This is a genomic window from Spirosoma utsteinense, assembly GCF_014282275.1.
In the GTDB taxonomy this organism is placed as follows: domain Bacteria; phylum Bacteroidota; class Bacteroidia; order Cytophagales; family Spirosomataceae; genus Spirosoma; species Spirosoma utsteinense.
The window spans coordinates 115,343-173,013 of record NZ_VFIA01000012.1; the positions used below are offsets into that span (position 1 = coordinate 115,343).

The following is a 57,671-nucleotide window of genomic DNA, read 5'->3' on the forward strand; positions in this document are numbered from 1 at the left end:
GCTACATAATTGGTTACCTGGTGATTGGCACCGTACTGATGCCACTCTACTACCGGCTCAACCTGATTTCGATATATGGCTACCTCGAAAAGCGATTTGGATTCTGGTCCTACAAAACGGGGGCTGGATTTTTCATGCTGGCCCGAACGGTTGGTTCGGCGGTGCGGCTCTATGTGGCGGCTGGCGTGTTACAAATTGCCATTTTCAACGGGCTGGGCGTTCCCTTCGAGGTATCGGTACTGATCACCATTGCCCTTATCTGGGTTTATACATTCAAAGGGGGCGTCAAAACCATTATCCTTACCGACTCGCTACAGACAATTTTCCTGATTACGGCCGTAGTGCTGACCATCGTCCTTATTTCGCTGGAACTGGGGTTTTCGTTCAGCCAACTGGTACAAACCGTACGCGACGATCCAAATTCGCAGATCTTCTACTGGGACAAAAACGACCCAAAAAACTTTTACAAGCAGTTCATATCGGGGGCCTTCATTGCTATTGTCATGACGGGTCTCGATCAGGATCTGATGCAGAAGAACCTGACATGCAAGAACATTGGGGAAGCCCAGAAAAACATGTTCTGGTTCACCGTCACGCTCGTCATCGTCAACTTCCTGTTTCTTTCGCTGGGCACCTTGCTCTATGTATTCGCCCAGCGCGAAGGCATTGCTATCCCCACCCGAACCGACGATTTATATCCTCTGCTGGCTCTGAACCACCTGGGTCTGGTGGTGGCCATTACCTTTCTGCTTGGCATCACCGCAGCCACCTACGCCAGTGCCGATTCGGCCCTGACGGCGTTGACGACTTCATTCTGTATCGATTTTATGAACGTAGAAAAACGACCCGAAGCCGAGCGGTCCCGTATCAAACATATCGTTCACATCGGATTTTCGCTGCTTTTCTATGTCGTCATCCTGATTTTCAGGCAGGTAAACAGCAAAGAGGTAATCACGGCTGTGTTTGACATAGCCGGGTACACGTATGGACCGCTACTGGGCCTGTACGCCTTTGGAATGTTCAACAAACGACCGGTCATAGACCGCGCCGTACCGTTTATCTGCCTGGCTTCACCTATATTGACCTACATAGTCAATGAGAACTCACCCGCGTGGTTTGGGGGGTATCAATTCGGGTTTGAACGACTGCTGCTGAATGGCCTGTTTACCTACGCCGGTTTGTGGGCCGTATCGAAGTCGGTTGTGAAAGAGGAGCCTATAGCCGCTTAAAAATCCATTAGCCAGACAAGTTTCAGTCACGAACGTTATGAACCTAAAACTGTATTCGCTGCTCCTGCTTTGCCTCCCGGCATCGGCGCAGTTTCGTTACACACCCGAAAAGCCACAGATCGGGCAAACGGTCTCGTTTACGTACACCCCCCAGGGTACGCCGTTAGCCACCGACAGTACTATCGAGGGCCGCTACGTGCGTTACGGGGCACCAACGGTGATGCACCTGAGCCGTCCAACGACGGTTACGCTGGTGCGGCAGGGAGCCGATTTTGTGGGAGAACTGTACATGCCGAAAAAAGATGTGGCCGGGACGATGCTATTATTTCGGAATAGCAGACAACCTAAGCGGGCTGACCTGAACAAGAACCTGCTGTATGTCATTCCTCTCACTGACGTTGCGGGCAAACTCGTTCCACACGCAACGGGCGGTCAGGCTTCCGTATTTACACGCTCCAATTTCCTGTATGAATCAGGAAGTCGGCCAGACCTCAACCAGGTAGTAGCGCTGTATGAGCAGGAGCTTAAAGAGTATCCGGACCTGCGTCCCACCTACTGGTCAGACCATTTGGCAGCGCTGGTTCGTCAGAAAAAAGTGGGGTACGGCCCCAAAGTAAAGGCAGGTATTGAGTCCTATCTGGCATCACGACCAACGCCGACAGCCGCCGAACTGACCGCTGCCGCGCAGCTTTATGAAAGCATGGGCGATTTTGCGAAGGCGAATCTCCAGCGCGAACGAATGAAAAAGCTGGATCCGGCGGGTTCACTGGCGCAGAAAGATCGTGCGGCCGCGGTTCGTAGCCAAACCGACTGGACACGCCGAAAAGCGTTATACCAAGCCTTTGTCACGGAATTTCCAGGCTCGTCATACCTGCCCTTGCTGGCGGTTGGCATGACCGACGGCTATTTCAAAAATAACGATATCACAGGCCTGGTTACCTTCGTTGACCAGCAACCAGCCACACACATCGACGTGCTGATGCTGAATACAATGGCTTTTCAGCTAGCCGATGAAAAACGGTCGCTGCCCGAAGCCGGGAAGTTAGTCAACAAAGCCATGTCGGTGCTGAAAACGCAGCCCAAGCCAGGTAATGTTTCTGGAAACTGGGAAGAGGAAAAACAGATCCGGCAGCGCCTGTTGATGAACACGCTTGCCCGAACACTGGAACAACAGGGTAATTATGCCGAAGCCTACACGGCCTATCAGGCGTTTATGAACCCCGATGACGTGGATAACAGCGACCCGCGCGTCAATGAGCGATATTACCTATGTGCGCTGCGTACCAACCACGGCACCGACGCACAACCCATGGCCGAAGCAGCCGTTCAGGTTGGCAAGGCAACACCCCGCCTGAAAACGGCGCTCCGCGACTGGTATGCCAAACAACCCGGCCAGGACGATTCCAAAGCTAACGTATATGTGACCGAACTTGAAGCTGAATTGCGGGCTGAGCAGCGCGATGAATTGCGTCAGATCCTGATCAATGAGCCAGCGCCAGCCTTCTCGCTCACGGACTTGCAGGGCCGGACTATTTCATCGTCGGCACTAAAAGGTAAAGTCGTCGTCGTCGATTTCTGGGCAACCTGGTGCGGCCCCTGCATTGCCTCCTTTCCAGCCATGCAGCAGGCTCAGTCGCGCTTCCAGAGCGATCCAAACGTGCGGTTTCTATTTGTGAATACCCGTGAGGGTGGCCCGGTGCAGCGCGTCCACAACTTCATGGCGAAGAATACGTATCCGTTCGTGGTACCGCTCGATGCGCAACAGCGCATGGCCAATGCGTACAAAGTGCAGGGTATTCCAACCAAAGTGGTAATCGACGGCAAAGGCCGGGTTCGTTACCGCGCCATTGGCTATAACGGCAACCCGGAAACCACGGTCAATGAGTTGACGCTGGTGGTAGAAATGCTGAAAGAAGAGAAATAGCCATTTACCCTGAGAACCCAATTCATATATGACTATCCGCCCCGCTACTTCTGCCGACCTGCCTACGTTAATGACACTTATCAAACGTATTGTACCACTCATGCAGGAGGCTGGCAATTTTCAGTGGGACGATCAGTATCCAAACGAGGCTGTTTTCAATCAGGACATCAGCCGGGACCAGCTATGGGTCGCCGACATAAACGGCCAGATAGCTGGCGTTGCGGCCCTGACTGAAGATCAGGAGCCGGAATACGCACAGGTAGGTTTCGACCTCAGCCAGCGGGCTATCGTTACACACCGGCTGGCCGTTGATCCATCCTATCAGGGTCAGGGCATTGCCGTAGCGCTGTTGAACCAGGCCGGGAAACTGGCAATCGAACGGGGGATCGCGTTCTTACGCATCGACACGAACTCGGAGAACCCAGCCACGCAACGTCTGTTCCCCAAACTAGGCTACCAATACGCGGGTGAAATTACGCTTAGCTTCCGGCCAGGGTTACGGTTTCTGGCCTACGAAAAACAACTGTAAAAACGCGGCCCCTCGCGTCTGTTTGGCGGCAGATTCTGCCAATTACACCAAACAGACGCGAGGGGCCGCTAGACTGACGCGAAAAGGCATCCCACACGGACGCGCGAGACAGACGCGATACGGACGTGCGAGACAGACGCGAAGGGTCGCGTCTCTACTGGCCTTCTTTTTTACTGGCTTTGTTGGCTTGTTTGATCGTTTCGCCGATCATGTCCCACTGCTCTGACGTTACGCTTTCGAGGTGGCTGAACTCGCCCGCTGCCAGCACTTCGCCCCCATCGATGGTGATGCTTTCGCCGGTGATGTAGCCGGAATAATCTGATAGCAGGTAAGCCGCCAGATTGGCCAGTTCACCGTGCTCGCCAACCCGCTTGAGGGGAATACGGCTGGTGGGGTCCATCATGCTGGCCAGCGGTTCGGGGAATAGCCGGTCCCAGGCACCTTTGGTTGGGAATGGACCGGGCGCAATGGCATTGAGCCGGATGCCGTACTTACCCCACTCGGCCGCCAGCGACTTCGTCATAATAAGGGCGCCCCCTTTAGCTACTGCGCTCGGCACGACGTAGCCCGAACCGGTTGTGGCATAGGTGGTCGAGATATTGAGAACGGTACCTTTGATCTTATTTTCGATCCAGTATTTACCCACGGCCAGCGTAAAATAGTATGTACCGCGCAGCACAATATCAACGATGGTATCGAACGCTTTGTAGGACAAGCGCTCCGTAGGGCTGATGAAGTTCCCGGCCGAGTTGTTTAGCAGCCCGTCGACCTGCCCGAATCGGGCAATGGATTCGGCGAGTACATTTTCGATTTCCATCGGGTTCCGCACATCGCAGGCCACGGCCAGTATTTGACCCGCCCCCTCGGCCCCGCCCATCTCTTCCGTCAGTTCCTTCGCTGTTTCGTCGAGTACTGCCTGACGACGGCTGCAAATAGTAACGTTGGCGCCCAACTGGAGCAGATACCGGCTAATTGACTTACCAAGGCCCGTACCTCCGCCTGTTACAATAATTGTTTTGCCCTTGAGCGCGTCGTCGCGTAGCATACCTGTGGTCATGATTGTCGTTTAAAGTAGTGTGCGTTTCCGCAGCGGTTTGTGGTTTGTGGTTTGTTGTTAATGCTAGTTACCGATTAATCCATTTTACAGCATTAGCGATACTCTGTTCGTAGGGTAAAATGTCATCCGGAACAATTTCCTTACCATATACTTTACCCGTCCGATCGCCAATGCGGACCGTGAATAAATTGAGTTTATATCCGTAAAAAGGTAAGTCATAACTTTGATTACCCGTGGAAAGGCCACAGCTGGCGGCACCCAAAAGGCGTGTGTTGGGCCGACCGACAAAAGCCAGCGCTGTCGCTTCACCCGAACTTGCCGTAGACCCACTGATCAGGACGGCTATTTTAGAATTACTGCTTACAAGTTGATATGGTTTTTCTACCTGAACAAGTACCGTTTGATTCAATAAAGCTCCACCTTGCTGATAAGCAAAGCTCGCCGTGGGTTTATTATCGATATCATAAAAATAGCCACAGGTTCCTTCGCCGATAAGCGGCCCCAAACCGGCAATCATTGGGTACATATTCCCACCGCCATTACGTCGCAAGTCTACGATCCATCCTTTCAGGTTTTCATCATCCTGGCGGGCAATTTCATTTTGAATTGCCCGGGCAAAATTGATTCCCTCCTGACTTGAGCCCGTAAAGCTTTCGACCTTTACATACCCTATATTCGGCTCTGCGAACGTAAATGGCGTTAACGCCGGCAGAACCTGACAGCCCGTTCCCCCATATAGACTCCGCTTGTTGTCAACGATAATTGTACTGTGATTATCCTTTAATAAAGCCAGCGCCAGTACCATAGCTGACTCGGATTCAGGAACAGTTTGTGTATTTCCTACTTTAGCCCAAACCTTGGCTTTATAGTCAGCCCAATCTATCTCCCGACGGTTTATGGAGTTCTGCTCCACAATCTGAATCAATTTTGTAAAGAATGCCTTAACTGGCTCAGCAGGCTTAGGATCAACATTTTTTGTAGCGCATGTTGAGCACAAAAGCGCCACGATGACAACCAGGCCACGATTCATAAATAACTGCCGATAAGTAGCAAAAGGCATGGTCGTTGGTTGAATTAAATATAATTAGCTTCACACGTTCGTCTCTCAGTATCCTCGTTCCGATTTTTTGTTGAAAGCGGCTTTACGTCGTTCTACGGTGGCTTGCATGGCTTCGCCAAAATCGACGGACTGCATCTGGCTGGAGTTCCAGACGGCTACGTATTGGAGGCCATCGTCAATATCTTTACCGATGCCATAGTTCATTACTTCTTTGGCACCCTGCACTGCCGAAGCCGGGTTGTCGGCAATCTGACGGGCCAGCGCCATTGCCGCTTCGAACAACGCGTCGGGTGTGTCGTAAACGTGATTGACCAGACCCACCCGTTCGGCGAAGACAGCATCATAGTCGCCACCAGTAAACGCCATTTCTCGGGTAGAACCCTGCCCGATAATGTGGGGCAGAAACTGTAGCGCGCCAATATCAGGTGTGATTGCGAGCTTGGCCTCACGCAGGCTGAATTTGGCCTCGCGCGAGCACAGACGGATATCGGCAGCAGCTATCATGTTCAGCCCACCACCGATACACCAGCCATGTACGGCGGCAATGACGGGTCTGGGCGACTGATGCATTTTCAAAAAACCCGACTGCATAAACCGGATTTGTGCCATGAGTTTTCGACGTTCGTCAGCCATTGGAGCGCCACTGGCCATACTGGCAATGCGGGGCAGCATACGGGCCACATCAAGACCATAACTAAAATGGTCGCCACTACCCCGAAAGAGAAGACACCGGACATCCGGCATTTTATCGATTTCGTCCATGGCAGCTGGCAACTCTTCCCAAAACTCCGGGCCCATCGCATTGCCTTTGCCGGGCCCCAGCATCGTAACCGTCAGTACGCCATCGGCCTCGTTAAAAGCAAGCGATTGATACGTGTTAGTCATAGCTTATAGTATGCGTGCATACAGTTTTGTTGTAAAGGTATAAATAACCCCTTTCTTCTGTAAAAACCGGTTGAAGTTTTGTTGGTATATTGTGAGGCAAGTCCGCACGTAGCCAGCCTTAGCTCACCACGAAAACATACCCATCAGTAAATCAGCTCATTATGCATTTCGACACCCTTGCACTCCACGCTACTCATCAGCCCGAATCCACTACCGGTGCCGTAATTCCTCCTATTTACCTCTCAACGACCTTCGAACGGAATGAGGCCAATGAACTAACGGGAGATTTTACGTACACGCGACCCAACAATCCCACCCGTGAAGCACTGGAACACGCCCTGGCTGCTCTCGAAGGGGGTGCCGTAGGCATGGCTTTTGGTTCAGGACAGGCCGCCACCATGACGCTGTTCCAGGCATTGCGGCCCGGTGATCATGTCCTCCTTTCTACGGATGCCTATTACGGCACCCCCGCCTTGCTCGAACAGGTATTTCACCCCTGGGGACTAACGTATACCCGCGTCGACATGACCGATTTAAACGCGGTTGAGTCGTCGATTCATGAAAACACGCGCGTCGTCTGGTGCGAAACGCCCTCCAATCCGATGCTCGCCATCACCGATCTGCTGTCTGTATCGCGTCTGGCGCACGAAGCCGGTGCCATCTGTGTATGCGACAACACCTGGGCCACGCCCGTTCTACAGCGCCCCTTCGACCTTAACTGCGACGTAGTGATGCACTCGACCACAAAGTACATCAGCGGCCATAGCGACGTGCTGGGTGGCGCATTGATATTCAAGCGAAACGACGCGCTGGCCGAACGGGTCAGAACCCTACAGGGCCTGTCGGGGGCTGTTCCCTCACCCTTCGATTGCTGGTTGATTAGCCGGGGTATCAAGACGCTGGGCGTCCGGCTGCGGTCCCAGATGGCTACTGCCCAACTCGTAGCCGATTATCTGGTCGACCACCCGGCAGTTGAACATGTTCACTTCCCCGGTTTGCCAAACCACCCTGACCGCGCCTTGATTCAACAGCAGATGAACGGACCGGGGGCCATGCTGTCGATTCAGGTAAAAGGCGGAGCGGCCGAAGCCATTCAGTTTATCGGTAAACTAAAACTGTTTACCCGGGCTACCAGTCTGGGCGGTGTCGAGAGCCTGATTGAGCACCGCGCCAGTGTGGAAGGCCCCACCTCAACCACACCCGTCAACTTACTGCGTGTGTCGATTGGTCTGGAACATGCCGAAGATCTGATTACCGATCTGGCACAGGCCCTCGCCTGAGCCGTTGCCATTACCGGTGTGGAGACCGTCGCTGCGGAGGATAAGGCAACGGCTGGGGAGGCATCACTGGAAGTTTTGGCGTTGACGGGTACGGCTGTTGGGGGTACCGGGACATGATATGGTAGTGAACTGTTGAATCTGCTTTTTTAACCGGTAAGTTGTCTAATGTAGCCCGCGCTACGTTGTCCGGATCTTCATGAGAACGGTAAAACGAAGTAGAAGGCCGAACGTTGGGCATCCGGTCCTGCGGGTATGTTTCTGCCAGCGAATCCCAGGCCGGTAGTTTAGGGAGTGTCTGACCATAGGTTAGACCCGTACTGAGCAGTAAGGCTGATAGCATTTTCATTAGCGCACGGAGTCAAGTCTAGTTACTGAATTGATTAACAGACCATTTATAGGGCACAGCCGTTGGAATGGCACCCCAAAATTTTCTGGAAACTAAACACTTGAACCAATGGTTTTCAGGCTAAATTGGATCAACCAGCCACCATGAATATAGCGCTCATTTCGACGTCATCCCGTAAAAACAGTAATACACTACGTTTTATCGATTATATGAAGCATTTGTTGACCGAAAGCGGCCAACATGAAGTTTCTATCGTAACGTTCGAGCAGTATGATATACCATTTGTGGGACAGGGATACGTCAAAAAGGACAGTCTGACGGCATTCCAGCAGGAGTTCATCGGTGCCTGGGAAGCCGCCGATCTGGTGTTGTTCGCCATGCCCGAATACAACTGGACAGCGCCCCCACAGGCGACCAATACCATTCACCAACTGGGCGGACCAGCTTTCAAACACCTGTTCGAGAACAAAGTGTTTGCTATGGTCGGTATTTCAAACGGACGGGGTGGTCGGCAGCCGGCGCTGGATATGACCACCGTGCTAAACAAGATCATCAGCTTCACCAATAGCTATTCCATCGTGTCGCCCAAGCTGTACGAATCGCACGAGACGGATAAGAATCTCGACGAAAACGGGAAGTTTGTTGGCCATGAAGTCTACGAGCGTACCTCACGGGCTTTCCTCGACTACACACTGAACGTAGCCACCCGTTGGCTTCAACCCAGTCTGGTAGACGTAAAGTAACACGAAATATATCGCTTAGGCTGAGACGCCCGAAGTATGTGCTTCGGGCGTTTCTGTGTTAAACCTGTTTGTGATTACCAATAGTAGTGACCTGCGGTAGCCTGGACGGCCACGTCCGGGTAAGCAAAATTATAGACCTATCTTTACCCGGATGTGGCCGTCCAGGCTACCGCAAGCTGCTTAACCAGCTGAAATTCAGCCCAAGGTATAATCCGGGCAGGTCTTTTATAAACCCCACCTTCAACAAAAATAACAGTGAATCAGGACAGAACAGAAACCCAGAAACGAGTCAAATTTGATTTCGACCTCCACTTCACCAACGGGGGCCGGTTAACCGGCGAGGACTTCCGGCTCGATATCGATGGCGACGACATCACCGACCATGAACTAGCCGATTACATCGTTGCCGACCTTCGGTTACTGATGGTTGGGCGCGTCCATATTCTTAACAAACAGATTCTGACGGAGCCACATAAACGAAAATCGCTTCCCGAAGCAGGCAAACGCAGCCAGCTTATCGACCTGAGTCATACCATCGAAAACGGCCTGATTACCTACAAGGGACTGCCCGCCCCCATCATCTGTGATTACTTGAGCCGCGAAGACTCCCGGCAGCTGTACGAAGCGGGCACCGAGTTTCAGATCGGCAAGATCGAGATGGTCAGCAACACCGGAACCTACCTGGATTGCCCTTTTCACCGGTATCCTGACGGAGATGATTTGTCGCAGGTGGGCCTGGACGCGTTCACCGATCTACCGGGTACAGTGATCCGGGTTCCTTATGCCGAGGCCCTTACCATTACCCCGGCCCACCTCATGAACTGCGAGATCAGAAACCGGGCGGTACTGATTCATACCGGTTGGGATGCACACTGGAACACTGATGCCTATTATACCGATCACCCGCATCTATCGGCCGAGGCAGCTGCGTACCTGCGCGACTGTGGGGCAAAGTTAGTTGGTATCGACTCGCACAATATCGACAACACCACGGGCCGGAGCCGGCCGGTACATACCATCTTGCTTGGGGCCAACATTCTGATTGTCGAGCATTTATGCAATCTCTCGGCCCTACCCACCAACGGTTTTACCTTCAGCGCTATCCCGCCAAAGTTCAAAGGCGTTGGGACGTTTCCGGTCCGGGCTATGGCGAAAGTAGGTTAGCCGTTGTGCCGAACGAGGATTAGTGAACGGTGTAGCCCTGCTTTTTCAGTTGTGCAGCGGTCATGTTAACCACATTGACATCCAGTTTAATGGGCGACAGGGGCGTGTTGGTCGAGTCGGTTTTGACGGCTACGATCGCGTCGATAACGTCCATTCCTTTAAACACCTGCCCAAATACCGTGAACTTATCATCCAGGCGGGCCAGGCCACTCTTGTTCTGGACAATGTAGAACTGGCATCCAGCCGATAATTTCTCCGGGTTGTCATCACGCCCGGCCCCTACGGCTCCATAGCTATGCCGTATGGTTGGAACAAACTCCGGCTTGAGCAGGTAGGGCGATCCGGAGAATCCTGCTGGCGTGTCAGGACATCCGCCCTGCGCAACAAAATTAGCAATGACCCGGTTGAAGGTCAGGCTATCCCAGTAGGCTTCATTAGCCAGTTTGATAAAGCTGGCTTTGTGGCGGGGTGTTTCATCATACAACCAGAAAAGCACCTCGCCTTGGTCGGTTTTAATCTGCCCGACGGGGTAAGTTTTTTGAGGTTTCGGCGCGACGAAAAGCGACAACGTAGTGACGAGCAACAGGAAAATGGTGGGCATAGAGGTGGAGGTGGATTGATTATGTAGAACGATCTTTTCAAGCGGACCGGGCAAACATCGCTGCATCCTTTCCCCTTGAACGGTTGAAAACAACAGGGCCGCTTAGTCGTGCAGCCCTGTAATTCAGGAAGAAAATATAATTTGTAGCCCCATTAGAACAGGGAGCTTACACCAATTTCGCTTCTTTTTGATACAGCCCGACCAGCGTATCAACGGCATAGTCGATCTCTTCGGCTGTATTGTATTTACCGAATGAGAACCGCACGTATCCGCGATCCTGATCCAGATCCGGCAGTGCCGACAGTACATGCGAACCAATATTGGAGCCGCTCGAACAGGCCGATCCACCCGAAGCCGAAATGCGGGCAATGTCCAGGCTAAACAGGAGCATATCGCTCAACTCCGACGCTGGCAGGCTTACGTTCAATACGGTATACAGGCTGTTGTCGACATTGGCCGAGTCGCCGTTGAAGCGAACGTCGGGCATTTTCGCCCGCAACTGATCGATCATCCGGGTTTTGAGCGCAGTAATATGGGCCCGGTGGGCGTCCATATCCCGATAGGCAATCTCCAGCGCTTTTGCCAGCCCCACAATTCCGTAAACGTTTTCGGTACCGCCCCGCCGGTTACGCTCCTGCGCCCCGCCGTAAATGAACGGGTGGATATTGGCCCGTTCGGCGTTGACGTACAGAAACCCAACACCTTTGGGGCCGTGAAATTTATGGCCTGCACCCACGATAAAATCGACGGGTAACTGCTGGAGATCGTGCCTGAAGTGACCCATTGTCTGCACGGTATCGGAATGGAAGATAGCGTCGTGCTGCCGACACAGTGCCCCTACCTGGTGAAGATCCAGCAAATTACCGATCTCATTGTTACCGTGCATGAGCGAAACGAAGGAAGGGGCCGCGCCGACGCTTCGGGAACTACGCAGCAATTCCTCTAAATGGGCCAGATCGACATGTCCCATGGAATCAACCTCGACCATACTTAACTGCACCTGACCCTGCCTGGCCATGTGTTCCAGCGTATGCAGCACCGCATGGTGTTCGAGCGGTGAGGTGATTGCGTGGGTTATCCCGTAAGTCTCAATGCTGCTCCGAATGGCGGTGTTATCAGCCTCAGTACCACCCGAGGTGAAGAAAATTTCGGCAGGCGATGTATTCAACAATGACGCAACGGCTTTACGCGCTTTTTCGATGGCCGTACGCACCGCCCGACCATGACTGTGAATAGACGAAGGATTGCCAAACTGCTCAGTCATAAGCGGCAGCATAGCGTCAAGCACTTCAGGATCGAGCCGGGTAGTGGCGGCATTATCGAGGTAAACGGGAGTGGGTGCAGTCATTATCAATGAATTATTGGCCGAATTCGTCCCTGCAAAGGTACGGCGAATGGCCCTACGAATGAAACACTATCCAAAGCCGCAACGTTTCCATTGAACTCACCACCCTCATTATATGGATTATTCACAAGCAGCCGGTTTGATCTACACCGAAGTGGCCACCTGGGGCCGAACTGCGATTCGCTATGTACCCAAGCTGGCCGTTGCCATTCTGGTCCTGTTCCTGTTCACCTTTCTTTCGCGCTGGTTTAGCCGTCTGGTCGTGCGTGGCTTCGACCGGTTCAGCGATAATCACTCGGTCATTAACCTGACAGGAGCAGTTATCCGGGTGCTCATCATGGCACTGGGTCTGTTCATTGCTCTTTCTATATTACAGCTGGACAAAGCCGTTACATCGCTGCTGGCCGGGGCGGGCGTGATAGCATTGGCCGTGGGTTTTGCGTTTCAGGATTTGACCGCCAATTTCATTTCGGGCACCATGATTGCTATAGCCCGGCCCATTCGCGTGGGCGACGTAGTTGAAACGAACGGCTATACAGGGAAGGTGCTCGATATCAAACTACGCTCTATCGTCATTGATAATGGACAGGGTCAAACCATTGAAATACCGAGTAAAGACGTCTTTCAGAAACCCGTCATCAACTATTCAAAAACGGGACAACGACGGCTCGAAATTTCGTATGGCATCTCCTACGCTGACGACCTGAATCGGGCGCAGCAGATTGCCACCCAGGCCATACAGGCGCTGCCGTTTGTACGCACCGACAAAGCTGTTGAAGTCCATTATCGAAGTTTCACCCTGGACAATGTACAGGGGTTCGTGTGGTTCTGGCTCGACCAGACTAAAGCCGGGCCCCCGGATGCCACCAGTGAGGCCATTAAAGCCCTCAAAACCGCCTTTGACCAGAACGACATTCTTATGATGTTCCCGCCCCATACGTATGATCTTAAGAAACGGAAACGGGAAGAACAGGGCGGGCCGAACTAAGCTGTTGCTGATCAGCACAATTACACCCTGCCGGGGAGACAACCCCGGGCAGTTGGTTTATAAACCTGGCTATTACCCTGTTTAGCTGACTGACTGATGGATAAACAAAGCGACAACCAGGAACTGCACACTAGTTCTAGTTTGTATGTAGAGTTGTTATGAAGAAAACAATAAAAAGGCAGTACCGGATTGCGCGCTATGTATTTTATCGGGAAACGCTCCTGGAACCAATCGATCATCTTTGGACATTCATTGGCACCTTTATAGCAATCGCTTCCATTGGCGGGTTACAGCAGGTTGGTTTTACTCAGCAGGACAGCGTTTTTCTGATTGGCTCGTTCGGTGCATCGTGTGTGTTGCTGTTTGGTGCCGCTAACAGCCCCCTGGCACAACCCCGAAATCTCGTAGGAGGCCATTTACTAGCCTCGATCATTGGCGTGGCAATTCATAAGTTGATACCCGACCAGCTTTGGTTATCGTCGGCCCTGGCGGTTTCGTTGTCAATCGTGTTTATGCAAATAACCAAGACGATGCACCCACCGGCGGGCGCTACGGCTTTAATTGCTAACATCGGGTCGGAAAAAATTACCAGTTTAGGGTTTAGCTATACCCTTACGCCTGTTATGACGGGCGTAGCCATTCTGTTACTTACAGCCCTGCTGGTCAACAACATTTCGTCAAAGCGCTCTTATCCAGTACGATCGTTTTCCTGGAACCGGTTATCAGGAAAAGGACGCGGTCGGTTCTCGCCCGTACACGACAAAAATGCAGCCAATCGCTCAACCGATCAGCGAATAGAATAACAGGCTCAATCCATTGGTTCTTTCCAGGAAATAGCGCTGAAACTTTTCAAAAGCGTAGTAGGTTAGGGCTTTACGAAATTTTTCAAATGTGCTCTATGACGAGTCGTACGCTGCTGGTCCTGCTGGCTCTTTTTCCGGTTGTTGCCGCTGCTCAAACCTATCGGAATACGGTTCGACATCGACCCGTATTCTGGTCGGAGGTTAACCTGGTTTACAGAACGGCCGGAAAATGGAGTTTTCAACTCGACCACCAGTACCGCCGACAGGCTGAAGATGACAATGGCCGGGACCTGAATATTTTCCGCTATCCTCTACAGCAGGTTTTCCGACCCTGGATCAGCTACCAGCTTTCCAAACCCGTTCGCCTGTCGCTTTCTCCCATTGGTTTGTGGTGGACCTGGAGCCGGTCCAATGAGTTTCAGCCAACGACGTTTTTTCAGGAGGTCCGGATTATTCCGCAGCTTCAGATTACCAGACCCGCGGGCGATGGTGAACTTATCACCCGTTTTCGTACGGAAATGCGGTGGCCCTCACAGACCGATACGTTAACCAGCGCCTACATATTTTTGTCTGATGGCGAATCGCAGCGGGTGCTGGCCGACCGCTTCGACATGCGGCTGCGCGCCATGGTGCGCTGGATCAATCCGATTGGAGGCAAGCAGTCGGGTTGGTACACGCACCTCAGCATGGAGCCGATGGTAGTCGTGTCGAAATCGGCCCAACGCTTCGACCAGAGCCGTACCTATCTGGGGCTAGGTCGACGCCTGCGGGAGAACATGCGGGTAGAGATTGGCTACCTGAACCAGTTTTCGATTCGAAGAAATCGGGCGGAGCAGGTCAGAACATTCAACCTGAATCACGCGCTGCAGGTGTATCTCTACCTGGAAAATCGCCGGCAATCGAAAGCCGGGTCGGATTCGGGACCGGAGTGAAGTCAGCACTTCATACGTGGTTGGGCGCTCAATAGAAAAGCCGCTACAGTCCAGACTGTAGCGGCTTTTCTGATATAGTTACAAGAACAAGCGTTATTCTTCTTTCTTGTATTGCTGAATGATCTTATATAAGGCCTTTTGCTTCTCCAGTTCCGGAAAAAACTCAAAGAGTTGTACGTGCCCGTCATAGTCTAGCGAAAGGGCCGCTTCCAGTTGAATGAGCGATTCGCGATACTGTCCGGCGTGAATCAGATACACAACCGACCGGTAGTACAAATCGGCTTCCGTTGGCAGGTCGCTGATACCCATCTGAACGATATCATTAGCCCGGCCGAAGTCCCCCTGATCGAACGGTACCAGTGACCAGGTCAGGTACACATCCGGGTTGTCGGCATCTACTTCGGCGGCTTTTTCAAACGCTTCGATGCTCGACAGAACATTGCCCATCTTGTACTCTGTCTCGGCCAGCGCAAGGTAGTACTCCCCGTTCTGATCGTCGAGTTTAACCGCTTTCTGCAAAAAGGGCAGCGCTTCGGGCCACTTACCGGATTCGCTCAGGCATACACCGATACCGTACCAGGCTTCGTCCCATAGGGCATCCAGCTTAATGGCTTCCCGATATTCCTTGATGGCTTCGGGAAAACGATCCTGTTTTTCCAGACTGGCACCAAGATGACAATACGTGTCGGCCGTAGGCTCCTCGTATTTCAAGGTCTCCCGGTAGCAGCTTTCTGCCTTCTCGAACAAACCCAGATTCATATAGGTGTTGCCGAGATTGAAATGGGCCGATGCGAAATCCGACTTGATGATAACAGCATAGTCGTAGGCTTCGGCGGCTTCGGCATACCGGGCCAGCTTGCTATAAGCAATACCGATGTTATACCAGGCATTATACGAGTACGGGTCAGAATCGATCAGCTGCTGGTAATAGGACAGGCTGTTTTCCAGCTCACCTGTTACATCCAGACAAAACGCTAATTCATACAGTGCGTTCTCGTTATTGATATTGAGTGCAATCGATTTCTTGTACTGAGTAATAGCCTCGCTGTACTTACCCCAGTTCTGATAACTCTGTCCCAACTGGAACAGGATGTCGTCTTTTTCTTCGGCGCGTTCGAGCAGCTCGTCCAACACCTGAATCGACTCCTCGTAGCGACCCGCCATATTCAGGACAGAACCCTGCATAAACGGCACGTCGAGGTCGCCGGGGTTAAACAACGAAGCCCGCTCCAGCAGATCCAGCGACTCATCGAATCGTTGGAAGTTGGCCAAAATCTGGGCTTTATCGAGCATCAGCTCCAGCGCATAGGGAAAGTTTTCTAACCCTGCTTCGGCAGCTTTCAGCGCCTTGTCCAAATCGCCATGGTTCAGGTAATGCTCAACCATTTGCTCATAGACATCCAGGTCGAAAAACTGACTTTGTTGCTGGTCCAGCATCTGCTCAAAACGCCGGATTGATTCTTTTATATCGCCTTCTCGTTCTTCGAACTCTTGCTCCATGCTAATGCCTCTACAAAATGTGGGGGGCGGATAGGGGCCGCGCCAAGGGTGCGGTTTATCCTTTGGCCCTTCAATATAAACTCAAAAAAGTAAAACCCCAAGCCCATACCCAAAATTTTACGCGCCTTTTGGGGGCTTTCCGAACGCGTTTGCTACACGCCGGAGGGTCTCAACTAACGGGCGATACTGAAAACCAGTAGCCTGCCCAATCCGTTGCCCATTGAATCGATAATGTGAACTTGCCGACCGCGCCGTTTCCCGGGTGATGAGCGGGGCCTTGCCCGTTGCCCATGACCGCACGGCTTCAATGGGCCACAACACACGCGTCAACAGGGGCGGCACCCGCACGGTAGGGGGCCGTTTGCCTAAGGCGTCTGCTATCTGTTCTAACAAGCTACGGTACGGAATGGTGCCCCCATTCAGAATGTACCGTTTGGCTGTTATGTCCGACTGCATCAGTTGATATAGGGAGTCAGCCACATCAAGCACATCAACGTAGCTGACGAGTCCCTCGGTATAAAATGGCCGCTCGTCATAGACGTATTTAATCAGCTGCAGGCTACTCCGGGTCCAGTCACCGGCACCGAGCACAACCGTCGGGTTCACCATGACGGCGTTCAGCCCTTCGGCCACACCCCGCCATACTTCCAGCTCAGCCCGGTACTTGCTCTTGGCATAATTCGAGTTCAGGGGTGACTCTTCCCACTTCAGATCTTCGGTGATGGTAACTGGCTCGCTGTTTTTTTCGCCCTTGGCAACGGGCTTTCCCAGTGACGCCACCGAACTGATGTAACCCAGTTTCCGGACACCCGCCTTCAGGCATACATTAACCACGTTAGCCGTTCCTTCCACATTGATCTTCTCCATTCGGTTGCGGTCCTTCGGCACGAATGACACAATAGCTGCCGCATGAATGACATCGATCGGAATCTCAGGCTGTGCAGCCCCAATCGCGGCTTCGAGCGACAGAATATCCAGGGTATCGCCCACGTGCCAGGTAATCCGGTCGGCCACATCGGCCAGCATGCCATACCCGCTTTCGGCCCGGTGCAACACCGAAACCGAATGTCCTTTTTCCATGTACAGACGGGCAATATGCGAACCGATGAAGCCAGTGGCCCCGGTAATCAGGACAGCTTTAGGTAGTGGTGACATCATTCAAAATACGTTCGAGTGTAAGGAAGCCCGGCGCTTGTTGGTCGTGGAGATCAGCAAGTAGTTGGCGGTAGTTAGGGTCGGTTTCTATGGACGGCGATTTGGTCAGGCGTCTCAGCTGTTTCACATCGGGCGTAAACCCATAGACCAGCATATCGATACCTACCTGTTGCGCGTTCCAGATTAAAAACGTCTCAACTGCCCGATCAATAACAATTAAGTATTGCTGACGAGTTGCATTCATCCGCAGTTCCACCTTATGCGCATGTTCGACAAGGGTGAAGGTTTTGAAGAATCCTCCGCAACGGCTATCCAGGTCAGGATCATTATCGACCAAACCGATTAATCGATAGTTTTCAGCACGGGGCGATAACATAGTATTGGCAACCTCGGGGCAGCCCAGACAATGAATGCTGAAGGAATGATCAGGAATAAAATGGCGAAGGAGAGCCGTATCAGCGTGACATTCGGGTAAGTATTGGACAGAACGTTCAGGCATTCGGCTCGTATCGGCTAAGGTTGTAGAACAGGTCGATACTTAAATCCTCGGCCTCCCGTAGTTCGTCGGCTGTCAACGGCCGGACACAGGTTTGGTAATCTTTGTAGTACGTAATGAAGACCGTCAATTGCGACGCATCAAGTTCGCGAATGAGTGTTTGCAACAGATAAGGGCTATGCGTCGAGATAAAAAACTGGTTCTCATCGCTATCCACGATCCGGTGCGCCATTGCCTTTACATAGGGCGGGAACGAATGCACTTCGGGCTCTTCAAAAATAATGACCGAGTTTTTGTTAGACTCGATGGCGGTGATGTAGAACATAAACCGCCGGAACGTATCGGCGATTGAGAAAAAGGGATATTGCTTAATCCGCTGCCCTATTTTTTTCTGAAGTACGAATGTCTGCTCACTATCAGAAAGTACGAACTCTAATCCCTGGTCTAAGAAAAGTGTTGCAAACTCATTCCATAGTTCCGTGCTGCGATTAATTATTGCATACATATTAGCACCGTGCGGAGGTAATAAGTACTGACCAAATGCAACATGAAACGTATTTAAGTGCGCAAAATCATACTTTTTGACAAAGCTCACCTGATAGGTTTCAAAAGGATCTCTTTCTTCTCGTTTTGTAAAAACTACGGCACTTGATGTGCTCACCTGACCACTTTCGTCAAACAAAAAGCTCCTAAATAAAGAAGGTTTTGTCGTTTTTCTTAGCTCAAAACGGTCCTTAGCGACATAGTCTACAGGTTCATTAAGTTGCAGGAGGGTACTAATTCGATCTGTATTTATTTCGATAGGCTGCTCCGTATTATTGTCAGTGAACAGGTCTTTTATTGTTGCGTACCTAAGAGCACCATTCAAATACTTGTTTTCGTCCTGGCTAGCCCCCAACAACCCCAGTCCTTCCAGAATATTCGATTTGCCAACGTTCGGCTTGCCGATGAATACGTTTACCCGCTTGCAGTCAAACCGCAGGTCTTTGATAGACTTGAAGTTTTTGATTTCGACCCAGTTGAGGAAATTATTCGTATTCGGCGTGGTGTTCTCCATGGCGGCCCGGCGGTACTGTTTTCGTAAACATAACAACGTTCGGGCCTGAATTGCTAATTTTGCGTTCCAATTCCAGGTTTATGTCCCTCGAAAATCCCCAACGCTATACCGTCACGGCGGCACTGATCTACGCCAACGGGCCGATCCACATCGGTCACCTGGCCGGATGCTACCTGCCCGCCGACATCTACGTGCGCTACCTCCGCTCAACCGGCAAAGATGTTGCCTTCATCAGTGGCACCGATGAGCATGGCGTACCCATCACCATCAAAGCCAAGAAAGAAGGCATTACGCCCCAGGAGGTTGTCGATAAATACTACGGTCAGATCAAACAGGCCTTCAGCGATTTCGGCATTTCCTTCGATATCTACTCGCGAACATCCAACCAGATTCACCACGAAACCTCGCAGGCTTTTTTTACCAAGCTTTACGAAAAAGGTGATTTTGTGGAGGAAGTGACGGAACAGTACTACGACGAAGTGGCCAACCAGTTTCTGGCCGACCGTTATATTGTGGGTACCTGTCCGGTTTGCGGCAATCCCAACGCCTATGGCGACCAGTGCGAGCGCTGCGGCACCGCCCTCAGCCCCACCGAGCTGATCGAACCCCACTCCACGCTGTCGGGCTCCAAACCTGTGATGCGGGCAACCAAAAACTGGTTCCTGCCCCTCGACCGGATGCAGCCCGATATTGAAACCTACGTTAACAGCCATACCGAGTGGAAGACGAACGTAGCCGGACAGTGCCAGTCGTGGCTGAAGGAGGGTTTACGCCCCCGCGCCATGACCCGCGACCTCGACTGGGGCATTAAGGTACCCCTCGCCGATGCCGAAGGCAAAGTCCTCTACGTCTGGTTCGACGCCCCGATCGGTTATATTTCCATGACCAAAGAGTGGGCTACCGAACAGGGGCGCGACTGGGAGTTGTACTGGCGCGATGAACACACCAAGCTGGTTCACTTTATTGGTAAAGACAATATCGTCTTCCACTGCATCATCTTCCCTGCGATGTTGATGGCCGAAGGAAGCTTTATCCTGGCCGACAACGTACCGGCCAACGAGTTCATGAACCTCGAAGGCGACAAGATCAGCACGTCGCGCAACTGGGCGGTCTGGCTGCACGAGTACTTGCAGGAGATGCCCGACAAGCAGGACGTGCTGCGCTACGTACTGGCCGCCAACGCCCCCGAAAGTAAAGACAGCGAGTTTACCTGGAAAGATTTTCAGACGCGCAACAACGCCGAGCTGGTGGGCATCTTCGGTAATTTCGTAAACCGGGCGGTGGTTCTCACCCAGAAGTTCTGCGATAATAAAGTGCCCGTCCGGGGCGAACTGACCGACTACGATAAACAGGTGCTGGATGAACTGGCGCAGTTTCCGGATCGGATCGGACAGTCGATTGGGCAGTACAAGTTTCGGGAAGCGCTGGGTTATCTGATGGACCTGGCCCGCCTGGGCAACAAATACCTGGCCGAAACCGAACCGTGGAAAGTCATCAAAACCGACGCTCTCCGGACGAACACCATCCTGAACATTGCGCTTCAGATCTCGGCGAACCTCGCCATCGTTTGCGAGCCGTTCCTGCCGTTTTCCGCCCAGAAACTGTGCAATCAACTCCGCATCGTTGACCGGCTCGACTGGCAGAACGCGGGCCGCGCCGACCTGCTCGTTGCGGGTCATGAGTTGGGCGAAGGAGCGCTGTTGTTCGCCAAGATTGAAGATGACGAAATCAATACCCAGATCCAGAAATTGCTGACGGCAAAACGCATGAACGAGTTAGAAACCAAAACCATACCCGAGCTAAAACCCGAGATCGTATACGACGATTTTGCCAAAATGGACATTCGTATCGGCACCATCACTGAAGCCGAACGGGTTCCCAAAAGTGATAAGCTGTTAAAGCTGAAAGTTGACGACGGCATGGGCGGTCGCCAAATCCTGAGTGGCATTGCCAAGCACTTTACCCCGGAGGAGATCATCGGCAAGCAGGTGACCTTCCTGGCCAACCTGGCTCCGCGCAAAATGATGGGCCACGAGTCGCAGGGCATGATCCTGATGGCCGAAGACCGCGATGGTAAACTGGCACTCATCGCGCCGGGCGATGCCGTCTGGAATGGTGGTGGCGTGTCGTAAGTAATCAGTTTATTTGTGTTGACCATTCAGGGCAGTAGAAGCTTTAAACAAGCTTTCTACTGCCCTGAATGTTTTTTAGCTTAATGTAAGCTAAAAAACGACCCACTTTAAGTTTAATCAGGCAGTTACAATGAAACTTGCTAGAACAAAGCGGATAGGATGACGGCGTTACGCACAAAATGGGCAGACCTGTTTGCATCTATAAACGGAATCAACAAAGTTGGGTAGATTATAGCTTGCCTAGAATCGTAATCATTTCAGCTGGTGTGACTACGGGCAATCGACTTTGGTCAGTTAATCGAAAGTCTTTTATATTACCCGTCACGAAATACTGAACAGTTCTACTCGCCAACGCTGTCTGGTACTGAAACCCATCTTCCAGATCCGCTATCGTCATCAGTTGGCTAGCCAATATGAACGTATTTTTGTCGGTGCCTGCTATCTGCACCAGATTTAGAAAACTCATTAGCGCATCGCGCAGTTTTTGCCCACGCTTCCCCGCGCGGTGTAGTACATAGGCCACCGTATAGACTGAACCGCCGGAGATATAAATAGTCAATTGATTTTCTTCCGCAGTCAGAAAAAGGCTCGTAGCTTCGTCTGCGAACGTATCGTCACGATCTAACAACCAGTCCAGGATGACGTTCGTGTCTACGAAAATGGTCATAGTCCGAAGCGGTCTTTATACATCATCTCCCGAATTTGTTTATCCGTTTTCCGGCTTAGCGTGCCCTTCGCTGAGCCACGCAGCCGCAAAGCGCTGGGTATAGTCTGGGCTGATTCTGGGAGACTACCTTCGTCTGGTGTCAACAACTGCTCAATCATTTGGGACAATGACTTTCGCTGCTGTTTAGCCAATAATTTAGCACTAACCACAACCCGCTCGTCAACAGTCAGTGTTAATTTCACTTTGCCCATACACGTATTTTTCTTGTTAATTGACAAATATACGTATTTTAGGAAAAATAAAATCTTTCTTCATGACCATAACGCGGTGTCATAGTTTCGACCCAGCACCAGCCTTCGCCGTTATTATAGCCCTAGGATCAAACCGACCATCTGATCCAACCCAGCTTTTGCTCTTATTTATCATACTACTAAGGCGCTTTCCTGACATTAGGTACGTATATAGGCCAAATCAATCAAATCAGCTTGCCGTTATGGCGTAATCACGAGCTAAAATAGCCCAATAACCGCCATATTGTCTGAAAAAGCCACTTGGCCTGTCGTTTGTTACTGGATAGACGTAATTAACTCAACCTAAGCCATGAACGTAAATAACTATACCATCAAAGCACAGGAGGTCGTTCAGCAGGCGGCCCAGATTGCGCAGGGGAATCAGCAGCAAACAGTCGAGACCGGCCATGTCCTGAAAGCCATTCTGGACAACGATCCGAATACAGTCGGTTTTTTGAGCAAGAAAGTAGGCGTTGATACCACCCGGCTGACACTGGCGCTGGACGCTATCGTGAACGGCTACCCAAAAGTATCCGTTTCAGATGGAGCGCAGCAACAGGGTATTTACCTCGGCAATGACCTGAATGCAGCCTTACAGCGTGCTCAGACCCAGATGAAAGAATTTGGTGACGAGTTCGTAAGTATCGAAATGATGCTGCTGGGTCTCGTAAGCGGCAAAGACACCGTCGCCACATTATTGAAAGACATTGGATTTTCCGAAAAAACCCTAAAAGAAGCCATCAGGGAACTGCGTGGCAAAAGTAACTCTGTGAAAGACCAAAACGCCGAAGCAACGTATCAGTCGTTGCAACGATATAGTATTAACCTCAACGAACGCGCCCGCACTGGCAAGATCGACCCGGTCATTGGCCGCGATGAGGAAATCCGGCGTGTGCTGCAAATCCTGAGCCGCCGGACCAAAAACAACCCGATTCTGCTTGGGGAGCCCGGCGTTGGTAAAACGGCCATTGTCGAAGGTCTCGCCCAGCGTATCGTCTCAGGTGATGTACCTGAGAACCTGAAAAGTAAAACCATCGTCTCACTGGACATGGGCCTGCTCATTGCCGGTGCCAAGTACAAGGGCGAGTTTGAAGAACGCCTGAAAGCCGTTATCAAGGAAGTTACCGACTCCGACGGGCAGATCATTCTGTTCATCGACGAGATCCACACCCTCGTGGGTGCCGGTGGCGGTGGCGAAGGAGCCATGGACGCAGCCAACCTTCTGAAACCGGCTCTGTCCCGGGGGGAACTTCATACCATTGGTGCCACCACGCTGAAAGAGTATCAGAAATACATCGAGAAGGATAAAGCCCTCGAACGCCGGTTCCAGGCTGTCATCGTCGATGAGCCGAATGTGGCCGATGCCATCAGTATCCTGCGCGGTATCAAAGACAAGTACGAGTTGCACCATGGCGTGCGGATCAAAGACGACGCCGTCATAGCCGCCGTTGAACTGTCGACCCGCTACATCACCGACCGCTTCCTGCCCGACAAAGCCATCGACCTAATGGACGAAGCGGCTGCCAAATTGCGGCTCGAAATGGACTCGGTACCCGAAGAACTGGATGAACTCAACCGGCGCATCATGCAGCTGGAAATTGAGCGCGAAGCGATCCGGCGGGAGAACGATAAGGAAAAAGAAACCACGCTGAACCGGCAAATTGCTGATCTTAGTGACCAGCGTAACGACTTGAAAGCCCGCTGGGAAACCGAGAAAGAATCGGTCAACGAGGGACGGACGTTGAAAGAGCAGCTGGACCAGTTGCGCTTTGAAGCTGAACAGGCCGAACGCTCAGGCGACTACGGTAAAGTAGCTGAGATTCGCTACGGTCGTATTCCCGAAATTGAGCAGAAACTGGCTGGTCTTACCAACGACGAGACAAAAGGTGGTTCAGCCGATCGTATGATGCAGGAGGAAGTAACCGCCGAAGATATTGCCGAAGTAGTAGCCAAGTGGACGGGTATTCCCGTACAGAAGATGCTCCAGAGCGACCGCGAGAAATTGCTCCACCTGGAGGATGAACTCGGTAAGCGTGTTGCCGGACAGGCCGAAGCCATCGAACTCGTTGCCGATGCCGTGCGCCGGAGCCGGGCTGGTATGCAGGACCCCAAACGGCCAATCGGGTCGTTTATCTTCCTTGGTACGACGGGGGTCGGCAAGACCGAAGTAGCCCGGACGCTGGCCGAATACCTGTTCAACGACGAAAACGCACTGGTACGAATCGATATGAGCGAATACCAGGAGCGCCATGCCGTAAGCCGGTTGATTGGTGCCCCTCCGGGATACATTGGCTACGACGAAGGCGGTCAGCTGACCGAAGCTGTACGCCGGAAACCGTACTCAGTCGTGTTGCTCGATGAGATCGAAAAAGCGCACCCCGACGTCTGGAACATTCTGTTGCAGGTGCTCGATGAAGGCCGTCTAACGGACAATAAAGGTCGCGTAGCGAATTTCAAGAACACGATCATCATCATGACATCCAACATCGGCAGTCACCTGATTCAGGAGAAATTTGCCGAGGACGAGGGCTGGAACCATACCCTCGTCGTGGAAGAAGCCAAGACAGCGGTGATGGAGTTGCTTCGGCAAACCATCCGGCCGGAGTTCCTCAACCGGATCGACGAGATCGTGATGTTTGAGCCGCTGACGAAAGCCAACATCCGTAAGATTGTTGACATTCAGTTCCGCGAGATCAAACGCCGACTAGCTGATAGTGGTATCCAGCTCGACGCGACCGACGAGGCCCTGTCCAAAATTGGTGAGGAAGGATTCGATCCAACCTTTGGCGCTCGTCCGCTGAAACGGGTATTACAGCGCCGGGTACTTAACGCCCTGTCGAAGTCGATCCTGTCGGGTGAAGTCCGGAAAGACTCGGTGGTGCTGATGGAACTCAACGACGAGGGTGAAATTGCCTTTACGAACCTGGACGCTGAAATAGAATTATAACCCGCGAAAAAGTCATAAAAAACGCCCGTCTGCTCTGAGGAGCGGCTGGGCATTTTTTGTTAATGTGTTGACGAAGTGTGATATTCACCTGAATTGAACATGATTATGATACTCAGTCCTGAACTTACAAAAACACTGTGCCATTTTTTTGCTCAACAGCCGGTTCGACGGGCGTATGTCTTTGGTTCTGTAGCACGGGGAGACGCCAGAGACAATAGTGATGTAGATGTTTTAGTGGAACTGGAAAAAGGAGCGACTTTATTCGATCATGCCCGTATGTGGTGGCAACTTGAAGATTTATTGCATTATAAAGTAGACATTGTAACCGAGAACGGTTTGTCTCCTCACATTCAGCCATTCATTAACCGCGATCGAATTCTCGTCTATGAAAAATAGTATAGGCGACAAACAGCGCATCGAACATATCTATGAGGCTATTATGCACATAGAAAATTGAGTATTTCGGAATTAGTTACGATATAATATGGGAATCTATCCAACAGGATATCCCACTTTTAAAACAAAAAATACAACACATCCTGGTTACTGGATTTCCGAACTAGTTTCAGCCTAAACTCTATTGTTAACTTCGTGGTGCTGATGGAACTCAACGACGAGGGCGAGATCGCCTTTACGAACCTGGACGCTGAAATTGAATTGTAACCCGTGAAAAAGTAATAAAAAATGCCCGGCTGCTCTGATGAGCGGCCGGGCATTTTTACGGTATAAATAAGACGTTATGTATCGGACTGTTCGTGTTACAATACGGATCTAAACTACTGAAACCGTTGCGGTTAGTTTAAATACGGCAGATAGGGCTCCAGTTTATCGGTATCGCGGAAAGCAGTGACCTGGTGAAGTCTGTTGTTGTAAGCGTCGTAGCGAAGTTCAACGTAGAACCCGTTGAGGTTGTAAAGCAAAAAGATATGCTCGCCCTCGTAGCGGTTGGCGAGAATGTCGCCGGTGAAGTACAGCGTATCGAGTTGCCGCTTGGCGGGAAGGTTGGTAAAATCGGCGAATTTCATAAGCATCTGGGGTTGACAAGCGAAGTAAGTAAAATCCTATTGCCCTGCCAAACCCATACACCCACTTTATATACGGCAACAAAAACAGCCATAGAATACAACTAAAACACTATGCATCTTAAGAGGCTACATGACAGCCTATAGTATGCCCGACTAGCCAGCTAGTCGGGCATAAACTTTTTTAGACAATCTTCACCTCACGACCGGTGCGGGCCGCCTGGTAAATAGCCTCCACAATCTTGATGTCACGCAGTCCTTCTTCGCCCGGCACCAATAAGGGTTTGTTTTTCATGATGGCTTCGGCATCGTCGTCCATTTGCTTGGCCTGTTGCCAGGGAACTTCGTAGGGGTGCTCGATTTTACTGCTGTTGCCACCCGAAAATTCGCCTTTGACACCATTGTAAGCGGAGTAGGGTTCCATTTCCAACGTGCCCTTACTTCCTGTTACATGCAGGTAGTTCATATTCATTCCATAACTGCTTTGCACAGCGGCCCGCGCCCCGCTCGGAAATATCAACTGAGCCATCGTCGTTTCGTCGAGACCATTTTTATAGACGTCGGGGCGGGATGTAAACTGTTGGGCCGTTACGGCAATTGGTTCTTCACCCGTAGCCAGGCGGGCACCCTGCAATACATATACGCCCATATCATACATGACACCTCCACCCATCTCTTTCTTTTGTTTCCAGTGGTCGGTACGGGCATCGTAATAGCCAGCGGAGCAGCTTACCATCTGGATCTTTCCAATTTTCCCGTCGCGCAGCCCTTTTACATATTCCTGCGTATTGGGGTCGTGGTGCAGGCGGTAACCTACCGTCAGGGCTACTTTGTTTTTACGACATGCATCGATCATGTTCTGGCATTCCTTTGCCGTCACAGCCATCGGTTTTTCAACCCAGACATGCTTCCCCGCTTTAGCAGCACGCACCACGTATTCTTCATGCATTGATGGCGGCAGTACCACGTAGATGACATCGATATCCGGGTTGTTGGCGATCTGGTCGAACGTCTGGTACGAATAGATGTTTTTATCGGGAATGTTGTACTGCTTTTTCCACTTCTCAGCTTTAGCCGGTGTTCCGGTCACGATGCCGGCGAGGTAGCAGTTTTTGGTTTGCTGGAGGGCCGGAGCCAGCAGATCGGTACTGTAGTAACCCAGCCCAACGAGCGCTACACCGAGCTTTTCTTTGGCGGGTCTGGTAGCGGCCCAGAGCGAATTGGGCAAAAGGGTTGTTGCAGCGCCTGTTACAGCGGCCGTATGCAGAAAATTTCGACGAGTAGCCATCAGGTTTGTGGTTTTTCCGAAAATTACAAACAGTAGACGATACTATTTCCTGCCGAACCCGTCTGCTAAGACTTTTGTTGAGAATAGGCGTTGTCAATAAGGAACGCCCTACTTTTGCCCTATGTCAAAAAACGTCCAGATCGGTTTGGTGCAGATGAGTTGCTCGGCCGATGTCGAATCCAACGTTCAAAAAGCCATCAACGGTATCCGCGAAGCAGCCCGGAAAGGGGCGCAGATCGTGTGTTTACAGGAACTGTTCACGTCGCTGTATTTCTGCGATGTTGAGGATCATCATAATTTCAGCCTGGCCGAAGCCATTCCCGGCCCCACCACCGATCGCCTTGGAAAATTGGCGGGTGAGTTGGGTGTTGTCATTGTTGCGTCGCTCTTCGAAAAGCGGGCCGCTGGCCTCTACCACAATACAACAGCGGTGCTGGATGCCGATGGTTCATACCTGGGCAAATACCGAAAGATGCATATACCCGATGATCCGGGCTATTACGAGAAGTTTTATTTTACGCCCGGCGATCTCGGCTACAAAGTGTTCGACACGAAGTTTGCCCGCATCGGTGTGCTTATCTGCTGGGATCAGTGGTATCCCGAAGCGGCCCGTATTACGTCGCTGATGGGAGCAGAGATCCTGTTCTACCCCACCGCTATCGGCTGGGATACAACGGAGCCCGACCCAAAACAGAACGAAGAACAGTATAACGCCTGGCAAACGATTCAGAAGAGTCATGCTATTGCCAACGGCGTTCATGTGGTGGCCGTTAACCGCGTAGGGGAAGAAAACGGTCAGCAGTTTTGGGGTGGTTCGTTCGTCGCTAACCCGTTTGGGTCACTGCTGTATCTGGCTCCGCATGAGGAGGAAGTTGTGCATGTGCAGGAAGTAGATCTGGCCCTGTCGGAAAAATACCGCACCACCTGGCCTTACTTCCGCGACCGGCGTATCGACTCCTACCAGCCCATTACGAAGCGGTACATCGACGAATAGGATCGCATCATCCGTCCGTTTGTGTTTATCAGCTGGCCATCATGCCAGCTTACTTTTCCTTATTTGTGAAAACCAGCATGAAAATAGCCGCATCAGTTCTGGCGGCCAGCGTAGCTGGCTTCGGTTTTTGGTTTGTTCGTTCAGATACGGTACCGGAGCCGGTATCGGTATCCTTACAGGGGCCTGTACCGGTGGCAACTCCACTATCACCTACACCCCGTGCCCGGTTCACGCCCAGTACCCGCAAGGGCTACTTCAATATCGATGTCGTAGGCGATTTCACGTTACCCGCTACCAAAACAATTACGTTTAGCGGGGCGGGCCGTAACCTACACGTCGATCAGGACCGGACTAAACTGTTCCGACGTGGCTTCTCAGCCATTGAGCAAACGCGTATGGTGCAAAAGAATGAAATCTGGACAGAAGGGTTTCCGCCGGCAGGCTGGAAAAGTAGCTTGCAGCAACGTCAGCGATCCTTGATTTTGTATCAGGATTACTTTGCCAATGCGTTTGGACTGCCCTGGGCCCGCAACGGTAACCTGGCACGGGACGTCGTTTTCCGCAACCCACCATCGGCCCGGACAACGAATCGAAATACCATGTACCAGGCATCAAGCGAGCTGAGCGGAGGCTGCGTTGGTTTCGGCGACTGTCCGCCGGGCGGTATGAAAAGCACCTTTAGCAAGATATTCCTCGACATCGAGAATGACGGTGTCAACGTGGGCAACGAGCAGGATCAGGTGAACGTGTATACGTTCATGGCCAGATCGATCAAACAGAATGTAAGTGCCCAGACAGAGTTGGGTTCTATCATGCCCGTACCGCACAATAGCTACGGCAACTCAAAGGCCAGCCATTACACGGTGGGTCCCGAGTGGCTCTGGAGCATGCCTGCCCGCCAAACAACGACCAGTCAGCAGCGGGGCCTGCCCGGCGATATCGTAGGCAAGTCATTCAGTGATTTCGTCGATTTTCAAATGCCCGGCACCTATTACCTCTACCCTGACTTCGACTACTCGGCCCGCCATACGGCCGACGATGATCGTCACTGGCTGGCGGCTTTGCTGGGTGAACAGGAAGTAAACAGGAAACTATCGTCCAAAAAAAGGATCGCCTGGCATTGGGTTTTTAATACGCAGAGTGGCGATTTCCCCAACAGCGGCAAAGCGGAGCACGGGGCTCCCCCGGCTATAGCCGAAGGTATGGCTATTTTCTACTGGTTCACGGGCGCGTATGGGGTTCTCTTCTGGGACGATCATAAGGACCTTGTTCCCGATCAGCCCTCCCCCACCGACCCTATGCTAAAGAACCTGGGCAATGACCGTTCTTATGCGCCCTATGAGCATTACATTCATGGTTTATGGCGGCTGTTCAGGCACCATGGCGATCTTTTCAACGGGCGCGAAATATACCTTAACGAAGCGACTGACTGTTCATTCGACGGGGGCAAAACGTGGGTTGGCTACAATGCAAACCAGCTTAAAACCCGCGATCTGCCTTTCGTACGGGCCATCGTCAACGGCAATCAGATATTGATCGCTGCGACAAAAGCCTACGCCCAGGCTGGCCAAACCAGTAATGTGATGGTTCGGTACGTAAAAGACGGGTACTCGTTCTATACAACCATTTCCCTCAAGGGTGATGCTATCTACCTTGGACGAGCAACGATGAAACGCGGCTAGTCACCATCCTCCCCTACCACAACTGATCTAAATGAACCTTGGTATTGAAATTGGCGGCACGAAACTACAGGTGGTCACCAGCGACGCGTCGGGTCGGCTAGCCACTCGCTACCGGCATCATGTTGATCCGGCGCAGGGCGCAGCCGGCATTCTGGCTCAGCTCACCGATACGTTCGGGCAGCTATCCGAACAGCCGGAGGCTATCGGGGTTGGCTTCGGCGGACCTGTCGACTGGAAAACGGGGCGTATTGCAACGTCGCATCAGGTAAACGGGTGGTCCGGATTCGATCTGGCCGGTTGGCTCAGGGAGCAAATACCCGGCGCTACCATTCGTATTGAAAACGATGCGAACGTTGCCGCCCTCGGAGAGGCCCGGCGCGGGGTAGCTACAGGCTTTAACCATGTATTTTATGTTACGCTGGGAAGTGGTGTTGGCGGAGGCCTGGTCATCGACAATCAACTGTACCACGGCTCTTTTCCGGGTGAAGCCGAAATAGGTCATTTGTGGCTCGTACCACCAAGCGCCGATTCGCCCGGTCAGACGATCGAGCAAACCGTGTCGGGCTGGGCTGTCGATCAGCAAATTCGCGACTTACTCCCGCAACTGCCTGCGGACTCTCCCTTGAGAAGAATGGTCGAGCAGGAAAGGGGTGGGCGTAAACCGGCCACGTTTTTACATGAGGCTTACGAACAGAGTGACCCTGTGGCCCGCATGCTGATTGAGCAGATTGGGTCGGTGCTGGCGCTGGGTTTATCGCATGTCATCCACCTGTTCCATCCTGATGCTATCGTACTGGGCGGGGGTCTTTCCCTTATTGGCGAGCCCCTGAGGGCGGCCGTTCGACAGGCCCTCCCGCGTTTCGTGATGAAGGCTTTTCACCCCGCCCCCATTGTTCTGCTGGCTAAACTTGGCGAAGACGCTGTACCAACCGGAGCGCTGGAACTGGTAATGAGCGATGGCCATCTACACCGCAACCTATAACGAATTATTCCTCACCCATTGCTTCCTGTCCCATGAACCAACCCTACTTCCAAGCCTATATCGACCGGCAGAAAGCGGCCTATGATGCCATTCCGCTCGATCGGGTGGAGCATATCATCAACCTGATTCATTCATGCTGGGCCAACGACCGTCAGTTGTTCGCTTTTGGCAATGGCGGGAGCGCTTCCAACGTATCGCACTTCATTACCGACCTGGGCAAAAGCGCATCCGATAAAATGGGAAAACGCTTTCGATGCCTGTCGCTGAACGAAAACGTGTCGTGGATTACGGCTCTCGGCAATGATTATTCCTACGAAGATGTGTATGTAGGACAGCTTCAGAACTACGCACAACCTGGTGATCTGGTCCTAACCCTCAGCGTCAGCGGCAATTCGCCCAACGTAGTAAAAGCGGTCGAATGGGCCAACAACCACGGCCTGACCACTATTGCGCTTGTCGGTGGTAAACGCGGCCGTGTGGCTGAGCTGGCCCATGAAGTAATCGCCATTGACGACACCCACTATGGCCGCGTCGAAGATGCCCAGATGACCATCTGCCACATGTTGTGTTATGGGTTTATTGAAAAGGGAGGAGAGGAGGAAAGGGAGGGAGGAGGAAGGAAGGAGGAAAGGGAGGAAGGAGGAAAGGGAGGCTGACGCGTCATGTACTGGTTTCGCGTCAGCCTCCCTTTCCTCCTTCCTCCCTCTCCTCCTTCCTCCTTTTCAAGAATACCGATCGTTCCGCCACGGGTAGGCGGTATTTGAATACCCACGATCTTCCCAGAAACCCAGCTGATTTTTGGTCAGGAATTCAATTCGCTTTATCCATTTCGACCCTTTCCAGGCGTAAAGCTGTGGCGTGATCATACGCAGTGGACCGCCATGTTCGCGGGTAAGCGGCAAACCGTCGGCAGTATGTACCAGCAATACGTCGGGTTTGAGGGCTTCTTCCAGCGACACGTTTGTGGAATAGCCATCATAGCCATAGCACATAACGTGAGTGGCCGTTCCTTTAGGGTCGACCAGCGCAGCCAGGTCCATAAACCGGACACCTACCCAGGGGACGTTAAGCCGCGACCAGGTTGTGACGCAATGAAAATCGCTGGTGTCTTCCACCTGAGGTAATGCCATCAGGTCGTCCCATTTCAGGCGGACAGGGTTGTTGACTTCTCCATCAATGTTAAGTTGCCACTTATCGATCGGAATACTCGGCTGATAGCCCAGATCGAGTACCGGCCATTTGGTTGTGACCGTCTGACCTACGGGTACCGCAGGCATTCCATGTCGGTTGGCGGGGCCAGAACCGCGTGGCTTCTCCGGCCCGTCCATATGGTCGGCCATAGAGGGGGTTTGCGCCATTTTATCCTCAAACCGGCGTTTGAGTTTCATCCGGGCCTCGATGATCTTATCGGTTTTATCGCTGGGTTCCATAGTGTGTGTGGGCTGATAGTCCAGCCTGATAACAGACAAACAGGCGGCTTCGTTTTGCGATCACAGCGATTAGGCTACCCGCACGTAACTCCCCAGCAGTTTCACCTCGGCAGCATGGTGGTTCAGAATCTCCTGCAGATTCGGATCGCTGGAGTGGCCTTCACATTCGAGCAGGAACCAGTACCGGAACGTAGCCCCCTCGCGCAGCGGCCGACTCTCGATCTTGGTGAGGTTGATTTTCCGGCGGTTAAACTCCTGAAGAAACTCCGCCAGTACCCCCGGCGACTCCGTGTTAGGAAGCCGGGCAATGAGTGTGGTCTTGTCGTGACCGCTGGGCTGGTTCTCGAAGTCTTTAGCCAGGATCAAAAAACGCGTCCGGTTAAGGTCACTGTCTTCGATATTGTCGAACAGCACCGGCACATCGAATAGTTTAGCCGCGATATGCGAACAGACGGCGGCTGCAAAAGGCTGTTGAGCCGCCAGTTTAGCCGCTTTCGACGTCGATTCGACGGGCACCAGCTCGGCTTTCAAACCATCGAACGAATCGTTCAGAAACTTGCTGCACTGGCGGAAGGCAATATCTTTCGAATAGATATGAGTAATATCGGCCAGATTCTCCGCCTGGGTAGCAAAGGTAAAATGAACAGGTATTTCGGTTTCGGCAGCGATACGCAGATCTTTTTCGAGCAGCAGGTCGATGGCTTCGCTCACAACCCCCTCCTGGTTGTTTTCGATAGGCACAACGCCAAACCGAACCCGCCCCGTTTCAACGCTTTCGAACACCGACCGAATCGTGGGCAGAGCCACGTAAGCACTCATCGCACCAAACCGGCTTTCGGCGGCCTGGTGGGTAAAGCTTCCCTCGGGGCCTAGATACGCCACTCGCTCGGGAAGTTCCAGATTACGGGATACGGCAAAGATTTCCAGAAAAATTGCTTCGATGGCCGAGCGATTCAGTAAACCCTCGTTCTGGAAATGCAGCCGGTCCAGAATTTGCTTTTCGCGTTCGGGCCGATAAATAACGGTGTTGGTCGTGCGTTTGAGTTCACCCACCCGGCGTACCAGTTCCATACGCTGGTTAAGCAGCGTCAGCAATTGATCGTCGAGGGCATCGATGTCGTTACGGAGAGATTCGAGGGTCATTAAAAAAAGTCGTAAGTCCTAGAGGTCGAAAGTCGTAGGTGATTGCTCCCTACCGACAAACTTACGACTTCTACGACTTACGACTTACGACTTTTTTGCCTTATGACTAAAAGTTATACCAGCGCGGCATCCTCTACGTCTTTTTCAACCCGCAGGTTGTCGATGATAAATCGCTGCCGGTCGGGGGTGTTCTTGCCCATGTAGTAACTGAGCAGTTTCGGTACCGATGTATCCTTCTCCATAATGACCGGCTCCAGACGCATATTTTCGCCGATGAACAGGCCAAATTCCTCTGGCGAGATCTCACCAAGACCTTTGAAGCGCGTAATTTCTACCTTCTTACCGCCCTTTGTCAATTTATCGATGGCCGCCTGTTTTTCCTCCTCCGAGTAGCAATAGGTCGTTTCCTTATGGTTCTTTGGATTGCGCACCCGAAACAGGGGTGTTTCCAAAATATACAGGTGACCGTTACGTACCAGGTCCGGGAAAAACTGGAGAAAGAACGTCAGCATCAACAGTCGGATGTGCATCCCGTCGACATCGGCATCGGTGGCAATTACGATACGGTTATACCGCAGCCCTTCCAACCCTTCTTCGATGTCGAGGGCGTGCTGAAGCAGGTTGAACTCTTCGTTTTCGTAGACCACTTTCTTGGTCAGCCCGAAGCAGTTGAGCGGCTTCCCCCGCAAACTGAACACCGCCTGTAGCTGCACATTGCGCGACTTGGTAATCGATCCGCTCGCCGAGTCGCCTTCAGTGATAAACAGCGTGGTTTGGTAGCGGTCGTCAGATTTAAGGTCCGACAGGTGATTGCGGCAGTCACGCAGCTTCTTGTTATGCAGGCTGGCTTTTTTAGCCCGATCGTTGGCCAGTTTCTTGATCCCGGCCAGTTCCTTGCGCTCCCGTTCCGACTGCTCGATACGTTTTTTGAGCGCATCCCGGATAACAGGGTTCATGTGCAGAAAATCGTCCAGACGGTCCTTGACGAAATCCTTGACGAATGAATTGACCGACTGTGCGTTCGGCTCGGGCGACATGTTGATGGAGCCCAGTTTAGTTTTCGTCTGCGACTCGAACACCGGCTCCTGTACCCGAACGCTGATGGCGGCAATGATGCTGGCCCGAATATCGGTCGTATCGTAGTTTTTGTCGAAGTGCTTGCGAACCGTTTCAACAACGGCTTCCCGCAGGGAATTCAGGTGTGTGCCACCCTGGGTCGTGTTTTGGCCATTGACGAAGGAATAATACTGCTCACCATACTGATTGCCGTGGGTCATGGCAATTTCGATGTCGTTACCCTTCAGGTGAATGATTGGGTACCGCAGGGCATCTTCCTCAGTGCTGTTGCGCAGCAGGTCGAGCAGGCCGTTATGGGATATGAATTTCTGCTTGTTGAACGCGATGGTCAGCCCGGCATTCAGGTAGCAGTAATTCCAGATCATCTTCTCCAGAAAAGGCTGCACATAGTGGAAGTGCCGAAAAACGGTATCGTCCGGTTCGAAGCAGATCAGCGTTCCATTGCGTTCGTTAGTGGGTTCGTCGCCCTTATTCTTAAGGTCACCCCGCTCAAACTCGGCCCATACCGTACGGCCATCCCGGTAAGACTGCACCCGGAAGTAGCTGGCCAGCGCGTTGACGGCTTTCGTACCGACGCCGTTCAGGCCTACCGATTTCTGGAACGCGCCGGAGTCGTACTTACCGCCGGTATTTATTTTTGACACGACCTCAACGACCTTGCCCAGCGGAATACCCCGGCCATAGTCGCGCACTTCGACCCGGTGGTCGGTTACTCGAACATCGATGATTTTACCGTGGCCCATCACGTGCTCGTCGATGCAGTTGTCGATGGTTTCTTTCAGTAAAACATAGATACCATCGTCGGCGGCCGATCCGTCGCCCAGTTTACCGATATACATGCCCGGACGGAGCCGGATGTGTTCGCGCCAGTCGAGCGAGCGGATACTGTCTTCGTTGTATAGGACGGGTTGGTTTAAACTCTCTGCCATTGCAGTTTTTTGTATAAAAGGCTTAAAACAGGGTAGAACAGAGCGTTACTGCTTTACCTGAAACATCGGAAAAATCATACCCTGATGGGCAAGATAGAAAAGTTTCCACAGAATAGGAAACTGTTTAGAATCCGGCAAAAGTTCGTTTACTTTGCCGACTAAACTGTGTCGCGTACTATGTGGCTCACAATGTCGTTAGATACTGGTCTCCACCACCATCTTTAAGGAGCTGTGCGACATCTTAAAAATATGCAAAATCTGCGAATTAATCATCACTTTCCACCAAAATCTTTTCGTTCGTCTATGTCTCCCATTTTGCACAAGGTTAGCCTTGGCATGGCCACACTCTGCCTGGTACTGAATGGGCTGACGGCACAGGCCCAGGTGGCTCCATCATCGGGCGCAGGTGCCACTACTTCCCCGGCTGCTCCCCGCGGTGGTACCGCGCAGCCAAGCGCTTTGCCGGCGGGTGTCAATATCAATAATCTGCCACCGAGCATGCAGCGGCAAATTCAGCAGCAGACAGGTCAGGGGCAGCAACCCGGCCGTAACGTTCCCACCGGTCGTACCAATGCCCAGCCAACCAACAACGGCGTTGGCTCCCCTATTCAGGACAATACAGGTGTCAATCGGGACCGGCAAAGCCAGGAGGCCATCGACCCAAGCGATACCATCACCAACCAGGGACCACAAACCACCCAGGAGCAACTGGAAGACGGGTACGAAGCGGCCCGCATTCGGGAGCGCAACGAGATCCGTCGGAAGATCTTCGGCAGCACGCTCTTCAACGACCCAGCGGCTACTAACCCCTTTCAGCCTAATATCACGATGGCCACACCCCGCAACTACATTGTAGGACCGGGCGATCAGCTTAACATTCGGCTGTACGGCTTCTCTGAAAGTGATTTCAGCCAGACAGTCACGCCGGAAGGGTCTATTTATTTTGCGCAGGCTACCGGTATCGGGCCGGTTTCTATAGCTGGCCTGTCGGTTGAGCAGGCGAAAGACCGCATCACAAGTCGGTTAGCTACCAAATACGTTGGCCTCCGCAAATCACAATACGGACCTCAGAATACATTCCTGGAAGTATCACTGGGCGCTATCCGCAGTATCCGCGTAACAGTAACGGGTGATGCGATTCGGCCAGGAACCTATACCCTGTCGTCGCTATCGACGGTAATGAATGCGGTTTATCAGGCTGGTGGACCGAATGAATTAGGCTCGTTCCGGAAAGTGCAGCTTATTCGCAATAACAAGGTCATTGCAACACTTGACCTGTATGACTACCTGCTCAACGGTACCCAGCGCAATGACTACCGCCTGCAGGACAACGATAACATCCGGTTCACGACCTTCATTCAACGGGTCGAGATCACGGGTACCGTTAAACGCAACAATATTTTCGAATTGCTGGTGGGCGAAACCCTCGACCGGCTGCTGTTTTATGCCGGTGATTTTGCGTCCAATGCCTATAAAGGTCGCGTAAAAGTGACACGCCTGACCGACCGTGAGCGCAAGGTCGTCGATGTGACAACCCCGGAGTTCAAAACGTTTGTGATGCTGGACGGCGACGTCGTTGGGGTAGAGCAGTTACTGGACCGGTTTGAGAATCAGATCACTATTGAAGGGGCCGTTTTCCGGCCCGGTCAGTACTCACTGGATCAGAACAAAACGCTTCGCAAAATTATCAGCACCGCCGAAGGTCTGAAAGGTGATGCCTTTACGGGCCGGATCAATATTGTTCGAACCCGTGAAGACCTGGCAATCGAGAACATCACGGTCAATCTGGCCAATATTCTGGCGGGCACCGAACCGGACATTAACCTCCAGCGTGAAGACCAGATCATTATCCCGTCGCGTTTCGACCTGGCCGAAACAGCTCAGGTTTCGGTTATGGGCGAAGTGAACCAGCCCAACAGCGATCTGCCTTACATGGCCAATATGACGCTCAACGACGCGCTGTTGCGGGCGGGTGGCATGCGGGAATCAGCAGCCGCATCGCAGGTAGAGGTTGTTCGCCGGAAAAAAGACGTCGATCCTCGCTCTGCATCAGCGCAGGTAGCCGAAATCATCCGTTTCAACGTGAACCGCGATCTATCGATCAATGCGGACGATAATAAGTTTGTTCTGGAGCCATTCGACCAGGTCATCGTACGCCGGTCGCCCAACTATCTGGTACAAACCTATGCCAATGTGGAAGGTGAGGTAATACTGCCGGGGTCTTATGCCATTCGTAGTAAGGATCAGAAAGTGTCTGACCTGATTGGATTAGCTGGTGGCTTAACCCCGCAGGCTTACATAGAAGGTGCTACGCTGGTTCGGCGTGTTATCCTGAGCCCCGACGAGATTGCCCGTCAACAGCGGTCTATTTCGGAGTTAGCCAACGACGCAACAAGATCTGCGGTTGAAGTAGACGCTATTTCGCCGGACAAACCAGAGTCGATCGGTATCAACCTGAAGAAAATCATGGCGACACCCGGCTCCTCCGAAGACATTCTGTTGCAGGAAGGCGACATACTGCGTATTCCAAAACTGCTCGAAACGGTACGTATCCAGGGTGAAGTACTGTTGCCAACGACGGTAAAGTACCGCGCTGGTCAGACGTTTCAGGATTACATTTCTCAGTCGGGTGGTTTCACCAACAAGTCGCAGCGCAAGAAAGCGTTTGTCGTCTATGCCAACGGATCAGTCGACCGGACACGCAAGTTCATGTTCTTCAACATCTATCCACGCGTTGAGCCAGGTTCGGAAGTGGTCATTCCCCGTCAGGCACTTTCTCTGACACCTCAGCAGATTTTAGGTCAGGCTACAGCCATTACCTCGTCGGTAATGACGTTGATCTTGGGCGTGCTGGCGTTCCGCTCTATCCGGTAATATTTTATTGGTTTTGACGATACATTCAATGCAAAATCCCCCGACAACAAACCAATCCAATCTGGTTACCCGACCGGTCCCCGCCGACCAGATTTCACCGAAAGCGGTGGTTCTGCGTATAATGGGCATAAAAAGCGTGTTCCGGCGAAACTGGAAACTGCTGCTACTGCTCACGGCCATTGGTGGGGTGATCGGCTTTATCTACGATTACACCCACAAAAAACAACCTATTTACAGCGCGTTCATCACCTTTAACCTGGGTGGTGGGTCAGCGTCCGGCGGCAACTTCGGCGAACTGGGAGCCCTGGCGGGAGCCTTCGGATTGAGCCCCGGCGCGGCCGATGCCAACATCTTCACCGGCGACAATTTTATTATTTACTCCATGTCGCGGGCGGTGCTGGAAAAAACGCTGATGAAAATGGATACCATCAACGGAAAAGACACGCTGCTGGCTAACTATTACATCCGCCACAGTGGTATTCGGGATAAAGAGTGGGAAGAAAGTGATACCCTTCGGGCTTTCGCCTTTACCCCCGGCAAGCAGGTAAAAGACTTCACAAAACTGGAACAGCAGGCCATGTCGGATGTCTGTGCCCGGATCAAGTCAGAAATGGGCGTTACCCAGCCCGAACGTAAGTCGTCGTTTATGGAGCTGCGCTGCGGTATGCAGGACGAAAGACTAGCCGCTTCACTGCTGACAACGCACCTGGAAACGATTGAGGAGGACTATAAAAAGAAACAAACCAAGAAAACGCGTGAGATGTATGAACTCCTCAACTCACGTGCCGACTCGCTGCTGCGTATTCTTACGGGCACTGAAAATCGGCTGGCTCAGTATGCCGACCAGAACCAGCAGGTTGTTGTGGCACAGGGACGGCTGATGGAAACCAAGCTTACGCGAAATTCCACCTTCCTGACCCAGCTGTATTATGCGGCTCTCCAGCAGGCCGACAATATGCGGCTTTCCCTTATCCGTGAGGCTCCGCTGTTCAACATTATCGACCCGGTCGCTTTTCCGCTTTACAAAGAGATCAAGGCACCGGTAGGTATGCGGATCGGTATTGCCCTCGGACTGCTGCTGTCGGTGATCGCCATATTTTTCCGGGAAACATACCGCTCCATTATGCGGGAGGAATGATAATCAGTTGGTGAGTTGGTCAGTTGATGAGTCGGTGAGTCAGTCAGTGGCTGTCGCAATCGAAACACTGACCAACTCACCAACTCACTGACTGATAAACTCACTGACTCACTGACTGACCAACTCACTGACTGATAAACTGATTTTGAGAACACACGAGGTAATTATTGAACCCGGCCGCGCCGAGCGGCACTACTGGCGGGATTTATGGCGTAATCGGGAGCTGATGTACATCCTGTCGATGCGTGATGTATCGGTACGTTACAAACAGACGGCTCTTGGCATGGCCTGGGGTCTGATTCGGCCGCTGACGACCATGCTGATCATGGTGTTCGTTTTTAGCCGCATTGCCAAATTGCCGGGTGACCCGGGCGTGCCCTATCCGCTGATGGTGCTGGGTGGCATAACGGTCTGGACATTCTTCTCTACCGCTTTTACTCAAATCAGCAACAGCGTAACAATGAATGCCAACCTTGTTACGAAGGTTTATTTTCCCCGCCTGATTATGCCGATCAGTGCGGTAGCCGTAAGTTTTGTCGACTTTCTGGTGTCGCTGGTACTGTTTATTCTGCTGGCCATCTGGTATCGTTTCGTACCCGACTGGCACTTACTGTTTCTACCAGGCTTCATGCTCCTGGCCGTGCTGGCCGCTTTTGCCTTCGGACTGTTCTTTGCGGTCGTGAACGTAAAGTTTCGCGATGTAGGTCAGCTGATCCCGTTTCTGGTACAGGTTGGCTTTTACGCCTGCCCAATTGCCTATAGCAGTCGGCTGGTAGCTGGTGAATCCTACTATAAATATTACATGCTGAATCCGATGGTAGGCATCATCGACGGGTTCCGATGGTCACTTCTTGGTGGCGAGGCTTATTTCAATCCAAAAAGTCTGCTGACATCCGTCATCATTATCGTCATTTCTCTCAGCCTGTCGCTTTACTTTTTTCGGAAACGCGAGAGTACCTTTGTCGATGATATTTAATGAGTATCAAGTTAACCAGTCTATGAGCGGCTTAGAGCGCCAGCGCACCAAGTAGACTCATTAGCTAACCAACTGAGTGACTTTTCAACTCACCAACTGAACTATGTCTGTTATTACCGTCGAAAATATAAGTAAGCAGTACATCATCGACCACCAGAAAGGAAAGGGGTCTAACACCCTGCGCGACGTTATATCGGCAAATTTTCGGCAGGTCTTCAACGGACAAAAGAAGCAGAAAGACGAAAGCAAAGAAGAGTTCTGGGCCCTGCGCGACGTAAGCTTTTCAATTGAGCAGGGCGACCGGGTAGGTATTGTGGGCCACAACGGCGCAGGCAAGTCGACGATGCTTAAAATTCTGAGCAAAATCATCGAACCTACTACGGGCAGCGTTCGCATCCGGGGACGGGTAGCCAGTTTGCTGGAGGTTGGAACGGGCTTCCACCCGGAGCTGACCGGCCGCGAAAATATTTACCTGAATGGGTCGCTGCTGGGCATGAGCCGCAGTGAGATCAGGAAACAGTTTGACGAAATTGTAGCCTTTGCCGGTGTTGAGAAGTTTCTCGACACGCCCGTCAAGCGCTACTCATCGGGTATGTATGTTCGGCTGGGATTTGCCATTTCGGCCCACCTCGACCCCGAGATTATGATCGTCGATGAGGTGCTGGCTGTTGGCGACGCCGAATTCCAGAAGAAGAGTCTCGGCAAGATGCGGGATAATTCGGCCAGCGGCCGGACCATTATCTTCGTTAGCCATAACCTGACCGCCGTACAGGCTCTGTGTAACAAAACGCTGTATTTTGAGAAAGGACAGCTGATTGAACAGGGCGAAACCAATCAGGTTATTGCCTCATACCTGAGCAAGGTTTCCAAGACCCGGCTCGTACGCCAGTGGGACACTCCCCAGGATGCGCCCGGCAACGATCTGGTTCGCGTTCGGCGCATCGAGATGACCCCCGAATACCAGGACGACCTGACCCATATCGATGTCCGGACACCGATGAAACTGCGGTTCGAGTTCTGGAACATGATGGACCATGCCAACCTGAACCTGAGCCTGCATCTGAACTCGCTGACGGGTGAATGTATTTTCAACATCGGTACTCGGTCACAGGCTTATGGCAAGGGACTTATTGCGGGTGAATGTACCATTCCGGGCTATTTCCTGAACGATGGTTCCTACACAATTTCGGTGATGATCGTAAAAGATACGGTTACCCCGCTATACACTATGGAAGAAGGTATTACCTTCGACGTAGAAGATTACCGGGAAGGCATCGCCTGGTACGGAAAGTGGCCGGGTTACGTTCGGCCGCAGTTTCCGTTTGAAATGGGCATGTTAGAAGAAGCCACCGTTAAATGAGTTTTCAGCGTCTAGTCTTCAAACGAATATTACCACACCATTAGCTGGCGATCTAGCTGAAGACTCAACCCTGTAAAACTCAACACCTGAACACTGTTTATGATCAACGTCACTAAGTCATATCTTCCCGACCTTGAGGAATATACCAACTACCTGAAAGGAATCTGGGAGCGGGTTCACCTGACCAACGATGGGCCGCTCCTGCGTGACCTGGAAGCTCAGATGAAAGACTATCTGGGAGTGAAACACCTTAAGTTCTGCACCAATGGCACCATCGTTCTTCAACTCGCCCTGAAAGCGCTGGACATTACCAAGGAAGTTATTACAACCCCTTTTTCGTATGTGGCCACGACCAATGCGCTGCTGTGGGAAGGGTGTACCCCTGTTTTTGCCGATATTCGACCAGACGATTTCTGTCTCGATCCCACTAAGATCGAGTCGCTCATTACCGAAAACACGCAGGCGATCATGGCCACGCACGTTTACGGGAATGCCTGCCGGATTGAGGAGATACAGGCCATTGCCGAAAAGCATAACCTGAAAGTTATCTACGACGCAGCCCACACGTTCGGAGCCAGCTATAACGGCCGCTCGATCCTGAGCTATGGCGACCTGAGCACCTGTAGTTTTCACGCCACCAAAGTGTTTCATACCGTGGAGGGCGGCTGCATTGTAACGGATAGCGACGAAATGGCAGAAAAACTGCATTTCTACCGGTCGTTTGGCCACCGTAACGACGACTATTACAGCGTTGGCATCAACGCTAAAAACTCGGAGTTTCACGCGGCTATGGGCTTATGTGTACTGCCCAAAGTACCGGCGCTCATCGAAGCCCGCAAACGCGTGTTCGGCTATTACAACGACCGGCTCGATTTCAGCCGGATCACCCGGCCAACCCTGACCCCTGGTGTCGACTACAACTATGCCTATTACCCGGTCGTGTTCGAATCAGAGGAAGTACTATTACGGGTTGTCGAGTCACTCAAGGCGCAGCACGTTTCGCCCCGCCGTTATTTTTTCCCTTCGCTCAACACCCTGCCTTTCTCGGTAGGTCACCAGCCCTGCCCTATCTCGGAGGAAGTGTCGTTGCGCGTGTTATGCCTACCCCTCTATCCCGATCTGGCCGAAGAGGATGTCAATCTCATCGCGGGCATCGTGAATGAAGCACTAATTCCCTCCGGGGTTGTATACTGAACCAGCCATACCGACTGTTGACGTTGGCCTGTAGAGCCTGACTTGACAGTCGGTTGTTTCCGTTCAGGAATCGACATTTCCCCATGACTATACTTTATCTCCTTTCACTCGTTCTTTTTCTTTATTACCTCGGTCGGCTTTCGGCGGGCATTGCTCGCCGGTCGCTAACAGACTGGTGGCTGACAACATTCCTGTTGGGAGCCGGTAGTGTAATTCTCACAGGGTTTCTTCTGTCGGCGCTACGCCTGACCGCTAGTTCAGTGGTTTGGGCAGGGGGCGTATTTATCACAGCAACCGTTCTTGGTACGGTATTAAACCGGTTGACGGCCACGTCCTGGACGGGCAGTACGGTAGCGCCAGAACCAGGGCCATCGGCACCTGTTCGCTTCTCGGTATCATCGCTTTTTAGCGAACGTCGTCATACGTTCGGGCACTGGTTCGGTGCGTTATCAGGCTATACCAAATTCCTGTTCATAACGCTGTTCGCTACCCTATCACTCATTGCCGTTACGAACCTGCTGCTGGTACTGTTTACGGTCCCTAACGAATGGGACAGCATGACGGGTCACCTCAACCGGGTCATGCAGTATGTACAGCGTGGCACCATGCGGCACTTCGGCGGTACGAACTGGAACATGGATACCTATCCAAAAAGCGTTTGTACCCTTCAGATTTATTCGTTTCTGATGACGGGCCGCTTTGAAAACGGGTTCAAGTTCATCCATCACCTAAGTTACTGGACAGCCATCGTCGCGGTATTTGGCCTTGTACAGCGTATTGGCCAGTTGAGTCGCGGGAAAGCCTCCCTAACCGCCAGTTTCTTCTGCGCGTTGGCTTATGCGCTGCTGCCGGACTTCCTGATGCAGGCCATAACCACCGAAACCGACATTGTTTTGACGGCTTATCTGAGTGTGCTGCTCTATATGCTGTTCACTTATAAGCAAACCGGCGACGTCCGGTACCTGTGGCTGGCGGGTATGGCTTTCGGCATTGCTTTTGGCCATAAAATCACGTTTGCCTTGTTGCTGCCTTCGGTATTCGTCGTGATGATTTACACGGTGTTTCTATCGCCATCCTGGTCTGTAACAATTGGCCGGACGTGGCGACTCGCCGGGGCCATCATCGTAGGGGTGTGTCTCTGGACGTTGCCAACGGGATACCTGAAAAACGTAGAAGTATTCGGTCACCCCATCGGCCCGCCAACGGCCCTCAAACACCAGTCGGTGGAGCGGGCTGGGTCGTTGCGAAATCTGCTTGAACAGGGTAGCCGCAACGTGATTCGCTACGGCTACGAGCATGTCAACCTGGACGGTATCCGCAACCTGGAAGCCGGGGCCGCTGTCAACCACACCATGCGCAAACCGCTGGTGCTGCTGGAAGACAAACTCCACATGCGACTGGATGAAGAAACCGACTTTTCGATTCAGCCATTCGCCTTCGACCGCCGGTTCGTGTTTTATAATGCCAATCCCTACTGGGGTGTATTCGGTTTCGCACTCATTATACCCCTGCTGTTGCTGGTGTTACTAGGCATCGTTCGGTCGACACCCCATTTTTTCGTAGGTCTTGCGTTGATCCTGCATTTTGCGGCCCTCTCCTACTCAGCGCCATACGACCCCTTTAAAGGTCGATACTTTATTGAAACGGGTCTTTTCGGCGTTCTCTTTCTGGCCTTGCTTTTTTTGCATCCCCGCACAGCAGTAGATGTACCGGGCCGTGCTGTCTGGAAAGCATATGTTGGCCTGATAACCGTACTGGGGTGCGTATCGGCCGTGCTATGCGTGTATCTCAACATCCGGGCGCTACCGTTTGGGTGGACGGCTCCGGACGGCAAAGCTTACCCGTCTGCTTTCTCATCAGACCGGATTCGGCAGATGGCCGTTGGCCGGCCTGATATCTACATCCCCTACAAGCGGTTCAATGACATGGTGCCTGACAGGGCAACCGTTGCCCTGGGTACCATCAATGATGACTACGAGTATCCGCTCTATGGTCCGAAGTTGTCCCGGCGGCTTATTGCCATCAATCCGTTCGAGCAGGGGCTGAAGCCCATACCAGCGGAAGCAGACTACCTGTTTTTCGACAAAAGCGTGATTAAGCCACAACCCGGTGATATTCGTTTGGGCACTGATACGACCATGCGCAACATGATGATCGTACCAGCCGAAGACTATTATTTACGTAAATTAAAGTAGACAGGGCGGCCCTTTTCTGTGTCTATCACATAGAAGGGTGCTGCATAAACATAACTAGACGCAAGGGATTGCGTTGATAACTAGACGCAAGGGATTGCGTCTCTACCTTATGACGCTTGCCATCATGCAGCCCTATTTTCTGCCTTACATCGGCTACATGCAGTTGATGAATGCGGTCGACACGTTTGTGCTGTACGACGATGTAGCCTTCATTAACCGGGGCTGGATTAACCGGAATCGGTTGCTGATCAATGGGCAGGAGCACCTGTTTACGGTGCCATTGAAAGACGCCAGCCAGAACAAGCGTATTAATGAGGTGATGCTGGCCGATGATCCAAAGTGGCGTAGTAAACTGCTGAAGACGATTGAGCAGGGGTATCGCAAAGCACCCTATTACGGAACGGTGATGCCGCTAACGGAAAAAATCATCAATTTTGCGACCGATTCTATTGCTGGTTTGGTATACAACAGTTTGGTGGAATTGAACCAGTATCTCGGTCTGACAACCCGGCTGGTCGCATCGTCGTCGGTTTATGATAATGTTCAATTGAAAGCGCAGGAACGGATTCTGGATATCTGTAAACAGGAAGGTGCTACCCGTTACATTAACCCCATCGGTGGCATTGACCTATACGATAAGCCTACGTTTGAGCAGGCCGCTATGGAGTTGAATTTCATCAAGGCCAAACGGGTAGAGTACCCACAAATTATCCGCGCCGGTGCACCAGGCGAATTTGTACCCTGGTTATCAGTGCTTGATGCTTTGATGTTTTGCGATGTGCCAACGGTTCGCGCAATGCTGGGGGAGTACGAATTGGTGTAAACGCAGAATTTCACTCAAAATAAAGCATGGCAAAGGTTGTTATTTTCGGGGTAATGGACACGGCTGAACTGGCCCATTTTTACCTCACACATGATTCTGAGCACGAAGTAGCTGCCTTTACCGTTAGCCGCGAATACATGAACGGCACCGAGTTTCGGGGGCTGCCGCTGGTTGCATTCGAGGAGGTCGAATCCTTATTCAGTCCGCAGGAGTACAAGTTTTTTGCGCCAATGACCGGTCGCGGTATGAACAAAAATCGCGAACGGATTTATCTCGAAGCCAAGGCCAAAGGCTACGAGTTCATTTCTTACATCAGTTCGAAAGCAACCGTGTTTGGCAATGAAATCGGTGAGAACTGTTTCATTCTTGAAGACAACACCATTCAACCGTTCACGACCATAGGCAACAACGTTGTGCTATGGAGCGGAAACCACATTGGTCACCATGGGCAGATCAAAGATCACGTCTTCTTTACCTCCCATGTGGTTATGTCGGGGCATTGCGTGATCGAGCCCTATTGCTTTTTCGGGGTAAACAGCACCATTCGCGATTTTCTGCATATAGCAACCGGAACACTCGTTGGCATGGCAGCGGCCATCTATAAAAATACCGACGAGTGGGGCGTATATATTGGCAACCCGGCCAAGAAGCTCCCCACGCCCAGCCACGAAGCATACTAAGCCCGTATAACGTTGCCGGATAGGGTTGATCTACCATAGCGAGTCGACAGACAGCTAATGACAACCCGGGAACCGGACAACCGTATAACCGTACATCTGTCTAGTTGAAAACGCTCCTGTTCATAGGCCACGACGCTAACCGCGCCGGTGCCCAATATTTATTATTGCATCTGCTTACCTATCTGCACGAAACCGGGGTCAAAACCGGTTTGGTACTGGGTGATGGCGGTCCCTTGCTACCCGACTATGAACGGGTCACAACGGTGTATCCCCTTTTTTCACCTCCAGCCGTTCAGGCTGGTGGATTGCGTGGGCGGGTACTGTCTAAGCTGGGCGTTGGTCAGCCAGCGAACGGGCAGCGAACGATTTCTGCCGAACTGCTGCAACGCATTCGGGAGGCACGCTACGATGCTATACTTGCCAACACCATTGCCAATGGGGGGCTACTTCGGTTACTGGAGCCCCTGGGGCTGCCTTTTGCGCTTTATGTCCATGAACTCGAAACCTCCATCCGGATCTACGCCCGCCCCGATGATCTGGCCTATGAGCTGACTCGTGTTAGTCATGTGTTCTGCGGGTCGGAGGCTGTTCGGCAGAACCTCATCAGGCATCATGGGCTGACAACCGGTAACACATCGGTACTGAACTCCCTCATCCATACCCAGACCCTGCTCAACAAACTCGCGGCTGTTGACCGCCGGGCAGTACGGCAGCAACTAACTATTCCCGTCAACGCGGTTATCGTTGGCGGCTGTGGTAATGCGGAATGGCGTAAAGGTGTCGATCTATTCCTGCTCGTAGCCCGACAGGTACTCAATACCCATCCTGATACGTACTTTGTCTGGGTAGGCGTCAACGAGTCGGGCGAGGAAGCCCGGCGGTTGCGCTACGACCTGGTCAGAATGGGTATAGCCAACCGCGTTCACCTGTTACCACCGGGCGGCAACTACCTGGACTACGTGGCCTGCTTCGACCTCTTTACGCTTACCTCCCGCGAAGACCCCTACCCACTCGTCATCCTGGAAGCGGGCCTGAACCACAATCCGGTACTATGTTTTGCCCAATCAGGGGGTAGTCCGGATTATGTAGGGACGGATACAGGTTGTCTGGTGCCGTACCTGGACCTGTCGGCCATGGCCCGGGTGATCGGCCAACTGGCTGACGACAAAGCTGAGCGGAATCGGCTGGGCGTTATATTTTACGAACGAGCCCTGCGTCATGATGTGGCAGCGCTGGTTCCTCAACTGCTGGCGAAACTCGATTTGGTAGTCGCCCAGCCAACCGCAGTACAGTATGGTAGTCGGTAACGGAATGATTGCCAGGCGCTTCGTTGATTTTGTTGATCGGGACGACGTCGTAATTTTTGCATCGGGCGTATCTAACTCCAAAGAAATAAAGCCTGAACCTTTTGCCCGCGAACGGAAACTGGTTGAAGAGACGTTACAGCAAACGGCTGGCCGTCTTTTTGTTTATTTTAGTACAGCCAGCGTAGAAGATCCTACAGAACAGGGGTCGGCATACGTAACCCACAAGCTGGCTCTGGAGCAACTCATTGCCGGACAGGCAACGAATTACCTGCTGATTCGGGCTTCCAACGTGGTAGGTGGTCCGGGAAATCCGCACACCATATTGAATTTTTTTGTAGATCGTATTCGCCAGAACGAATCGTTCACGATCTGGAAGCAGGCCAGCCGTAATCTCATCGATCTGGATGACGTCTACCGGGTGGTGACCTATTGCATCGATACCCCCACGACCTGGAACCAGACCATTCTGGTTGCTAACCCCTACTCCGTTAGTCCGCTGGTACTGGTTCAGGCAATTGAAGCCCATACCGGTCGACAGGCGCAGTACCAGCTCGTAGACAAAGGAGTTCCGTTTACGCTCTCTGTGACTGGTATCAGTGACCAACTACAGCTAGCTGATTCTAACTGGCAGCCAGTGCACTATGTGACGCATCTACTTAAGAAATACTACGCATGACGCTTGCTTTCACCATATGCTCGGTCAACTACCTGGCGCAGGCCCGAACGCTCGGCGACTCGCTGCGGAAGACCAACCCAAATTTTCAGTATGTCATTGGTTTGGTCGATAAGCTCAGCCAGGCCAGGTTGCCTGCCGATCTTATGCCGCCTTACCCCATGCTGGAGGTCGATCAGATTGGTATTCCGGATTTCGCGGCCATGTGCGACCGTTATGATATTACGGAGCTGAACACGGCCGTAAAACCGTTTTATATCGACTACCTCTACGAAACCTATCCGGACATTACGCAGGTTATTTATTTCGACCCGGATATTATCGTCTACCAGCCTCTTACCAAGTTAACGCAGGACCTGACAACCTACAGCCTGGTGTTGACGCCCCATACCTGTTCGCCCACGCCGGACTGGGAACGCCCCAATGAGCAACACCACCTTAATACCGGCATTTATAACCTTGGGTTTATCGGCCTGCGCCGGGACGATACCGCGCGCCAGTTTGTGAACTGGTGGAAAGAGCGTTTAGTCTACGAGTGTCGGATCGATCTATGTGCCGGCCTTTTCGTGGACCAGCATTGGGTTAACTTTGCTCCCATATACCATGACAACGTCCTGATTGAACATCATCCGGGCTACAACGTGGCTTACTGGAATTTACATGAGCGCTACCTTTCGGCCGACGAAGCCGGGCAATGGTGTGTTAACAAATCCAATGATCCGGCTGACCTGAAAACACAAGCCGATTTCTTGCAGTTTTTTCACTACAGCGGGTACAACCCCTACCGGCCTGATGAAATCTCTAAGTATCAGACACGGTATTCCTTCCTGGAACGTCCCGATACGAAACCGTTGTTTGACTTATATCGGCAACGGCTGCTGGCTAATTACAATGAACAATACCGGCAATATCCATGCATTTATATTAAACCTCCCGTAATATACCGTTATCAACGAGTCCGTCGGGCAATGAAGCTGCCGTTCAACCGAGTTATTGCCCTGTTAGAATCTTAAGTTACTATGATGTCGAGTTCGCGATTTAAATCACTGTGGACGCACCGATTTAAAAAATATACCCACATAGTGGGTAAGTTCTGGTCGTTTGCACTGAAATATATTCACCTGCGTCGACTAAAATCAACATTAGGTGAACGACCGCTGGTTGCTATCATCCTGTCTGAGCAGATGGGCGACATCATTGCCTGCGAACCGGTAGCCCGCGAAGTACGTCGGCGCCATCCCAATGGCCATATTATCTGGATTGTGCGGGAGCCTTATATCGAGTTGGTCAAATACCACCCGGATCTTGATGGCTATCTGGTTGAAAAATGCCCCGGTGAGCGCGTGTGGTTACTTCGGTCCGGCATCTACGATCAAGTGTATAACATGCATATCTCTCACCGGAAATGCCGTTACTGCCCGGAAGATCCCGTTAACCCAACATCCGACAAAATGGGGCTCACCTTCGATAATTACCTCGATAAGGGTGATCTGCTCTATACTTTCTCTCAGGCTGCCGGGCTCCCCGCTCTCACCGACAACCCCCGCCTTTACATTCCCGAAAGTGTTCGTCGGCAGGTATCGGCGCTGAAGCTTCAGGCATCGCCCATTGTCATTCATTGTCAATCCAGTCACGTCATGCGCGACTGGCCCGCCGAAAACTGGAACCACCTGGTTAGGTGGCTCCTGGAGACTTACCCTCACCCGATCATTGAAGTCGGCGTAAACCCTATCGTATCCCTGGAGCATCCGCGCTTCCGGAGTCTGTGCGGTCAGTTGAGCTTACTGGAAACGGCCGAAGTCATCCACCAGGCGCGTTTATTTGTCGGGATTGAAAGCGGACCTGCCCATATGGCCAATGCGGGAGGCACTACCGGAATCATCTTACAGGGCCAGCTCTTCGATTTCGTTGATTATCTGACCTACTCAGGGCGGTATAAGCGGGGTGAAGGCGTTACCATTGTGAACTATCATGGCCATCCCTGTGCCGAACTGCCCTACGCCGACGTGCAACTGGCGGTGCAGCAGCAACTGGGACAGCCGAAGCTCGTATGAAGCATACCTCCCCGGTACGTGTCGCGGTTGTCATTCCCGTTTACAAACCGAAACCTACTGAACACGAAATTATTTCCTTAACGCAATGTCTGCGGATATTAGGTAAACATACTGTTTATTTAGTCGCCCCTCATTCGCTGGATATTTCATATTACCGCGAATTCTCGCCAACTTTACAAAGCAAAACGTTCGACAATTCGTATTTTTCTGACATTCAGGGTTACAACCGGCTTATGCTCTCTGAGCAGTTTTACGGAGCGTTTACCGATGTCGAGTACATACTTATTCATCAGTTGGATGCCTTTGTATTTGACGATAAACTTGACGACTGGTGTCGGCAGGGTTATGATTACATTGGTGCCCCCTGGCTTCGGGACCGGGATTTTACGAGTTGGCAAGACAAGCTATCGTTTCAGATCAAACAACGCATAGCTACGTGGCTGGATCTGAAAAAAGACGATGGCGTAACCCCCCGCGAAATCGTTAGCCTGAACGAAGTTGGCAATGGCGGGTTATCCCTCCGGCGCATCCCGGCCATGTTACGCTGTTTACAGCAATTTGGCCAGAAAATAGATGAGTACGAACGACTACATCATCATCAGTATAATGAAGATGTGTTCTGGGGTATTGAAGTGAACCGTTACTGGCCGCGGCTACGGATTCCATCCTACCGGAAAGCACTACACTTTTCGGTCGAATTTTTTCCGAAGTGGGCCATTGAGCACTATAATAACGGCCAGCTGCCGTTTGGATGCCACGCCTGGGACATTCACGAAACGGCCTATTGGCGGGTGATTTTCGCTCGCTACGGCTACAAAATTTGATAGATTGTATGGCTGTACCAGCCCGACCATCCTGCTCCATTGCGCTTTGCACGTATAATGGCAAAGACCACTTGCAAACCCAGTGGCAGAGTTTACTCGACCAGCACCAAAGACCTGAGGAAGTAGTTATCTGCGATGACCTGTCTACGGACGGTACTGTTGATTTGCTGCGGCAATTTGCGGCCACGGCTCCCTTTCCCGTTCGTATTCTGGAGAACAAACAGCGGCTCGGCTACAACAAAAACTTCGAGCAGGTACTGCAACACTGCACGAGCGACCTGATTTTCATCTGCGACCAGGATGACTTCTGGTTTCCTGAGAAAATCAGCACCATGTGCCAGTACATGACCGATCATCCAGCCGCTCAGCTTACCTTTTGCGACGCCTGGGTGACCGATGACGAATTGGAGGGCCGTCAGAGCCGGTTCTGGGAATGGATTCGGTTCGATCAACAAACGCAGGCCCGGTGGAGAGCCGGAGAATCAATGGATATTATGCTCGATGGGAACCGGGTAATGGGATGCGCAACGGTCGTCCGCCGGTCGTTTCTGTCCACCCTGCTTCCCATCCCCGATACGGTTCCGGGCTATATCTATGATGGCTGGCTGGGGCTGGTAGCAGCCGCCTGTGAAGCCATTCATTTTATCGATCAACCTCTTCAACTCTATCGGACTCATGTTCAGCAGCAGGTAGGCGTTCGGCAGGAGGAGCCCAAAGAGCTTATTCGTCTGTGGGATCGCGTGGCCCGTCACCGGGCCAAAAAGCTGGCTCCCCTTCGTGATAAACAGATTCAGCTTGCCGTAATCAGCCAGCTCCTGGCAGGTCGTCTACCAGACAACGCCCCCGGCTTACCCCAGCTATACCGCAGGCTGGAACATTTTACCATGCGTAGTCACCTGCCGCACTACCGTTTACGACGGTTGCTGCCCGTACTAAACAGTTTGCAGAAAGGCAACTACAAACGATATGCCGATGTGTCGGCCAACTGGTACGCTCCTTACCTGGCCGCTTTGGGCGATTTACTCGAATGAATTAGTTTTGCTCCCCTGTGCTAGTAACCATCTGTACCATCCGCCAGCTACCCCAGGCCTTTGCCCTGGGTGATAGCGTTCTACCCTACGCTACCGACATCGACGGGAAACCAGCGTCGTTTTTGATTGGTTTAGCCGATGATCCGGCTCACTTACCGGCCGATTTCAGTTCGCCCTATTCGCTCATCCCCCTTAGTAGCCTGCTTCCCGCCGAAACGCTGGCAGCTCTTTCGGCAACGTATACCCCAACGGAGTTTGCGGCTGCCTGCAAACCGCTGTTCATCAGGGAAGTTTTCAGCCTTTATCCAGATGAAACCCGTCTGATCTATGCCGATCCAAATATCTTGTTTCTGCATTTGCTCACCACGATCTGGGATCAACTCGGCGAAAACAATGCGCTGCTGACCCCCCACATTACCCAACGACCCAACGACACGGCCTGGCCCGACGAAAAGTTTTTTCAGAACGTTGGCCTTTACAGTGCCGACTTTCTGGCATTTCGGCGATCGGACGAGACAGACCGGTTACTGGCGTGGTGGCAGGATCGGGCTCAGGAACGGGCCTACATTAACTTTTGCGCCGGTTTATGTACCGACCAGCTCTGGCTGATGTACATGCCCGTATTTTTTACGCTTGTTCAGGTCGTTAAAAATCCCGGCTGGCACGCAGCCCTCTGGAACCTGCCCGAACGAAGCCTGAAAGCTGACCATTCAGGCTGGCAAATCACCGGACCCACAGCCGCTGACCAGCCCTTATTATTTTTCAATGCCAAAGGGCTATTCAATGCCGATGAAGGTTTTTTTCCGAACCAGAATCGACTGAAACTGGCCAATCGTCCTGATGTACAGGCCCTGTTGGCCAGCTACCAACAGGCGGTTTCGGCCCGGGCCAATCCTGTTTTATCCAGTCAGTATCCGGCCTACGGTCAGCAACGGGAACCAGCCGTATTGAGGGGCTGGCGCCGGGTAACCGTCCAATCGATGCGGGTCGTTACACGCTTTATCGATCAGGTGCCGCTTCCCGTAATCCGATAGAGCAACAGGGACAAATGCCGGATAACCAACGTGGTTTCATCAAATAAAACCGTAATTTTGCGGGCACATTTTCCCAGAAAAATACAAACGCAGAACTGTTTGTAGATTTCCCTCTATGAAAGTTCTCTACGATCATCAATCATTTACCGGCATGACCTATGGGGGTGTTTCCCGGTATTTTTTTGACCTGATGCGCTCCTTCGCCAACCGGCAGGATATTGAGTTCGAGTTATCCCTCCGGCTTTCCAACAATGAGTATCTCGATCAGGCTTCGTTCAGTCGTCATATACGATACCGCAGTCTGTCGCAGGTCCGGAATGTAAACCGCGTCGCGTCGGTGCTGAACCGGATTCATAGTCTGCGCCGGATTCGTGCGGGCGCATTCGATGTTTTTCACCCTACTTACTACCATCGTTACTTTTTGAACGCCCTGGGTTCCAAACCGTTCGTACTTACGTTTCATGACGCAGCCAGTGAACGGTTTGGCGATATCTACCCCGAGTTGGGGGAAGGACTGTACGAAATCAAGAAAAAGCTCATCGAGCGGGCCGATGTGATCATTTCAGTATCGGAGTTTTCGAAGCAGGAGATTCTGCATTATTTCCCGGTTGATCCCGCCAAAGTGAGCGTTGTACATCTGGGTACGGCATTCGGCACCGAACAAGTGAACGGCACGTCGCTACAGGCATCAGAACCTTTCCCCTATGTGCTGTATGTGGGCAAACGGGGATTTTACAAAAACTTCAACGGATTTTTCCGGGCCATCCAGCCTGTTCTACATCGACATCCCGACCTGCACGTGATCTGTGCCGGGGGTGGTACCTTCAACAGCGACGAGCAGGCCATGTTCCATAATGCCCGTTTAGATAAGCGCGTTCACTACCGGCCGGTTACCGACGCTGGCCTGATGTCGCTCTACCGTCATGCCCGGGCCTTTGTGTTTCCGTCACTAAACGAGGGATTTGGTATTCCGGTACTGGAAGCTTTCAGCGGAAATTGTCCCGTAATTCTGAGCAATCGGAGTTCGCTGCCCGAAGTGGGGGCCGATGCAGCCGTATATTTCGATCCTGAAGACGACACAGCCATTGCCGATGCGGTAGAACGCGTCATAACCGATGAAGCGCTCCGGGAAGACCTGATCCGAAAGGGAACAGAACGATTGAAAAATTTTTCATGTGATAAAACCGCCCAGCAAACCCTGGATATTTACCGAACTTTGTGCTGAGGTAGTCACCTGGCGGACCTTAGCAACGGTAGCCAGTCAGACTACGCACTGAAGAACGGCCGATTGCCGTTTTCATGATAGACCCTCTCAGCGCATGTCGACATGATGACAGCCTGTATTTGTAAATAACATTGATTGATGAAAAACATACTTCGTCTGCTGCAAGACCTCGATTACATCCGGATTGTTATCGGGATATGTATTCTGGTGGACGGTTATCCACTCATTTTCTTTTTTAGAGAAACGCTCCGACTGGCACCGGGCAGCACCGTCTTTACCGCGGCTGTCTTTGCTTTCGGCTTGATCTTAATGGTTCCGTTTACCATACTACGCCGATTGTATCGACCCCACATGACGATGCTCTGGCTTGGTGTCGGGTTCCTGTTATTCTGCGTTTTGTACATGTGCGTCTATGTGGGTGAGGGTGGCTTCAATGAGTTTGGCAAGGACACGGTCTATTACATCTATATTTTTGTATTCCTGTTTCTGCTCATCAACATCCCGAATGACATTCTCCGCGTGTTTGTGCCGGTCATTGTCATTTTTACGCTCGTATCGAACCTGGGGCTCATCTATTCGCTCCTGACCAACCCCAGCTGGGCCGTTGGTATGCGTGCATCGATCACCATTGGTGGCAGCGATGAAGCCTCCGGTAACCCCCACGCCTTTTCGCGGAATGCGTTCATGGGTGTCGTAGCCTGCGCTATCTGGCTCCTGAGTTCCGAAACCAGCGTCATATTCCGACTGCTGGCTTTCTTTGCCGGTGTGATCAACATAGCAATACTCGTTCTTACCCAAACCCGATCGGCTATCGTAGCCCTGATCGTGGCGGTCATTTTTTTCGTCTATTACAACGTTCGACCCACTCAGGTCCGGCAGACGGTTCGTCGTCTGATGACCCCTATCCCGCTTATCATTATGGCGGTTGGGTTCATTGGACTTCTCTTCCTGATGCGCCGGTTTAACGACGCTTACTCTATTCTCTACGGCTATTTCGTCAACTTTGTCGAGCGAAACATGGAGAATGTCTACGCAATCCTGGGTCTCAACGCTGCCGGGACCACCTATCAGGCTACCCTGGACGATTCGTCGGCCAACCGGTCGGTAAGCGCTTTGTTTTTTAACAATGTCATCGAGGGCCACGCGCACATGCTTATTCTGGGCTATGGCTATAAATACCTGTATCTGGACGTGCCTATTCTGGAATCACTTACCAACCAGGGTATTCTGGGTATCGGTCTGTTTGGTGGCTTGAACGCCGTGATCATGTATCACGTGCTAAGCGCCATGCGTCGTAATCCGAATCCAATGAGTGTTTTTCTGGCTTATTTCTATATGCTGGTCCTGGTTCAGTTATTCACCAACGGACGCCCGTATGATATATCGTTCTGGTTTCCACTAGGGCTGATGATTCGGTTTATGGGTGTCGATCATCTGTTTCCCGCTTATCTTGTCAACCGTCCGGCAGACGCTTCCAGCGAACTGCTCGTCGTTACTCCTAACCCCGCCTGACGCCGGCTCCGAGCAGGTAGTCCCGACCTATGCGCATTCTGATTATTCATAACATTCTCTGGGCTCATTATAAAGCCAGTGTGTTTCAGGCGCTACAACAGGCCGTCGATCAGCATCCGGGCATCACCCTTAAAGTTCTGCAAATAGCCCGTAACGAGCGGTCACGGGCGGGTCTCGAAACGGCGGTAGCCGACGGGACGGCCCCCACCTACACGTATAATTACGAGCTGTTGTTCGACCGGTTCCTGGAAGACGTTAGTCTGGCCGACCGTACCCGTGCGCTGCTTCGGGCAGTGCGCGCGTTTAAACCCGACGTTATCAACCTGACGGGATACTACGACCCTGCCCAGCAGCTATTGCTGCTCTGGGCCAACGCCAACGGGGTTCGGGTTGTTATGCAGTCTGAAAGCACCATGGCCGACCAGCAGCGGGGCGGCTGGAAAGATCAACTCAAGCGGTGGTTGCTTAGCCGCTGCGATGGTTTTTTTTGCTTCGGAAACCAGTCGGCCGATTACCTGATCAAGCTGGGGGTCCCGCCCGAAAAAGTCCTGATGCGGAAGAACGCCGTGGATAATGAGTCACTTCGAGCGGTTTTTGAGAAGGCGTTGCCCACCCGGTCCAGCCAACAGCAGGCATTGGGACTTCGCCCGAACAATATTGTGTTCGTCGGTCGGCTAATTGGCGTCAAGAATCTGCCTATGCTGGTAACCGCCTTTGCCGAAGCCCGGAAGCGCTCCCTGGCTGCTGCCAGCTGGGGGTTGATCATGCTGGGCGATGGCGCTGAACAGGATCGGCTGACGGCGCAAATCCAATCCCTCGGGCTTGCCGATGCAGTCCATATTCTGCCGGGCCGACCCTGGTTTCAGGTACCGCAGGTACTGGCGTTAAGCAACGTGCTGGCGTTGCCAAGCCGGTCGGAGCCGTGGGGACTAGTAGTTAACGAAGCCATGGCCTGTGGCTTACCCGTTATTGTTTCGAACCGCTGCGGCTGCGTCCCCGACCTGGTTCACGACCGCCGGAACGGTTTCGTTTTCGATCCTGATGAACCGAATCAACTGGTAGAACAATTGACTGGTTTTATGAACGGCAGCGTT

General features: G+C 52.2%; 52 protein-coding genes (2 of these 52 running past the window's edge). 35 read left to right on the forward strand and 17 right to left on the reverse strand.

The window, feature by feature from the left end; genetic code table 11:
* The 3 genes in view from FH603_RS11740 to FH603_RS11750 are tightly spaced (at most 37 nt apart) and all read left to right on the forward strand, a layout consistent with a single transcriptional unit that may run on beyond the window.
* Positions 1 to 1,229: the 3' portion of a sodium:solute symporter gene (locus FH603_RS11740; protein WP_186737687.1), read on the forward strand. 235 nt of this gene lie to the left of the window's left edge; only the last 1,229 of its 1,464 coding nucleotides appear in the window; its start codon lies beyond the left edge, outside the window; it ends in the stop codon at positions 1,227 to 1,229.
* Positions 1,230 to 1,266: 37 nt separating this feature from the next.
* The gene (locus FH603_RS11745; protein WP_186737688.1) at positions 1,267 to 3,153 is read left to right on the forward strand and encodes a TlpA family protein disulfide reductase; all 1,887 of its coding nucleotides are present in this window, start codon (positions 1,267 to 1,269) and stop codon (positions 3,151 to 3,153) included.
* A 28-nt stretch (positions 3,154 to 3,181) separates the two neighbouring features.
* Entirely contained in the window at positions 3,182 to 3,682 is a 501-nt protein-coding gene (locus tag FH603_RS11750; RefSeq protein ID WP_186737689.1) for a GNAT family N-acetyltransferase, read from the forward strand.
* A gap of 154 nt (positions 3,683 to 3,836) precedes the next feature.
* Here the strand turns inward: FH603_RS11750 and FH603_RS11755 are convergent, their stop codons facing one another.
* From FH603_RS11755 to FH603_RS11765, 3 genes are all read right to left on the reverse strand, one after another.
* Positions 3,837 to 4,739, reverse strand: a complete 903-nt coding sequence (locus FH603_RS11755; protein ID WP_235985408.1) for an SDR family oxidoreductase — start codon at positions 4,737 to 4,739, stop codon at positions 3,837 to 3,839.
* 67 nt (positions 4,740 to 4,806) lie between these two features.
* Positions 4,807 to 5,799: a S41 family peptidase gene (locus FH603_RS11760; protein WP_186737690.1), complete on the reverse strand. Its 993-nt coding sequence runs from the start codon at positions 5,797 to 5,799 to the stop codon at positions 4,807 to 4,809.
* A 45-nt stretch (positions 5,800 to 5,844) separates the two neighbouring features.
* The gene (locus FH603_RS11765) at positions 5,845 to 6,684 is read right to left on the reverse strand and encodes a crotonase/enoyl-CoA hydratase family protein (protein ID WP_186737691.1); all 840 of its coding nucleotides are present in this window, start codon (positions 6,682 to 6,684) and stop codon (positions 5,845 to 5,847) included.
* 161 nt (positions 6,685 to 6,845) lie between these two features.
* On the opposite strand from FH603_RS11765, the gene FH603_RS11770 reads away from it, so the two are divergent.
* Positions 6,846 to 7,964: a trans-sulfuration enzyme family protein gene (locus tag FH603_RS11770; protein ID WP_186737692.1), complete on the forward strand. Its 1,119-nt coding sequence runs from the start codon at positions 6,846 to 6,848 to the stop codon at positions 7,962 to 7,964.
* A gap of 10 nt (positions 7,965 to 7,974) precedes the next feature.
* On the opposite strand, the gene FH603_RS11775 is transcribed toward FH603_RS11770, so the two are convergent.
* Positions 7,975 to 8,310: a hypothetical protein gene (locus FH603_RS11775; protein WP_186737693.1), complete on the reverse strand. Its 336-nt coding sequence runs from the start codon at positions 8,308 to 8,310 to the stop codon at positions 7,975 to 7,977.
* A 143-nt stretch (positions 8,311 to 8,453) separates the two neighbouring features.
* On the opposite strand from FH603_RS11775, the gene FH603_RS11780 reads away from it, so the two are divergent.
* Both FH603_RS11780 and FH603_RS11785 read left to right on the forward strand, forming a co-directional pair.
* Entirely contained in the window at positions 8,454 to 9,053 is a 600-nt protein-coding gene (locus FH603_RS11780) for an NAD(P)H-dependent oxidoreductase (protein ID WP_186737694.1), read from the forward strand.
* 255 nt (positions 9,054 to 9,308) lie between these two features.
* Positions 9,309 to 10,217: a cyclase family protein gene (locus FH603_RS11785; protein ID WP_186737695.1), complete on the forward strand. Its 909-nt coding sequence runs from the start codon at positions 9,309 to 9,311 to the stop codon at positions 10,215 to 10,217.
* Between the two features lie 19 nt (positions 10,218 to 10,236).
* Here the strand turns inward: FH603_RS11785 and FH603_RS11790 are convergent, their stop codons facing one another.
* Together FH603_RS11790 and FH603_RS11795 are read right to left on the reverse strand one after the other, a co-directional pair.
* The gene (locus tag FH603_RS11790) at positions 10,237 to 10,818 is read right to left on the reverse strand and encodes a peptidylprolyl isomerase (protein WP_186737696.1); all 582 of its coding nucleotides are present in this window, start codon (positions 10,816 to 10,818) and stop codon (positions 10,237 to 10,239) included.
* 166 nt (positions 10,819 to 10,984) lie between these two features.
* On the reverse strand, positions 10,985 to 12,166 hold the full coding sequence (locus FH603_RS11795) for a cysteine desulfurase family protein (RefSeq protein ID WP_186737697.1): 1,182 nt from the start codon (positions 12,164 to 12,166) through the stop codon (positions 10,985 to 10,987).
* Between the two features lie 112 nt (positions 12,167 to 12,278).
* Here FH603_RS11795 and FH603_RS11800 point away from each other — a divergent pair, with 112 nt between their 5' ends.
* From FH603_RS11800 to FH603_RS11810, 3 genes are all read left to right on the forward strand, one after another.
* Positions 12,279 to 13,151 (forward strand): mechanosensitive ion channel family protein, encoded by an 873-nt coding sequence (locus tag FH603_RS11800; protein ID WP_186737698.1) that lies wholly within the window; start codon positions 12,279 to 12,281, stop codon positions 13,149 to 13,151.
* A gap of 158 nt (positions 13,152 to 13,309) precedes the next feature.
* The gene (locus FH603_RS11805) at positions 13,310 to 13,954 is read left to right on the forward strand and encodes an HPP family protein (RefSeq protein WP_186737699.1); all 645 of its coding nucleotides are present in this window, start codon (positions 13,310 to 13,312) and stop codon (positions 13,952 to 13,954) included.
* Positions 13,955 to 14,049: 95 nt separating this feature from the next.
* The gene (locus tag FH603_RS11810; RefSeq protein WP_186737700.1) at positions 14,050 to 14,886 is read left to right on the forward strand and encodes a DUF2490 domain-containing protein; all 837 of its coding nucleotides are present in this window, start codon (positions 14,050 to 14,052) and stop codon (positions 14,884 to 14,886) included.
* A 93-nt stretch (positions 14,887 to 14,979) separates the two neighbouring features.
* Here the strand turns inward: FH603_RS11810 and FH603_RS11815 are convergent, their stop codons facing one another.
* The 4 genes from FH603_RS11815 to FH603_RS11830 all read right to left on the reverse strand — a co-directional run bounded on the left by FH603_RS11815 (position 14,980) and on the right by FH603_RS11830 (position 19,094).
* Complete coding sequence (locus tag FH603_RS11815) at positions 14,980 to 16,386, reverse strand: tetratricopeptide repeat protein (RefSeq protein ID WP_186737701.1); 1,407 nt, start codon at positions 16,384 to 16,386, stop codon at positions 14,980 to 14,982.
* Between the two features lie 117 nt (positions 16,387 to 16,503).
* Entirely contained in the window at positions 16,504 to 17,544 is a 1,041-nt protein-coding gene (locus FH603_RS11820; protein WP_186737702.1) for an NAD-dependent epimerase/dehydratase family protein, read from the reverse strand.
* Positions 17,525 to 18,040 carry a hypothetical protein gene (locus tag FH603_RS11825; protein ID WP_186737703.1) on the reverse strand — a complete coding sequence of 172 codons (516 nt, stop codon included), beginning with the start codon at positions 18,038 to 18,040 and terminating at the stop codon, positions 17,525 to 17,527. Before FH603_RS11825 ends, FH603_RS11820 begins: the two co-directional genes overlap by 20 nt.
* Positions 18,033 to 19,094 carry an AAA family ATPase gene (locus tag FH603_RS11830; protein ID WP_186737704.1) on the reverse strand — a complete coding sequence of 354 codons (1,062 nt, stop codon included), beginning with the start codon at positions 19,092 to 19,094 and terminating at the stop codon, positions 18,033 to 18,035. Before FH603_RS11830 ends, FH603_RS11825 begins: the two co-directional genes overlap by 8 nt.
* Before the next feature lie 80 nt (positions 19,095 to 19,174).
* Here FH603_RS11830 and metG point away from each other — a divergent pair, with 80 nt between their 5' ends.
* A complete protein-coding gene (gene metG / locus FH603_RS11835; RefSeq protein WP_186737706.1) occupies positions 19,175 to 21,226 on the forward strand; it encodes a methionine--tRNA ligase in 2,052 nt (683 codons plus the stop codon).
* Positions 21,227 to 21,455: 229 nt separating this feature from the next.
* Here metG and FH603_RS11840 read toward each other — a convergent pair whose 3' ends face one another.
* Positions 21,456 to 21,893 (reverse strand): type II toxin-antitoxin system VapC family toxin, encoded by a 438-nt coding sequence (locus FH603_RS11840; protein WP_186737708.1) that lies wholly within the window; start codon positions 21,891 to 21,893, stop codon positions 21,456 to 21,458.
* Positions 21,890 to 22,144, reverse strand: a complete 255-nt coding sequence (locus FH603_RS29235) for a DUF6364 family protein (protein ID WP_394366376.1) — start codon at positions 22,142 to 22,144, stop codon at positions 21,890 to 21,892. The genes FH603_RS11840 and FH603_RS29235 overlap by 4 nt, the downstream gene beginning before the upstream one ends.
* 349 nt (positions 22,145 to 22,493) lie before the next feature.
* On the opposite strand from FH603_RS29235, the gene clpB reads away from it, so the two are divergent.
* The 3 genes from clpB to FH603_RS29240 all read left to right on the forward strand — a co-directional run bounded on the left by clpB (position 22,494) and on the right by FH603_RS29240 (position 25,693).
* Positions 22,494 to 25,130 (forward strand): ATP-dependent chaperone ClpB, encoded by a 2,637-nt coding sequence (gene clpB / locus FH603_RS11845; protein WP_186737709.1) that lies wholly within the window; start codon positions 22,494 to 22,496, stop codon positions 25,128 to 25,130.
* Between the two features lie 99 nt (positions 25,131 to 25,229).
* Entirely contained in the window at positions 25,230 to 25,526 is a 297-nt protein-coding gene (locus FH603_RS11850) for a nucleotidyltransferase family protein (protein ID WP_235985409.1), read from the forward strand.
* Between the two features lie 71 nt (positions 25,527 to 25,597).
* Positions 25,598 to 25,693, forward strand: coding sequence for a hypothetical protein (locus FH603_RS29240; protein ID WP_394366378.1), 96 nt, complete (start codon positions 25,598 to 25,600; stop codon positions 25,691 to 25,693).
* Between the two features lie 231 nt (positions 25,694 to 25,924).
* Here the strand turns inward: FH603_RS29240 and FH603_RS11855 are convergent, their stop codons facing one another.
* The gene (locus FH603_RS11855; protein WP_186737711.1) at positions 25,925 to 26,155 is read right to left on the reverse strand and encodes a hypothetical protein; all 231 of its coding nucleotides are present in this window, start codon (positions 26,153 to 26,155) and stop codon (positions 25,925 to 25,927) included.
* Positions 26,156 to 26,336: 181 nt separating this feature from the next.
* Positions 26,337 to 27,440 carry a Gfo/Idh/MocA family protein gene (locus FH603_RS11860; protein WP_186737713.1) on the reverse strand — a complete coding sequence of 368 codons (1,104 nt, stop codon included), beginning with the start codon at positions 27,438 to 27,440 and terminating at the stop codon, positions 26,337 to 26,339.
* 121 nt (positions 27,441 to 27,561) lie between these two features.
* Between FH603_RS11860 and FH603_RS11865 the strand changes: the two genes are divergently transcribed.
* The 4 genes from FH603_RS11865 to FH603_RS11880 all read left to right on the forward strand — a co-directional run bounded on the left by FH603_RS11865 (position 27,562) and on the right by FH603_RS11880 (position 31,754).
* Positions 27,562 to 28,434 carry a carbon-nitrogen hydrolase gene (locus FH603_RS11865; RefSeq protein WP_186737715.1) on the forward strand — a complete coding sequence of 291 codons (873 nt, stop codon included), beginning with the start codon at positions 27,562 to 27,564 and terminating at the stop codon, positions 28,432 to 28,434.
* Between the two features lie 77 nt (positions 28,435 to 28,511).
* Positions 28,512 to 30,116, forward strand: coding sequence for a hypothetical protein (locus tag FH603_RS11870; RefSeq protein WP_186737717.1), 1,605 nt, complete (start codon positions 28,512 to 28,514; stop codon positions 30,114 to 30,116).
* A 31-nt stretch (positions 30,117 to 30,147) separates the two neighbouring features.
* A complete protein-coding gene (locus tag FH603_RS11875) occupies positions 30,148 to 31,098 on the forward strand; it encodes an ROK family protein (RefSeq protein WP_186737719.1) in 951 nt (316 codons plus the stop codon).
* A gap of 32 nt (positions 31,099 to 31,130) precedes the next feature.
* Positions 31,131 to 31,754: a D-sedoheptulose-7-phosphate isomerase gene (locus FH603_RS11880; RefSeq protein WP_186737721.1), complete on the forward strand. Its 624-nt coding sequence runs from the start codon at positions 31,131 to 31,133 to the stop codon at positions 31,752 to 31,754.
* 66 nt (positions 31,755 to 31,820) lie between these two features.
* Here the strand turns inward: FH603_RS11880 and FH603_RS11885 are convergent, their stop codons facing one another.
* The 3 genes from FH603_RS11885 to FH603_RS11895 form a co-directional block, all read right to left on the reverse strand.
* Positions 31,821 to 32,528: a molybdopterin-dependent oxidoreductase gene (locus FH603_RS11885; protein ID WP_186737722.1), complete on the reverse strand. Its 708-nt coding sequence runs from the start codon at positions 32,526 to 32,528 to the stop codon at positions 31,821 to 31,823.
* A 69-nt stretch (positions 32,529 to 32,597) separates the two neighbouring features.
* Positions 32,598 to 33,671, reverse strand: a complete 1,074-nt coding sequence (gene pheA / locus FH603_RS11890) for a prephenate dehydratase (RefSeq protein WP_186737724.1) — start codon at positions 33,669 to 33,671, stop codon at positions 32,598 to 32,600.
* 113 nt (positions 33,672 to 33,784) lie between these two features.
* Positions 33,785 to 35,677, reverse strand: coding sequence for a DNA topoisomerase IV subunit B (locus FH603_RS11895; protein WP_186737726.1), 1,893 nt, complete (start codon positions 35,675 to 35,677; stop codon positions 33,785 to 33,787).
* Between the two features lie 303 nt (positions 35,678 to 35,980).
* Here FH603_RS11895 and FH603_RS11900 point away from each other — a divergent pair, with 303 nt between their 5' ends.
* The 18 genes from FH603_RS11900 to FH603_RS11985 all read left to right on the forward strand — a co-directional run.
* Complete coding sequence (locus tag FH603_RS11900; protein ID WP_235985410.1) at positions 35,981 to 38,551, forward strand: polysaccharide biosynthesis/export family protein; 2,571 nt, start codon at positions 35,981 to 35,983, stop codon at positions 38,549 to 38,551.
* A gap of 28 nt (positions 38,552 to 38,579) precedes the next feature.
* Positions 38,580 to 39,689, forward strand: coding sequence for a UbiA family prenyltransferase (locus FH603_RS11905; RefSeq protein WP_186737730.1), 1,110 nt, complete (start codon positions 38,580 to 38,582; stop codon positions 39,687 to 39,689).
* 145 nt (positions 39,690 to 39,834) lie between these two features.
* The gene (locus tag FH603_RS11910; protein WP_186737731.1) at positions 39,835 to 40,665 is read left to right on the forward strand and encodes an ABC transporter permease; all 831 of its coding nucleotides are present in this window, start codon (positions 39,835 to 39,837) and stop codon (positions 40,663 to 40,665) included.
* Positions 40,666 to 40,768: 103 nt separating this feature from the next.
* The gene (locus FH603_RS11915; RefSeq protein WP_186737735.1) at positions 40,769 to 42,025 is read left to right on the forward strand and encodes an ABC transporter ATP-binding protein; all 1,257 of its coding nucleotides are present in this window, start codon (positions 40,769 to 40,771) and stop codon (positions 42,023 to 42,025) included.
* Between the two features lie 99 nt (positions 42,026 to 42,124).
* Positions 42,125 to 43,219 carry a DegT/DnrJ/EryC1/StrS family aminotransferase gene (locus FH603_RS11920; protein WP_186737737.1) on the forward strand — a complete coding sequence of 365 codons (1,095 nt, stop codon included), beginning with the start codon at positions 42,125 to 42,127 and terminating at the stop codon, positions 43,217 to 43,219.
* An 83-nt stretch (positions 43,220 to 43,302) separates the two neighbouring features.
* Positions 43,303 to 45,414: an ArnT family glycosyltransferase gene (locus tag FH603_RS11925; RefSeq protein ID WP_186737739.1), complete on the forward strand. Its 2,112-nt coding sequence runs from the start codon at positions 43,303 to 43,305 to the stop codon at positions 45,412 to 45,414.
* A 109-nt stretch (positions 45,415 to 45,523) separates the two neighbouring features.
* Complete coding sequence (locus FH603_RS11930; RefSeq protein ID WP_186737740.1) at positions 45,524 to 46,237, forward strand: WbqC family protein; 714 nt, start codon at positions 45,524 to 45,526, stop codon at positions 46,235 to 46,237.
* A 26-nt stretch (positions 46,238 to 46,263) separates the two neighbouring features.
* Complete coding sequence (locus tag FH603_RS11935) at positions 46,264 to 46,917, forward strand: acetyltransferase (protein ID WP_186737741.1); 654 nt, start codon at positions 46,264 to 46,266, stop codon at positions 46,915 to 46,917.
* A gap of 104 nt (positions 46,918 to 47,021) precedes the next feature.
* Positions 47,022 to 48,224 carry a glycosyltransferase family 4 protein gene (locus FH603_RS11940; protein WP_186737742.1) on the forward strand — a complete coding sequence of 401 codons (1,203 nt, stop codon included), beginning with the start codon at positions 47,022 to 47,024 and terminating at the stop codon, positions 48,222 to 48,224.
* The gene (locus FH603_RS11945) at positions 48,211 to 48,900 is read left to right on the forward strand and encodes an NAD-dependent epimerase/dehydratase family protein (RefSeq protein WP_186737743.1); all 690 of its coding nucleotides are present in this window, start codon (positions 48,211 to 48,213) and stop codon (positions 48,898 to 48,900) included. Before FH603_RS11940 ends, FH603_RS11945 begins: the two co-directional genes overlap by 14 nt.
* Positions 48,897 to 49,910: a glycosyltransferase family protein gene (locus FH603_RS11950; protein WP_186737744.1), complete on the forward strand. Its 1,014-nt coding sequence runs from the start codon at positions 48,897 to 48,899 to the stop codon at positions 49,908 to 49,910. The genes FH603_RS11945 and FH603_RS11950 overlap by 4 nt, the downstream gene beginning before the upstream one ends.
* A gap of 6 nt (positions 49,911 to 49,916) precedes the next feature.
* Positions 49,917 to 50,951, forward strand: a complete 1,035-nt coding sequence (locus FH603_RS11955) for a glycosyltransferase family 9 protein (protein WP_186737745.1) — start codon at positions 49,917 to 49,919, stop codon at positions 50,949 to 50,951.
* Positions 50,948 to 51,775: a DUF5672 family protein gene (locus FH603_RS11960; RefSeq protein ID WP_186737746.1), complete on the forward strand. Its 828-nt coding sequence runs from the start codon at positions 50,948 to 50,950 to the stop codon at positions 51,773 to 51,775. Before FH603_RS11955 ends, FH603_RS11960 begins: the two co-directional genes overlap by 4 nt.
* An 8-nt stretch (positions 51,776 to 51,783) precedes the next feature.
* Positions 51,784 to 52,806, forward strand: a complete 1,023-nt coding sequence (locus FH603_RS11965; protein WP_186737747.1) for a glycosyltransferase — start codon at positions 51,784 to 51,786, stop codon at positions 52,804 to 52,806.
* A gap of 17 nt (positions 52,807 to 52,823) precedes the next feature.
* On the forward strand, positions 52,824 to 53,840 hold the full coding sequence (locus FH603_RS11970) for a hypothetical protein (RefSeq protein ID WP_186737748.1): 1,017 nt from the start codon (positions 52,824 to 52,826) through the stop codon (positions 53,838 to 53,840).
* Positions 53,841 to 53,955: 115 nt separating this feature from the next.
* Positions 53,956 to 55,065 (forward strand): glycosyltransferase family 4 protein, encoded by a 1,110-nt coding sequence (locus tag FH603_RS11975; protein ID WP_186737749.1) that lies wholly within the window; start codon positions 53,956 to 53,958, stop codon positions 55,063 to 55,065.
* 138 nt (positions 55,066 to 55,203) lie between these two features.
* The gene (locus tag FH603_RS11980; protein ID WP_186737750.1) at positions 55,204 to 56,577 is read left to right on the forward strand and encodes a hypothetical protein; all 1,374 of its coding nucleotides are present in this window, start codon (positions 55,204 to 55,206) and stop codon (positions 56,575 to 56,577) included.
* A gap of 29 nt (positions 56,578 to 56,606) precedes the next feature.
* Positions 56,607 to 57,671: the 5' portion of a glycosyltransferase family 4 protein gene (locus tag FH603_RS11985; protein ID WP_186737751.1), read on the forward strand. The gene runs 135 nt beyond the window's last position; 1,065 of the gene's 1,200 nt are visible here — the first part of the coding sequence; its start codon is at positions 56,607 to 56,609; its stop codon lies off the right edge, out of view.

Bases quoted from the DNA above. Each gene is read 5' to 3' on its own strand.
- FH603_RS11745 (WP_186737688.1), top strand. From the start codon at position 1,267: ATGAACCTAAAACTGTATTCGCTGCTCCTGCTTTGCCTCCCGGCATCG.
- FH603_RS11750 (WP_186737689.1), top strand. From the start codon at position 3,182: ATGACTATCCGCCCCGCTACTTCTGCCGACCTGCCTACGTTAATGACA.
- FH603_RS11755 (WP_235985408.1), bottom strand. From the start codon at position 4,739: ATGACCACAGGTATGCTACGCGACGACGCGCTCAAGGGCAAAACAATT.
- FH603_RS11760 (WP_186737690.1), bottom strand. From the start codon at position 5,799: ATGCCTTTTGCTACTTATCGGCAGTTATTTATGAATCGTGGCCTGGTT.
- FH603_RS11765 (WP_186737691.1), bottom strand. From the start codon at position 6,684: ATGACTAACACGTATCAATCGCTTGCTTTTAACGAGGCCGATGGCGTA.
- FH603_RS11770 (WP_186737692.1), top strand. From the start codon at position 6,846: ATGCATTTCGACACCCTTGCACTCCACGCTACTCATCAGCCCGAATCC.
- FH603_RS11775 (WP_186737693.1), bottom strand. From the start codon at position 8,310: ATGAAAATGCTATCAGCCTTACTGCTCAGTACGGGTCTAACCTATGGT.
- FH603_RS11780 (WP_186737694.1), top strand. From the start codon at position 8,454: ATGAATATAGCGCTCATTTCGACGTCATCCCGTAAAAACAGTAATACA.
- FH603_RS11790 (WP_186737696.1), bottom strand. From the start codon at position 10,818: ATGCCCACCATTTTCCTGTTGCTCGTCACTACGTTGTCGCTTTTCGTC.
- FH603_RS11795 (WP_186737697.1), bottom strand. From the start codon at position 12,166: ATGACTGCACCCACTCCCGTTTACCTCGATAATGCCGCCACTACCCGG.
- FH603_RS11800 (WP_186737698.1), top strand. From the start codon at position 12,279: ATGGATTATTCACAAGCAGCCGGTTTGATCTACACCGAAGTGGCCACC.
- FH603_RS11805 (WP_186737699.1), top strand. From the start codon at position 13,310: ATGAAGAAAACAATAAAAAGGCAGTACCGGATTGCGCGCTATGTATTT.
- FH603_RS11810 (WP_186737700.1), top strand. From the start codon at position 14,050: ATGACGAGTCGTACGCTGCTGGTCCTGCTGGCTCTTTTTCCGGTTGTT.
- FH603_RS11815 (WP_186737701.1), bottom strand. From the start codon at position 16,386: ATGGAGCAAGAGTTCGAAGAACGAGAAGGCGATATAAAAGAATCAATC.
- FH603_RS11820 (WP_186737702.1), bottom strand. From the start codon at position 17,544: ATGATGTCACCACTACCTAAAGCTGTCCTGATTACCGGGGCCACTGGC.
- FH603_RS11825 (WP_186737703.1), bottom strand. From the start codon at position 18,040: ATGCCTGAACGTTCTGTCCAATACTTACCCGAATGTCACGCTGATACG.
- FH603_RS11830 (WP_186737704.1), bottom strand. From the start codon at position 19,094: ATGGAGAACACCACGCCGAATACGAATAATTTCCTCAACTGGGTCGAA.
- metG (WP_186737706.1), top strand. From the start codon at position 19,175: ATGTCCCTCGAAAATCCCCAACGCTATACCGTCACGGCGGCACTGATC.
- FH603_RS11840 (WP_186737708.1), bottom strand. From the start codon at position 21,893: ATGACCATTTTCGTAGACACGAACGTCATCCTGGACTGGTTGTTAGAT.
- FH603_RS29235 (WP_394366376.1), bottom strand. From the start codon at position 22,144: ATGGGCAAAGTGAAATTAACACTGACTGTTGACGAGCGGGTTGTGGTT.
- clpB (WP_186737709.1), top strand. From the start codon at position 22,494: ATGAACGTAAATAACTATACCATCAAAGCACAGGAGGTCGTTCAGCAG.
- FH603_RS11850 (WP_235985409.1), top strand. From the start codon at position 25,230: ATGATTATGATACTCAGTCCTGAACTTACAAAAACACTGTGCCATTTT.
- FH603_RS11855 (WP_186737711.1), bottom strand. From the start codon at position 26,155: ATGAAATTCGCCGATTTTACCAACCTTCCCGCCAAGCGGCAACTCGAT.
- FH603_RS11860 (WP_186737713.1), bottom strand. From the start codon at position 27,440: ATGGCTACTCGTCGAAATTTTCTGCATACGGCCGCTGTAACAGGCGCT.
- FH603_RS11865 (WP_186737715.1), top strand. From the start codon at position 27,562: ATGTCAAAAAACGTCCAGATCGGTTTGGTGCAGATGAGTTGCTCGGCC.
- FH603_RS11870 (WP_186737717.1), top strand. From the start codon at position 28,512: ATGAAAATAGCCGCATCAGTTCTGGCGGCCAGCGTAGCTGGCTTCGGT.
- FH603_RS11875 (WP_186737719.1), top strand. From the start codon at position 30,148: ATGAACCTTGGTATTGAAATTGGCGGCACGAAACTACAGGTGGTCACC.
- FH603_RS11880 (WP_186737721.1), top strand. From the start codon at position 31,131: ATGAACCAACCCTACTTCCAAGCCTATATCGACCGGCAGAAAGCGGCC.
- FH603_RS11885 (WP_186737722.1), bottom strand. From the start codon at position 32,528: ATGGAACCCAGCGATAAAACCGATAAGATCATCGAGGCCCGGATGAAA.
- pheA (WP_186737724.1), bottom strand. From the start codon at position 33,671: ATGACCCTCGAATCTCTCCGTAACGACATCGATGCCCTCGACGATCAA.
- FH603_RS11895 (WP_186737726.1), bottom strand. From the start codon at position 35,677: ATGGCAGAGAGTTTAAACCAACCCGTCCTATACAACGAAGACAGTATC.
- FH603_RS11900 (WP_235985410.1), top strand. From the start codon at position 35,981: ATGTCTCCCATTTTGCACAAGGTTAGCCTTGGCATGGCCACACTCTGC.
- FH603_RS11905 (WP_186737730.1), top strand. From the start codon at position 38,580: ATGCAAAATCCCCCGACAACAAACCAATCCAATCTGGTTACCCGACCG.
- FH603_RS11915 (WP_186737735.1), top strand. From the start codon at position 40,769: ATGTCTGTTATTACCGTCGAAAATATAAGTAAGCAGTACATCATCGAC.
- FH603_RS11920 (WP_186737737.1), top strand. From the start codon at position 42,125: ATGATCAACGTCACTAAGTCATATCTTCCCGACCTTGAGGAATATACC.
- FH603_RS11925 (WP_186737739.1), top strand. From the start codon at position 43,303: ATGACTATACTTTATCTCCTTTCACTCGTTCTTTTTCTTTATTACCTC.
- FH603_RS11930 (WP_186737740.1), top strand. From the start codon at position 45,524: ATGACGCTTGCCATCATGCAGCCCTATTTTCTGCCTTACATCGGCTAC.
- FH603_RS11935 (WP_186737741.1), top strand. From the start codon at position 46,264: ATGGCAAAGGTTGTTATTTTCGGGGTAATGGACACGGCTGAACTGGCC.
- FH603_RS11945 (WP_186737743.1), top strand. From the start codon at position 48,211: ATGGTAGTCGGTAACGGAATGATTGCCAGGCGCTTCGTTGATTTTGTT.
- FH603_RS11950 (WP_186737744.1), top strand. From the start codon at position 48,897: ATGACGCTTGCTTTCACCATATGCTCGGTCAACTACCTGGCGCAGGCC.
- FH603_RS11955 (WP_186737745.1), top strand. From the start codon at position 49,917: ATGATGTCGAGTTCGCGATTTAAATCACTGTGGACGCACCGATTTAAA.
- FH603_RS11960 (WP_186737746.1), top strand. From the start codon at position 50,948: ATGAAGCATACCTCCCCGGTACGTGTCGCGGTTGTCATTCCCGTTTAC.
- FH603_RS11965 (WP_186737747.1), top strand. From the start codon at position 51,784: ATGGCTGTACCAGCCCGACCATCCTGCTCCATTGCGCTTTGCACGTAT.
- FH603_RS11975 (WP_186737749.1), top strand. From the start codon at position 53,956: ATGAAAGTTCTCTACGATCATCAATCATTTACCGGCATGACCTATGGG.
- FH603_RS11980 (WP_186737750.1), top strand. From the start codon at position 55,204: ATGAAAAACATACTTCGTCTGCTGCAAGACCTCGATTACATCCGGATT.